This window comes from Janibacter cremeus (assembly GCF_029395675.1).
In the GTDB taxonomy this organism is placed as follows: domain Bacteria; phylum Actinomycetota; class Actinomycetes; order Actinomycetales; family Dermatophilaceae; genus Janibacter; species Janibacter cremeus_A.
Genome location: NZ_CP115184.1, coordinates 3,054,166 through 3,108,733 on the forward strand (window position 1 = coordinate 3,054,166; position 54,568 = coordinate 3,108,733).

The following is a 54,568-nucleotide window of genomic DNA, read 5'->3' on the forward strand; positions in this document are numbered from 1 at the left end:
GGACCACCCGCGCTGCCGGATTCGAACCGGCACGGGGCCGCCCCGCGTTCCAGTGCGCCCGCCCTCTGGCCAGCGCCCGTCGTCACCCCCAACACTGAGCCATGGAGACGAGAGGGCAGATCGAGATCGCGACCGTGGCCGGAGTGATGCCGGCGTACACGGCGGTGCCCACGACGCCGCCTCCGTGGCCGGGTGTCGTCGTCATCCACGACTTCACCGGGATGAGTGAGGACCTGCGCAACCATGCCGACTGGCTGGCAGCGGAAGGCTTCCTGGCGATCGCACCGGACCTCTACTACTGGGGCAGCCGGCTGCGCTGCCTGCGCACGATCATGCGTGACCTCGGTCCGCGCCGTGGTCGCACCTTCGACGACATCGCGGCAGCGCGGCAGTGGCTACGAGAGCACGACGGCTGCACGGGGGTCGTCGGCGTGGTCGGTTTCTGCATGGGTGGCGGATACGCCATCGCCCTGGCCGAGGGCCACGGGTTCGATGCGTCGGCGGTGAACTACGGCGGTTGCCCTTCGGACGCCAGGGATTGGTTGCCGCGGGCCTGCCCGGTCGTCGGGAGCTTCGGCGGTGCCGACAAGTCCCCGTTGGGTGCTCGGGCCGGTCAGCGGCTGGGCAGGCTGCTGACCGAGTTCGACGTGCCACACGATGTGAAGATCTATCCGGGAGCCGGCCATGGATTCATGAACGACCATGCGCCCGAGGACCAGACGCTCTTCCTGCGTTTCCTCGGCCGCGTCTCAGGCACGCGGTACGACGAGGTGTCGACGCAGGATGCTCGTCGGCGCATCGCGGTGTTCTTCACGGAGCACCTCCGCGATGCCCCCTCGTAGGCCGGGAAGGGCCGATCCATTGGACGACACGGACAAAATGCGGACCAACAGCCTCCTGGGGGAGGCCCTCGGAGTTCAGCAAGCCCGGTATCAAGCGGCGCCCCCGGCTGGATTCGAACCAGCGACACCTTCTTTAGGAGAGAAGTGCTCTTCCCCTGAGCTACGGAGGCACGACGCCGAAGCGCCTCGGACAGGGTAACTGCCCCACGCGCGCTGCGCGGCACCGGCGAGAGGGCCGAAGCGGACGGCGCGGTCACCGACCGAGCAGTTCCGCTGCGGCGCAGGCCCCGTCTCACCGGTCCGGTCCTCCCGATGAATCCCCCCTGTCGTTGTTAGCGTTGCCCCCGTGACCGAGCAGCCGACGACCCCCGCCCCGGTCCCGGCAGCACTGACCCCGTTGCGCCGGGAGCTCACGGAGCTCGGCGGGCCCAACACCCTGATCTGGCCCACCCGGGACCCGCACGTGGTGGACCTGAGCAGCGCCCATCCCGGCGGTGTGGCCATGCTGCTCTCCGGGCGTGACGCCCGCCTGTCCGATCTCGTGCGCGAGCCGGGTGCCCTGCTGCGCGCCCAGCGGGCCGCCGGCTCCCTCAGCGAGCACGTCGACGCGATCGCGGAGGAGCACGGTGTGCACACCTGCTTCCTCGCCATGGGCACGGCCTCCTGGGACATCCCCGGCCAGGAGGAGCGGCCGATCGCGCCGATCCTGCTGCGCCGTGCCGCCCTGCGTCGCCTGCGGCCGGGCCCGGACTTCGCGCTCGACCTCGCCGACCGCGTCGAGCTCAACCCGGCCCTGCTGACCTACCTGCGCGGCGCGCTGCACCTCGACCTGCGCGGGGACGACCTCGTCGCCCTCGGCCGGGGCGACGGACCGGGCTTCAACCCCACGCCCGTCTACGAGGCGCTGGGGGAGCGCTGCGCCGACCTGCCGGGGCTGCGCATCACCCCGCGCATCGTCATCGGTGCCTTCCCCTACGGCAAGGCCGAGGCACTCGCCGACCTCTCCGCACTCGCCGAGTCGGGCCGCCTGCCCCGGACCGACCCCCTTCGCGCACTGCTCACCGGGCGACCGCTCACCGCGCAGCGTGAGCCGGTGAGCACGGCCGACACCGCCGTCAGCGACGTGACCGCCGACCAGCAGGCCGTCCTCGACCGGGTGGCGGCGGGGGAGAGCCTCTTCGTCGACGCACCCCCCGGCACCGGCGCGGCCCGCCTCGTCGCCGCGACGATCGCCGCCGCCACCACCCGCGGTCGCAGCGTCCTCCTCCTGAGCGAGAAGGCCGCCCCGATCCGCGGGGTGCACGCCGAGCTGGAGCGCTCGGGCCTGTCCGACCTGCTGCTCCACGTGAGCGACCCCGCCGCCGAGGTGGACCCCTCCGTCATCACCGCCCGCTGGCCCGCCCGCCCGCCGGAGAGCGAGGGCCACTTCACCGCGCCGGGGCGTCGGGCCGCCGAGGCCGCCCGGCTGCTCGAGGGACACACCGAGGCGACGCACACCAAGCGCGAGCCGTGGGGCGTGTCCATCGCCGATGCCCACGACGCGATGGTCACCCTGGGGACCCGGCGACCGGCGCCGCGCTCGCGTGTCCGCCTCACTGGACCCGTCCTCGAGGCGATCGACCCCGCCGCCCGCGACGCCATCGTCACCCAGCTCACCGGTGTCGCCTCCCGCCGGGCGTGGCGCCCGGGCCGCCAGGAGCAGCCGTGGGCCGGCGCCCGCCTGCACACCCAGGACGACGTCGACGACGTCCTCGCCGCGGTCGAGCGGCTGCGAGGCAGCGAAGGGAGTCTCTCCCGCCTGCGCGCCACCCTGCGTGAGGTCTTCGCGGACATCGCCGAGCCCCGAGCGGCCTCCCCGGCCGACTACGGCCGCTTCCTCGCCGGCATCGAGGAGATCAGCGACACCCTCGAGGTCTTCCGACCGGAGATCTTCGACACCCCGCTGGACGACCTGCTCGCGGCGACCGCACCCGCCGGGACGCCTGCGCACGGCCAACCCCTCGGTGTCTTCGAGCGACTGCGCCTGCGCCACCAGGCGGGAAAGCTGCTGCGCCCGGGTCGTCCGCCCACCGACCTGCACGCCGCACTGGCGCTCGCGGCCACCCAGCGACGCAGCTGGTCGCGCCTGACCGGTGGAGGCGGCCGGCCGCGGATCCCGACCGACATCGACCGGGCGCACGGGGCCTACGAGCGCGTGTACGCGGACCTGACCCACGTGGGGGCCGTGCTGGCCGACACCCCGGCCGGCGGCCACCTGCTCGACACCCCGTGGGAGGAACTGCACCGGCGCCTCGACGACCTCGCCAAGGACGCCGCCGGAGCCCGGGCGGTGCCCGAGGTCATCGACGACCTCGATGACCTGCGGGCCCGCGGTCTGGGCGACCTCATCGAGGACCTGGCGGCCCGCCGCGTCGAGCCCGCCGCCGTCGGGGACGAGGTCCGATTCGTCTGGTGGGCCTCGGTGCTCGCCGAGGCGAGCCGCGACGAGCGGTACGGCAAGGTCACCGGTGGCCGCCTCGACGAGGCCCTGCGGACCTTCGTCGAGGCCGACCGGGCGAGCCTGGGCGCCAACGCCGCTCGCATCGCCACCCGCCAGCGGGAGCACTTCCACCGGGTCGGGCGCGGGATGCGGTCCGTCGCCCGCCAGGTGGCCGAGGCCGAGGCGGGCCGGCTGCCCCGCCCGCCGTGGCACGCCGTCGTCGAGCGCTGGGGCGGTCTGCTGCGGGCCGTGGCGCCCGCCTGGGCCATGACCCCCTTCGTCGTCGGCCAGGTGCTGCCGCTGCGCGAGCGCTTCGACCTCGTCATCGTCGACGACGCCTCCCGGACCACGCTGGCCCGAGCCCTCTCCGGCATCGCCCGCGGCAGTCAGCTGCTCGTCATCGGCGACCGTGGCCAGCTCCCACCCAGGGTGTGGAGCGCCGACGGGGGAGTGGCCCCTCCCGCTGCGCCCAAGCAGTCCCTCGCCGACCTCGCCGCAGAGGTGCTGCCGTCGCAGACCCTGCGCGAGAGCGCCTACCCGCGCCCGCGGGTGGCCCCCCGCCTGGGTGACTCCGCGGCCGGTGAGGTCGTGCACCCGCCGACCCCGCGGGAGCGCGAGGACGTGCGCGTGGTCCACGTCGACGGCAGGGGCGTCCTCGACGAGCGGACCGGGCTGGTCGAGACCACGCCCTCGGAGGTCGAGACGGTGCTCACGCTCGTGCGCGCCCACCTGCAGCAGCACCCGCGCCACTCGCTCGGCATCGTCACCTTCGGCCGGCGCCACGCCGACGAGATCACCCACGCCATCGCCGAGCTCCTCGCCTCGGACCGGTCACTGGCAGCGACAGCCGCGGCCCTCCACGAGCCGCTCATCGCCAAGCCTGCCGACCGCTGGCAGCGGGAGCAGCGCGACCGCACCATCGTCTCCGTCGGCTTCGGCCGCACCCCACAGGGCGCGGTCATCAACCGCCTCGGGGCGCTCAGTGGTCCGCTGGGAGAGCAGCTCGTGCTGCTCGCCGCGACCCGCGCCCGCCGTGCTGCCACCTGGGTCACGACATTCTCCCCGAACGACTTCAAGGACAAGCCCGACCAAGCCGGCCACCGTGCGCTGCGGACCCTCCTCACGAGCATCGAGGAGGGCGAGGCCACGACCGAGTCCTCCGCCGAGGAGCTCAGCCCCCTGCTCGCCGGGTTCGTCGAGCGGCTGCGTGCCAGCGGCCTCGTCGTCCACACCGACGTCGGCGAGGGCGACCACCGCATCGACATCGCCATCGCCGACCCGCGCGACTCCTCCCGGATGCTCGTCGCCGTCGACGTGGACGGGCCCGGCTACGCGGGACTGGCCTCCACCCGGCAGCGCGACCGGATCCTCGTCGAGCGCCTCGTCGACCTGGGCTGGCACCACCTGCGGCTGTGGACGGTGGAGATCTTCGCCGACCCCGCACGCCAGGAGGCGCAGGTGCAGCGTGCCGTGCGCGAGGCGATCGAGGAGGATGAGCAGCATGGGTGACGAGGAGACGCCCGCCGAGCCGGAGCAGCGCCCGCGGACGGTGCGGCGGGCGCGCCGTCCGCGGACGGACCAGACGAGCGACGACACCGACCGTGGCTGGGGCGAGGTCCCGGCGGACGAGGACGCCAACGACCGCTGGCTGCAGGAGCAGCGGCCGCCGCACTACGAGTAGGGCTCAGCGCACGCGGGGCCGCAGGTGGTTGCCCGCGATCATGCAGCGCACCGACCCGCCGGCGCTCTCGATCGTCGGGATCGACGCGGTCAGCACCCGGCAGGAGCGTCGGATGAGCGCCAGCTGGTCCGGGCGAAGGGAGTCGGCCGCCGTGGTCGACATCGCCAGGACCCGGTCGGGGTCGCCCAGGTGACGCCGACGCCCGGTCAGCTCGATGCAGTTGCCGGCGAAGCGGTGGACCTGCTCCGGGGTGAGCTCGACGACGGTCTTGCCCGACTCGTGCAGACGGCGCAGCACGGTCTCGCGCTGCTCGCGATCCGGGATCATCCCGGACCCGATGAGGGCGAGACGCGTGCCCACCGACATCAGCACGTTGGTGTGGTAGACCGGCACGCCCCGCCCGTCGACGGCGTCGAAGAGCACCGGGTCGTAGTCGTGGTCGGCGCAGAAGTCCGCGAGCAGCTCGGGCGAGAGCCGGTTGGACCGGCACGCGTAGGCCAGGCGCGCGTCGTGGTCGAGGACCATCGCGCCCGTCCCCTCGAGGAACTGCTCCTCGTACTCGGCGGCGGAGTAGTCGATGACCCGTCGCACGACGAAGGTGCGCTTGAGGTCCTCGATGATGTCGGCCCGGCGCTCGGTGCGCCGGTTCGTGGCATACATCGGGTACAGCGCCACGGACCCGTCCGGGTGGGTGGAGAACCAGTTGTTCGGGAAGACGCTGTCGGGCGTGTGCGTCGTGCGGTCGTCGAAGACCGACACCCCGACGCCGGCACCGGAGAGGGCCCGCGCCAGCGCGGTGACCTCGCCGTGGGCCCGTGCGGCGACCACCCGGGGGTCCTCGGCGAGGAGGGACTGGAAGGCGTTGTCCCCGGCCGTCATCGGGTTCGGCGTGAAGTGGCGGGGCCGCACGAGGACGACCCGGGCCGGGGCCTGGACGCTCGCCGTCGGCGTGACCGTGGGTAGGGGGGTCGTGCGGATCTCGGTGGCGCTGCTCATCCCACCGGCTTGAGCGAGTTGACCAGGGAGAAGAGGTCCTTGGGGTCCTGCGGATCGGCGACGAGGTCGATCGTCGTCTGCAGGTCTGCGGTCGCGTCGCGGGCGCAGCGCAGTGCGGCGAAGTCGGCGATGGCGAAGCCAACCGAGTCGAAGACGGTGATCTCCTGCGCCGAGGTGCGGCCCTCGGCCTGGCCGGTGAGCACCTGCCAGAACTCCACGACCGGGAAGTCGGGGTCCATCTGCTGGATCTCGCCCTCGATGCGGGTCTGCGGCGGGTACTCGACGAAGACCCGGGAGCGAGTGAGGATCTGTGCCTCGAGCTCGGTCTTGCCGGGGCAGTCGCCACCGATGGCGTTGATGTGCACGCCCGGCTCGACCATGTCGTCGGTCAGGATGGTCGCCATCTGCTTGTCGGCCGTGCAGGTGGTGATGATGTCGGCGCCACGAACGGCCTCGGCGGTCGAGGCGGCCTCGGTGATCCGGAAGCCGAGCGGCTCGAGGTTGCGGCGCAGCTTGGCCATCGCGGCGGGGTCGGTGTCGAAGATCTGCAGGTCCTCGATCCCACTGGCCGCGCGGAAGGCCAGCGACTGGAACTCCGCCTGCGACCCGGTGCCGATGAGGGCCATGACCCGCGAGTCGGGACGGGCGAGGACCCGACCGGTGAGCGCCGACGTCGCGGCGGTGCGCAACGCGGTCAGCAGGGTCATCTCCGAGAGGAAGACCGGGTAGCCGTTGTCGACGTCGGCCAGCATGCCGAAGGCGGTCACGGTCTGGAAGCCGCGGCTCGGGTTGAGCGGGTGGCCGTTGACGTACTTGAAGGAGTAGGTGACGTTGTCCGAGGTCGGCATGAGCTCGATGACGCCGAAGGGGGTGTGGCTGGCGATGCGCGGCGTCTTGTCGAAGCTGGCCCAGCGGGCGAAGTCCTCCTCGACGTACCGGGTCATCGTGCCGAGGACGTTCTCCGCGCCGTCGCGCTGGATCCAACGGCTCATGTTGGGCACATCGAGGAACTGCGTCATGGTCTCTCCTTCGTCGATCGGCAGGGGTCTCCCACCCGTCGTCATCAGGCTAGAACTCTCGTTCTGCAGGCGAAAGAGCAGAAGTGTTCGCCTTGTGTACGATGAGTGCCCATTTTGCAAGGGCTGAATTAGCATTGTGTGCATGTACCGCCCGACGGACCTCGACAAGCGCCTCATCTCGGCCCTGCGCACGGACGGTCGTGCACCCATCTCGGCCCTGGCCGAGCAGCTCGGGGTCTCCCGGGCGACGGTGACCGCGCGCATCGACAAGCTCACCGCCCACGGCGTCATCGTCGGCTTCACGGTGCGCGTGCGCGACCCTGCCGAGGCCTCCGAGGTCCGCGCCGTGTGTTCCATCGAGGTCGAGGGCCGCACGACCGACCGCGTGATCCGCGAGCTGCGCGGTTTCCCCGAGATCCAGGCGCTGCACACGACCAACGGCGGCTGGGACCTCGTCGCCGAGATGTCCTGCGGGGACCTGGCCGCCTTCGACGACCTGCTGCGTCGGATGCGCGGCATCCCCGGGATCGTCAACAGCGAGACCAGCCTGCTGCTCAGCTCCGTCGTCCGGTGACCCGCAAGAGCCTAAGCAGTTGCGAGTGGACAGGGCGGCACACGCGAAGGAGGTCGGTCACCGAATGGTGACCGACCCCCTGCTTGTACGGGGACCGGGTCAGGCGCGGTCGGTCTTGAGCGAGTCGCGGATCTCGCGCAGCAGGATGACCTGCTCCTCCACGGCCTCCTCCTCCTCCTTCATGAAGTAGCGCTCGCGCATCGCGGTGTAGGGCTTGATGACACCGAAGTACACCGCTGCGGCCATGATGATGAAGGCGACGAGCGCGGTGAGGAAGGGGCCGACGGTCTGGAAGCCGAGGATCTCCATCTCGTCGAAGTTGAAGTCGGCCCCGCCCGTGAGCTTGCCGATGATCTCGAGCAGCAGGTTGGTGAATGCCGCGACGACGGTGGCGAATGCCGTGGCGATGATCAGACCGGTCGCGATCTCGACGAGATTGCCCCGGAGCAGGAACTCCTTGAAGCCCTTCATGGGTACCTCCGCAGTAGGTGGGTATGGATGCTGACCGAGGGTCAACCTGCAAGGATTGTGACCCAGAAGTGCTCCCGGTGCGCTCCCAGCAGGCGTGTCGCTGCACTCACCCCTCCCGGACCACGACGAAACCCGAGCGCCCGCCGGTCTCCGGCGTCATTTCCTGCACGAGCTCCCCCAGATGGTCGGCCGGCACGGCGACCCGCACCGTCGGCGCAGCGCCCGCGGACGTGGATGCGGCCAGGATCGTCGCGCCGGTGACCACGGGCCGGGCCCGCCCGGGCAGGTAGACGCCCACGGTGTCGCCGGGGTCGAGGTGACCGGCCGGGGCGGCCAGCGACAGGGTCACCGCCGGTCCGCTCACCGAGCGCGGCCCCGGGGAGGCCGACGGGGGGCGGGCCGCGCCGACGGCCAGGTGCAGCGCGAGCAGGAGCGCGCCGGCAGCGAGGCCGCGGCGCACGAGCGACAACCGCCAGGCGGCGCGCCGGGAGGGCCCGAAGAGGGAGGGCAGGTGGGCGGCGAGACGCGAGGTGGCCATGCCGCCGACGCTAGGAGGGCGACGGTCGACCCGGCCGCGCGCGTCAGCTCGTGGTGGAGGCGGCGCTCGAGGTGGTCGAGCTTGTGGACGAACCGCTGCCCGAGGAGGAGCTCGACGAGGAGGACCCGGAGCCGGAGGAGTCGCTGGACGACGAGCTCGAGGAGTCGCCCGACGAGCCGTTCGTCTCGCTCGAGGAGCCGGACGGGCGGGACGAGCCGGCGTCCGAGCGCGAGTCGTTCTTGTAGAACCCGCCGCCCTTGAAGACGACCCCGACCGCGTTGAACTGCTTGCGCAGACGGCCAGAGCACTCGGGGCAGGTCGTCAGCGAGTCCTCGCTGAAGGACTGAACGACATCGAACTGGTGGCCGCACTCGGTGCAGGCATAGGCATAAGTAGGCATTTCGCCGCTGAGTATATGCCGGTCTCTGGCTTACGCTCACACCGTGACCACGATCACCGTCCGGAGACTCCGCCGCGCACTGCTCGCCCTCGTCGGGCTCGTGGTCGTCGCCGCCGTCGTGCTGGCGGTCGTCGTCGTCGGTCAGGCCCGGCGTCCGCTCCCGCAGACGACGGGGACCATCGAGGTCCCGGGCCTCGACGGCGAGGTCGAGGTACGGCGCGACGAGCGGGGGATCCCGCACATCTACGCCGACACGATGGGCGACCTCATGCGCGCGCAGGGGTACGTGCAGGCGCAGGACCGCTTCTTCGAGATGGACATGCGTCGCCACGTGACCGCCGGGCGCCTGGCCGAGCTCGTCGGCGAGCCGGGTGTCGAGACCGACAAGGTCATCCGCACCATGGGCTGGCGCCGGGTCGCCGAGCAGGAGCTGCCCCTGCTCGCGCCGGAGACCCGGCAGGCCCTCGACTCCTTCGCCGAGGGGGTCAACGCATGGCTGGACGACAAGGGCTCGACCGCCGCCATGGGCATGGAGTACTCGGTCCTGGCCCTCTCCCTCCCGGAGTACAGCGTCGAGGACTGGACCCCGGTCGACTCCCTCGCCTGGCTGAAGGCCATGGCCTGGGACCTGCGCGGCAACTACGACGGCGAGCTGACCCGTGCCGCCCTCGACGGCAAGGTCGCCACGCCGATGATCGAGCAGCTCTACCCGAAGTACCCGACCGACCGCCATGCGCCGATCCTCTCCGGCCAGGAGTGGCGGGCGAAGGGGGCACGACCCCCGTCGTTCGCCGCCTCCTCGCCGTCATCGGACAGGCCGGCCTCGACGCCGCAGGCCCGCTCCGCAGTGGCCGACACCGCGGCGGCGATCGACGCGATCCCTGCACTGCTGGGCAAGGGGCAGGGGATCGGCTCCAACTCGTGGGTGGTCGACGGGGAGCGCTCCACGACCGGTCAACCGCTGCTCGCCAACGACCCGCACCTGGGCGTGAGCATGCCGGGCATCTGGTACCAGATGGGCCTGCACTGCCGGGACGTCGGCGACGCCTGCCCGATCGACGTCTCCGGGTACACCTTCTCCGGGGTGCCGGGCGTCGTCATCGGCCACAACCAGTCCATCGCCTGGGGCTTCACCAACCTGGGCCCCGACGTCACCGACTTCTACCTCGAGCAGGTCACCGACGGGGAGTACCTGCGCGACGGCGAGCTCCAGCCGCTGGAGACCCGCACCGAGACGATCGAGGTCGCCGGGGGCGAGGACGTGGAGATCACCGTCCGCTCCACGGGCCACGGTCCGATCCTGTCCGACGTCGTCCCCGCCGCCGCGGCCGCGGGACAGGACGTCGACGTCGAGGGTCGCGCCACGACCAGCTACGCGGTCTCCCTCGCCTGGACGGCGCTGACCCCGAGCGCGACCGGCGACGCGATCCTGGGGCTGAACTCCGCGACGAACTTCGAGGAGTTCCGCGCCGCGGCGCAGGACTTCGCCGTCCCGAGCCAGAACCTCGTCTACGCCGACACCGAGGGCAACATCGGCTACCAGGCGCCGGGGCGGATCCCCATCCGCAAGGGCATCGGGAACGACCCGCCCGGCTGGTCGCCGGCCCCGGGCTGGGACTCCGACTACGACTGGGACGGGTACGTCCCCTTCAAGGACATGCCGTGGGTGCTCAACCCGGACGACGGCTACATCGTCACCGCCAACCAGCAGGTCACGCCGAGCCGCACGCCCTTCCTCACCACGGAGTGGGACATGGGCTACCGCTCGCAACGCATCGCGGACCTGCTCACGAGCGAGGAGAAGGTCTCCCCGGAGAAGATGGCCCGCATCCAGCTCGACACCCACAACGGGCTCGCCGACGCGCTGGTCCCCGCCCTGCTGGAGGTCGAGGTCGACGACTTCACGCGCGACGGGCAGGACCTGCTGCGCACGTGGGACCGCAGCCAGCTGGCCGGTGACGGCGAGAGCTCCGCGGCCGCCGCGTACTTCAACTCGGTGTGGCGCCAGGTCGTCGAGATCACCTTCAACGACGACCTGCCCGCGGAGCTGCAGGCGGCCGGGAGCTCGCAGTACTGGTTGGCCATCGAGGGCCTGCTGGAGAACCCGTCGAGCCAGTGGTGGGACAACCGCACGACCCCCGGCATCGTCGAGAACCGCGACGAGGTGCTGCGGAAGGCGCTCGTCGAGGCCCGCCTGGAGCTGACCAGCAGGATGGGCAAGGACCCGGAGGGCTGGGAGTGGGGCCACCTGCACGGCGTGACCTTCGCCCACCAGGTCCTGGGCGGCGAGGGCCTCCCCGGCCCGATCCGCTCACTGGTCAACTCCGGGCCCCACCCCGTCGGCGGCAGCTCCTCGACGGTCAACGCGATGGCTTGGGACGCCTCCGAGGGGTTCGCCGTCACCGCCGCGCCGTCGATGCGGATGATCGTCGACCTCGGTGACCTCGACGAGTCCCGGTGGGTGAACCAGACCGGCAACTCCGGCCACCCCCTCAGCGGCCACTACGACGACCAGGTCGACGCGTGGCTCGAGGGGCGCACCTACGCGTGGCCCTCCAGCCGGGAGGCGGTCGTCCGGGCGACCGAGGACACCCTCACGCTCGAGCCGGAGGAGGACTAGCCGGGCGGAAGGGGGTCGGTCGCGCCGGTGACCCCGCCGGCGGTGACGACGGTGGTCACCGGGACGTCGTGCGCGTCCCGCGGCAGCGCCCGGGTGGTGTGCTCGCCCGGGTGGAGCAGCACGAGGACCGGCGTGCCGGCCGGGAGCATCGGCAGCACCCGGTCGTAGCAGCCGCCGCCCTGGCCCAGACGCGTGCCGGTCGTGTCGACGGCCAACGCCGGGATGACGGCCAGGTCGGCGTTGGCGGGCGAGTCGACACCCAGCGGGGTGCGTCCGGGATCGGTCGGGTCGCACCAGTCCAGCCGCATGTCCGGGAGTGTGATCGGCACGAGCACCCGGTGACCTGCGGCCTGCAGCGCCGCGTTGAGCCGCGTCGTCGGCGGCTCGTGGGGGAGCGACTCGTACGACAGGACGGTGCGTGCGCCTCTCCCGTTCCCTGAGGCGCGAGGGGCCTCCGGGCCCGAGCCTCGAAGGGGGGTGGCCCCGGTGATCGCCGCCGCGATTGCCTCGGCGTCGGCGCCGAGATCACGGGAGGCGACCAGCCGGCGTCGGTGCGCCCGCAGGCGGCGGCGGGTCTCTCCCTTCGTCTCCTCGGCGAGGTCCATGACGGCATCGTAAGGTGGCGCCATGGGAGTCGAGGGTCGTGATGAGGCTGTTCGTACGATGACCGAGCGCGGGATCGATCCGCGGGCGATCGCGGTCTTCGAGGACTACTGGCAGCAGCTCGCGGACGGCGCGCAGGGAACGATCCCCGAGGAGACGATCGAGCCGCTCGTCGACGTGCCCGAGCTGGCCGCCATCGAGGTCGACGACGAGGAGCGCCGGGCGGCGCTCGCCAAGGTCGCCGTGGTCAAGCTCAACGGCGGGCTCGGCACGAGCATGGGGATGAGCGGCGCGAAGTCCGCGCTCGTCGCCCGCGACGGGTTGACCTTCCTGGACGTGATCGCCCGCCAGCTGGTCGGCCTCGAGGAGCGCTACGGCTCCCGCCCGCCGCTGGTGCTGATGAACACGCCCCGCACCCGCACGGACTCGCTGGGCATCCTCGAGCGCTACCCCCAGCTGGCCCAGCAGGACCTGCCGCTGGACTTCCTGCAGAGCATGGAGCCCAAGCTCGACGCCGAGACCCTGGCGCCGGTCTCCTGGCCGGAGGACCCCTCGCTCGAGTGGTGCCCGCCGGGCCACGGCGACGTCTACGTCTCGCTCGCCGCCTCCGGGCTCCTCCAGCAGATGCGCGAGGCGGGGTACCGGTACGCCTTCATCTCCAATGCCGACAACCTCGGCGCCACCTGCGATCCCGACATCGCCGCGTGGCTGCTCGCGGAAGGCATCCCCTTCGCCGCCGAGGTCGCCGAGCGGACCCTGAACGACCGCAAGGGCGGGCACGTCGCCGTGCGCAGGTCCGACGGGCGGATCATCCTGCGTGAGTCGGCGATGGTGGCCGACGAGGAGCAGGAGCTCTTCCAGGACACCAGCCGCCACCAGTGGTTCAACACCAACAACCTGTGGGTGGGGCTGGACGAGCTCGACGAGCTGATGCGTGAGCGCGACGGGGTGCTCGGGCTGCCGATCATCGTCAACCGCAAGAACGTCGACCCCCGACGCAAGGACAGCCCGCCGGTCATCCAGATCGAGTCGGCGATGGGCACCGCGGTCGAGGCCTTCGAGGGGAGCGTCGCGTTGCGGGTGCCGCGCACGCGCTTCCGGCCGGTGAAGACCACCAACGAGCTGCTCCTGCTGCGCTCCGACGTCTTCGAGCTCGACGAGCAGTCCCGGATCGTCTCCCGGATCGAGCACGCCGAGCCGCGGATCTCCCTCGACGGCCACTACAAGCTCATCTCCGACTTCGACGAGCGCTTCCCCCACGGCCCGCCGTCCCTGCGCGAGTGCACCTCGCTCGCCGTCGAGGGGGACGTCACCTTCGGCGCGGACGTCACGGCCGTCGGTGACGTGGAGGTCGTCGCCGCCGAGCCGGCGCAGGTCGACGCCGGTGCGCGCCTGACCGGCCGCACCGAGCTGCCCGTGCGGTGACCCGACGTCGGGAGACCGTCCTCACCGGGGCCACCCCGCAGGGTGAGCCGGTGGTCCTGCGTCCGCTGCGAAGGGGGGACCGCCGCGCCTTCCTCGACCTGCGCTCGCGCAACGCCTCCTGGTTGTCGCCGTGGGACCCGACGGTCCCGCCGGGCGGACGGCCGCGCCGGGACCTCGGACGGGACTTCTCCGGCTACGTGCGCGCGCTGGCCCGTGAGGCCAGGTCGGGCACGGGGCTGAGTCTGGTGATCGTCGTCGGGGGCGAGATCGTCGGGATGGTCTCCGCCAGCGGCATCGTCGAGGGCGCACTGCGGTCGGGCAGCCTCGGGTACTGGGTCGGGCGGGAGGCCGCCGGACGCTGGATCGCACCCACCGCTGTCGCGATGCTCGGCGACCACCTGATGGACCCGAAGGGCCGTGCGCTGCACCGCATCCAGCTCGAGATCATCCCTGACAACACCGCGAGCCTGGCGGTCGCGGCCAAGCTCGGGATGCGTGATGAGGGCACCAGACGCTCCTACCTGCACATCGGCGGCAGCTGGCGAGACCACCGCTCGTTCGCCGTCGTGGCGGAGGAAGTCGGCCGGGGAGGACTGATGGCACGTCTGTCACATGAATATCAGCAGTCACAAACGCGACACACCGAGTAACTTGCGCCACGCTGCGTGACTTCCTGCCTAGCGTTGTCCTCGTGCAGCCAAGCAGCTTGATCTTCGTCCTCGTCGTGGCGATCTGGGCTGTCTATCTGCTCCAGTACTGGATCAAGCGCCGCGACCACCTGTCCACGGTCCGGTCGGTCGATCGCTTCTCCGCCGCCATGCGCGTCCTGGACGACCACCGCATGGGGCGCGGGGCCGCCGAGCCGATGCCGCGCTCCTACTCCGTCGCCCCGACCCGGGCCGCCCGCCCGGAGGTCACCGTCAAGCACGCCGAGGCCACGCCCGCCCGTGCCGGGCGGGCCGGCGGGGTGCCGCGCCGACTGCGTGGCCTGACGCTGCTGGCGATGATCACGCTGGTGCCGCTCGTCGCGGTCGCCGCGGTCCTCGGTCCGCTGCCCTGGTGGGCGATCCTCGTGCCGCTGGTCGGTGTCGTCGCGGCCTTCGTCTGGCTGCGCCGCGCCGTCGTCGCCGAGCGCTCCGCCGCCCGCCGTGTCCGCGTCGAGCGTCGCCAGGATGTGGCGCCGCGTGCCGAGCGTCCGGTGGCGCCGGCCCGCCCGGCTGCCCCTGCACGAACCGCTGCGCCCGATGTGGCCCGGCCCGCCGCTCGCAGCACCCGCGTCTACGACGTCGCCCAGGACCAGGATCCGGTCGAGGAGGTCGTCGTCGAGCCGGTGGCCACCGTCGCCGAGCCCGAGCCCGGGACATGGCAGCCGACGCCCGTGCCGCGCCCGATGTACACGATGAAGGCCAAGGCCGAGCGTCGCGAGCCCGCGCCCGTGCCGGCGTCGCCGGCACCCGCACCGGCTGGTGACGTCCCGCAGGTCATCGAGGTCGAGGACGAGGACCTGCCGGCCATCGCCGGCTGGGCCTGAGCCGGGCGACACCCCCCTTCGCCCGCTCGCATCGGGACCACCCGGTCAGGTCGAGTAGGGGCTCTCCCCGGGCTTGATCTCGGCACGCTCCTCGGCCTGCACGAGGTCCTCGGCGATCTCGGCGTCCTCGCTGTCCGTGGTCAGCTGCTCCGGATCGTCCACGTCCGCTGGGTCCGGGTCGAGCAGGTTGTGGCCGACGGCGTTGAGCACTGCCACGAGGGGCACGGCGATCAGTGCGCCGATGACGCCGCCGAGGATGATGCCGGTGGCGATGCCGAGGATCACCCCGAGCGGGTGGACCCGGACGGCACGACCGAGCAGCAGGGGCTGGAGCAGCTGCTGCTCGATCTGCTGCACGGCGACGACGACGCCGAGCATGAGCAGCGCGGTGACCGGTCCCTTGGCGACGAAGGCGAGCAGCACCGCGATGAACCCGGAGACCAGCGCTCCGACGATCGGCACGAAGGCACCGATGAAGACGAGCAGGGCGATGCCCGAGGCAAGGGGGACGCCGAGCGCGAACGCACCGAGCCCGATCCCGAGGGCGTCGACCCCCGCGACCAGGATCGTTGCGCGGGTGAATGCCTTCAGCTGGTGCCACGCGATCGCCCCGGAGGAGAGGACCTTGGCCCGGGCGGCGCGGGGGAAGAGCCGCACGGCCCAGGCCCAGATCCCGGGCCCGTCGTAGAGGAAGAAGAACAGGGTGAACATCGCCAGCAGGAAGCCGGTGAGTCCCTGTCCCAGGGCGGAACCGGCCTGGGTGGCCAGGTTGGACAGGCGGTCGCCCTCGGAGATCGTGGCCCACTGCTCGGCGAACCACCCCGTCAGCTGCGCCTCGCTGAGCCCGAACGTGCTCTCGACCCACGTACGTGACTGGGACAGTCCCTTGGTCACCTGGTCGACGATGTCGCCGACCTGGGTCGCGAACTGGTTGCCGACGTAGCTGAAGAGCGCCACGATCCCCGCCAGGGTCCCGAGCACGGTGATGAGTGCGGCCACGCCCTTGGGGAGGATGATCCGCAGCCGGCAGAACAGCGGCTCGAGGAGGGCGGCGAGCAGCAGCGCGACGACGACGGGGATGACGACCTGGGCCAGGATCGTGGCGAGCTTGAGGGCCGCGACGATGGCGACGGCGATGATCAGGGAGCGCCACGCCCACTCCGAGAGGGCCCGCACGGTCCCCGGCACCGCGGTGACGCCGTCGTCGGACTCGGGCGCCGTCCGGATGACGATCGGCCGGTCCTCGCGACGGGCGGGGAGACTCGCCAGCCGCCGTGATGGCCGCGGCAGCCCGAGTCCTCTCAGGCGGCGCTTGGCGGACATGCGGCTCCTCGGGGTCGGGTGGGCTCGACTCTAGTCCGCGGAATTGTGGTGAGGGGCAGGGGCGGTGTTATGGTTACCGACGTTCTTGGGGCTGTGGCGCAGTTGGTAGCGCGTCTCGTTCGCAATGAGAAGGTCAGGGGTTCGAATCCCCTCAGCTCCACCACTGAAGATCCCCGGCACAGCAGCGAAAACGCTGGTTCTGTGGCCGGGGTTTCTCTTTGTCATTCCGACCTCGCCTCCCGATCTGCCCCCCGGGTGCCCCCCGACGGTGCGTTGAGCCGCTCCAGACCGGCCCGATCGGCACCCGTACCGAGGAAGTGCAGGTACCGGTTCGTGGTCGCGATCGACTCGTGTCCCATCCACGCCTGGACGGTGCCCGGGTCCACGCCGCGGCTCAGCCAGAGGCAGGCCGCCGTGTGTCGCAGGTCGTGCACCCGACGGCCCTGGCCGGTCGTCGGCCAGTTCAGGCTGCGGAGGACCGCCGAGCGGTGCAGCTGGGCGCCGCGCTCGGTCGTGAAGAGCAGATCCCGCTGGTGCTTGCCCTCGCTCAGGTGCTGGACGATCGGCAGCACCCGGTTGGCCAGGGGGACCCGTCGGGATCGCCGGCCCTTGGTGCCCTTGATCGCGTGGCCCTCGGGCTGGGAGCGGCGCACCAGCAGACCCGGCGTGGGCACCTGCATGACGTCCTCGACCCGCATCGCCCGGGCCTCGGCCCAGCGCAACCCGGTCCACGCGAGCACGAGCATCAGGTCGGCCAGGTGCGGCGAGATCGCGGTCCACTGGGCATGTGCCGCCTCCAGCGCCTCCTCGCTGAAAGGGTCCATCTCCTCGACCTCGCCGGACTGCTTGGGTACACGCGCCCCCGTGACCGGGTTGGCCACGACGATCTTCTCCCGCACGCACCAGGCGAAGAAGGAGGACAGGCTGGCCCGGAACCGCTGAACGGAGCTCTCCGCCAGACCGTCCGCGAGGAGCGCCTCGAACGAGCGCGCGACCTCCCGCCCGGAGACGGCGGACACGTGCAGCGCCAGCATGCTCGTCGGCATCAGGCGCAGCAGGTCCTGGTCGCTCCGGTAGGTCTTGGCGGCGACGGTCGTGGACCGCACCTTGAGCCACTGGGCGACGAGGACGCGCACGCGTTGCCGGCCGGCGCGGGGGTCGACCCCGCCGGCCAGTGCCGCCCGCTCGCGGGCGAGCCATCCCTTCGCCTCCCGCTGGGTGTCGAAGACCTTGCTCGCCACATCGACCCGGCCGCTCTTCAGCTTCGCGCGGAACCGACCGTTCGGCAGCTTCTGCACGCTCACGCCGCGCTCCGCTTCACCCAGGCGGCCACGTCCTCCCGCTGGTAGCGTGGGCTGAAGGGGGTCAGCCACGTCACCCGTGGCCCGTGGCCCACCTGTCGCCATCGGCACAGTGTCGACGGCGAGATCTGCAGCGCCTCTGCGACCTCCGCGGTGGTCAACAACCGCTCGAGCGCCGGTGTTGGTTGGTCCTGCATCTGTTGCTCCATCATCGTCCCCTCGTGTCTAGCGCATCTCGGTCCCTGCGGCGTTCGGCTTTCCACAGGTCGTACTCGCGGTTGCGGGCTGCGACCGCCAGGGCGAGGGCTTGTTCGAGGTGGTCGCGCCAGCCGGTGCCGACGTAGGCCCAGGTTCCGATCACCTGGGTGGTCTCTTCTGCGTCGTCGGCGAGGAGGCGGGCTTCGAGGTCGCGGGTGTCGAGGGGTTGGCCGGTGCGGCGGGACTCGGCAGCCAGGGCCTGCCACCGCGAGCGGGCACGACGCAGGGCGCCGAGGGTGATCGAGTAGCGGCGGGACTTGGTGCCGAAGTGGCCACGGAAGCCCAGGCAGTGCACCCACTTGCCCATCCGTTGGTAGTCGTGGTCCTGGTCGTGGAAGGTCGCGGCCCGGGCAGCCATCTCCGCGCATTGCCGCCGCAGGGCGAGGATGTGCGGGCGTTGTTGGCCGTGGCCGTGCAGGCCGGAGGAGTCCTTGGTGGAGTACTTGGCCAGGTATCCGGCGACTTGGTCGGGGGTCAGTGGGCCGGTCGGGTCGTCGGTGCGCGAGCCGGCACGGACGGTACGCACGTCGACCTGGGTGCCGAAGACCAGCACTCGTGGGGTGTCCTCGTGGTCGACCGGCTCGGCGATGGTCGTCACGGTCGGGACGACCCGGTGGACGAGGGCTGCGAGGGTGTCGCCGTCCAGTGATGGGGGAGCGGGCGAACCGGTGCCGCCGGCGGCGGGTCCGTCGAGGCGGATCAGGGCGTGGAAGTGGATCAGGCCGCGTGCCTGGTGTTCGGCGACCTTGGCGTACTGGATCGACGCGTGCTCGTCCAGGCGGGAGTCGGGGACGGCCAGGTGGTGGGCGACGGCCCGGCGGAAGGCGATGGTGAAGCGTCGCCACAGCTCGGGGGCGTGCCACTGCCACATCACCGCAGACGCGGTGTCGTGGCACTGGAAGCACAACGGCGCGCCGTTGACCTCGTCGTCGCGATCGTGGATGCGGGTGCACCACAGCGGCCGGCCGTGGGGGCAGCGGCTGCGGTCGTCGCGTCGTCGTGGCCGGCACGCGCGTCCTTTCCGGTGGCCGTGGACGGGTCCGAAGGATGGGGCGGTGAGGGTGACGAACAGCAGCGGGTTGTCCCGCACCTGCTCGGGGACGGTCTTGCCGCCGGCGACCCCGGCATGGATGAGGGCGTAGGTGTCACGGGCGTAGGTGCGTGAGCAGGACGGGCACACCGAGGCACGCCGGTTGCCGCACGCGCGGTGCAGCACCCCGAACGGCAGGTCACTGGCATCAAAGGAAGAGACGATCTCGCCCGTGGTGGTGTCGACGGTGACCGAGGACCCGGCCAGCCGGACGGGGTGGGCGCAGTTGCGGGTGGTGCCCAGGGCCTGGGAGAAGTCGTCCATGCTCCCGTCGCGCATCCGCTGGGCGATCAGCTTGGCGTTCTCGGGGTGGTTGAGGTCGGGTATGTCCAGCGGCGCGTCCTCCCCGAAGCCGGGAAAGCGGTCCTCACCGGCGGCAGGGGCAGGCGTGTCTGTGGTGGCCACGGTCCCCTCCCCAACCAAAGAAGGGTGTGCCACGCGGACCGGAGTGCGGCTCTGGGATCCGCGCGGCACACCCAGACTGTGGGGTGAGCGGCGATGCCTGGTCACCGACGTTCCAGAGCCGCTCAACGCCGGGCACACCGAAGGGGGTGCGGGTGCGGATCCAGTTCAGTGAGTCTCTGTCGCGGCTATCGGTGAGAGCGAGCCGTCAGGCCCGAGAGGGGAGCCGACCCCCGGGGATACTTCCCGTCCATGTGTGTGCGTCTGTGATGATCCGCACCAGCCACGTTGCCCCCCAAGGGGGCCCAGTCCCACTTTCGCGGAGATCCTTGACGCAAACCTGACTCTTTCCTAACGGTCCCCGAGGCTTGGTCGCGTCTGCCCACGTCGACCGGCTTGATATGTGATTGGAGCGATCGGGTGGCTGCACGAGCGCGGCAAGTCCCCTCAGAGGATCGATCCGAGGTCTGACCCGACGGTGGGGTAGGCGGCGGTCATTGACTTCAGCTGACGGGTGGTCAGCTCGAGCTTTATGGCCAAGCCCAGGAAGTTGATCAGCTCGCCGTATCCCGGGCCGAGTAGGTGCGCCCCGAGGATCTTGTCCGTGGCTCGCTCGACGAGGATCTTGGTGGCTGCAGTGGTCTCGCCGATCCGGTAGTTGGAGAACCAGCTACTCGTGTCGCGGTAGCGGACTTCGACGTCGAGGCCGTGGTCGTGGGCGTCTTGTTCGAGCATCCCCACTCGGGTGAGTTCAGGGATCGTGAAGACCGCAGTGGGCACCCCGGCGTAGTCGGGTGCGGTCGCGGTCCCCTTGAGCATGTTCGACGCGGCAACTTTGCCCTCGAACACCGCTACCGGTGTCAGTGGCATCCCGGGGCTGCTGGCTGCGTCGCCGGCGGCGTAGACCGCCGAGTTGCTGGTGCTCCGCAGATCAGCCCCTACCCGCACTCCACGTTCGTCCCACTCGATCCCAGCGGCCTCGAGGTCAAGTCCGTCCAGATTCGGTACCCGGCCCGCGCCCTGCACGACAAGGTCGAACTCCACCGTCTCGGGCTGGCCAGACCGTTCCATCTCGACCCGGTAGGAGGCAGCGGACTTCTCGATGGCGGTGATGGTGCTGGAGCGCCACAGCCCGACTCCGGCATCAGCGCCGCGGCTGATGAGGAGCTCGACCAGGTCGGGGTCGAAGGCCTTGAGCGGTCGGGGCCCGCGGTCGAGGATGACCGGAGTGCTGCCCGCGCGCGCCGCGATGTGGGCGAACTCGAAGGAGACGAAGCCACCACCGACGAACAGAATCCGCTCTGGCAACTCGGGAAGGTCCATGAAGTCTGTGCTGTCGATCAGGTGCTCATGGCCCGGAAAGGCCAGTGGGCGGGGGCGGGCGCCCGCGGCAATCAGAAAGTGTGCCGCCTCGTACGGAGTGCCGTCGACCGTGAGTGTGTTTCGACCGGTGAACCGTGCCTGTCCGTGCAGTGTGTCGACGCCATTGCCCGCGAGGCCATCCTCTATGCCTGCTGGCACCGGGTCGGTGAACCCGTGCTTGTGCTTCACCAGATCCGCCCAGTTGATCGACAGATTGGCGTCGTCGATACCCTTGCCGCGCATCAGGTGCGCACTGTCGATGATCTCGGCACCCCGGCGCAGGATCTTCTTCGGGTCGCACCCACGCAGAGCGCACGTGCCGCCGTACGGCAGCGCGTCGACGATCGCCACGTTCCACCCCGCCGAGGCGCACTTATTGGCCGCTGCCACGCCGGCCATGCCCGCTCCGATCACCATCAAGTCGTAGCCCCGCATCGTCATGCCACCGCCACGTCGAATTTTGCTCGAAGCTGCTCCATCGTGGGCGCCCCCGCCAAACCGTCCGGTGTGGGGTACAGGCGGCAGGACAAGCCCACTTCCGCACCTGGCCCGGCGAAGACGTCGACCCCGCCGACCAGGATGCTGGGCGACCCGTGGAAGCCCAGCCTTTCGGCCTCATCCACGGTCTCAACGCGGCGCCGGGTCACCACAACATCAGGGCGCTCGACGGCGATCGCGGCAAGCCGCTGATCGGCCAACTTCCAGTTCGGGCAGTCATCGAAGTACAACAAGGCGACGTCCATGCTCCGACGGTAAACGTTGTACTGTACTAGAAGGTCAAGGCTGGAGGTGGACGACATGTTGATCGGTGAGCTCGCCGACGCTGCCTCAGTGAGCAGCCAGACCATCCGGTTCTACGAACGCAAAGGCCTCTTGCCCCACGCCGAACGGAGCACCAACGGCTACCGCGTCTACGACGAATCCACGCTGGTCAGGTTGCGCTTCATCCGCGTGGCCCAAGGCGCCGGTCTCACGCTCTCCGAGATCCGCAGCATCATCGACCTCCGTGACGACGGCACAGCGCCCTGCGAGCACGTGGGCGGACTCATCAACACCAAACTCTCCGACGTGCGGGAACGGATCCGGCACCTTGCCGGGCTACAAACTGAACTCGAAACACTGCACGAGCGCAGCCAGCAGCTGAATCCCGCTGACTGCACAGACGACCACATCTGCCACGTACTCTCCACAGGGACCTAGCCTCAAACGCTCGGATTCGGCAGCCACAAGGTGCCAATCCCGGGCGTCACTGTGGCGCGCCAGGCGGGGGATGTGAGAACTTTCTCTACTGACTCAAGGCGGCGACTCCGTCAACGCTGGCCGCCCGCTTCGCGGGCGCCCGCTGCGCATGCGGCCTGGCGGCCGTTCTCGCGGCCGCCCTATCGCGATCGGCCAGGCATGACGAAGGCGCCCCGGTTCAGTACCGAGACGCCCTCACCCTTCGATCCGCCGACCCGTCGCTACACGATCCGTCCTCCACGGTCACGGATCAAGCGGCCAGTGGTTGCACCATCCGGGACGCGCTCCGCGCCTGCGGCCCATGCCTTCCCGAGTCGATCGCCGCTTGATCCGAGCCCGCTCCGGCCGGGGCTGCTCCGCTATCGGGTCGGCGGCTCTTCGTGCCCCCCGGATGCCCCCCGAGCGGATGGCGACCGCCAGTAGGTGCAATGGATTGCAAACAACCGTGCCAGATCCTCGGGGCAGGACAACCCCGGATTGCCTTCGCAATGAGAAGGTCAGGGGTTCGAATCCCCTCAGCTCCACCACCGAAGATCCCCGGCACAGCAGCGGAAACGCTGGTTCTGTGGCCGGGGTTTCTCGTTGTCATTCCGACCTCACCTCCCGATCTGCCCCCCCCCCCCCCGGGCGCCCCCGACGGTGCTTCGAGCCGCTCCGGACCGGCCCGATCGATCATTCGAGATGGCTCCGAAGAGTTCGGCGCGGACGCGATGTTTCTCGCTCCTGAGGTGGAACGCGCCTATGGGTTCAGTGGTGAGTGATCTTGGGCCAGGAGGCGTGTGAGGGCCTCGGTCCGTGGGGTCATCCCGAGGTCCTTGGTGGTTGGCCATTCGTCGATTTCGACTCGCGCGAACTCGATCCACCGTTCGATCGTCTTGAACATGTCGATCTGGAAGGTGGCGAAGAGCACGGAGAGGTGTGTCCGTTGTGGGAATGGGTGGCCGCCGTCGAGGTAGGAGCCCATGAGTTCGACAATGGCCTGGTGGTGAGCGCCGATGTCGTCCTCGAACTCGTCAAGGGCTCGGAGCGCGTCTTCGCGTGAGCCGTGGTCGGCGAAGAGGAGCCTCAACAGGGCCTCAACTTCGAAACGGGGCGGCTCGGTCCGGGTGGTCGTCCACTCGGTGAGGGCTTGGCGTCCTTCTCCGGTGATTGTGTACACGTTGCGGGTTCGGTTGCCGCTGTCCTCTTGGTGGACCGTGGCGTATCCGAGTTCGACGAGCTTCTTGGGTTCGGAGTAGAGAAGTCGCTCGGATTTGGGCCAGGCGTAGCGAAGGCTTCGTTGGGCTTGGCGGGTGAGTTCGTAGCCGGTCCAGGGTTTGAGGTGCAGGAGGCCGAGGACTGCATAAGAGGACGGGGTCAATCTTGGCGACATACCTTGACCATACTGCAAGATGCAGTATAGATTAGTGCATGTTGCAGTAGTTCGGTTCGACCCGAACTATCCCTCAACGGCCGCCGAAGGCCTGAGGATGGGAGAACAACATGGAAATCGACCGGCACATCGAGGCTCTCCAACTGGAAGCTCAGCTCTTCGCTGGCGCTGCTCGGCGCACCGATCTTGATGCGCCCGTCTCATCCTGTCCCGGGTGGGATGTGCGTGACCTCGTCCGACACCTCGCCGAAATCCACCTTTGGGCTGCTGCGCAGGTGGCCAACCGCGCCGCGAAGATGTGGGTCGATGACCTCTCCGAGTTGTCGGGCTATTGGCCTGATCTCGCAGTCTTCTGGCCCGGCGACGCCGAGTTGATCGACTGGTACCTCGAGACGAACCTCAACTTGGTTCGTGAGCTCACGTCAGCTCCAGTCGACCTCGAGTGCCGGACGTTCCTGCCCGCCCCCTCCCCGCTTGCGATGTGGGCTCGACGCCAAGCCCACGAGACCGCGGTCCACCGCTTCGATGCCGAGTCCGCGGGCATGACCCCGACGAGCTTCGACCCCGAGTTCGCCACAGACGGAATCGACGAGCTGCTCGCCTCCTTCGCTCCCCGGGGTACCAGGTTCTCGATCGACAGTCCCGGAACGATGGCTGTCCACGCGAACGACACCGACACTCGATGGCACGTCACGATGGCCCCGAACGGAATCACCTCCACTGGAGGAGGGCATCCCGCCGACGTGACTCTCATCGGCCCGGCATCGGAGCTGTACCTGGCCCTGTGGAACCGAGGTGACGATTCCACGATCGAGGTCGTAGGCAACCGAGACGTTCTCGACACCTGGCACAACGGCCATCGCGTCCGCTGGTCGCGAGCACGGGTCCAGAAGAGAGAGAGGGAACGAAGATGAAGAGCAAAGTCCAAGACCTTCCGATCGCCCACGAGGCCATCGGAGAGATGTTCCGAGGGACGGAGTGGGGTGGGACGACCAGCGCGTACATGCAGTATCCGGCCGGCCTGGACTTCGGGCCGTTGCTCGAGGGGCTGGAGCGCGATCATTGTCAGTGCCCGCACTGGGGATTCCTCATCGAAGGCAGAATCCGCGTGAACTACGAGGACGGAACTGAAGAAGCAGTAGGCCCGGGCGAGATCTACTACTGGCCCTCAGGTCACACCATTGTTGTCGAGGAAGCCGTCAGGATGGTCGAGTTCAGCCCTCATGACCAGATGTCGCAGGTGCTCGCCCACGTCGTCGGCAGGCTGTAGGAAGGCACCGCGGAGGCCCCCCGAACGTCACGGCCATCGCACACGAAGGGGGGCTCCGCAGTCCGGTCTGCGCCTCGCCGCAAGCCGGTCCGTGGTCGGGGCGGGTGCACGCCGGGTGCTTCGGCCTCCGATCGTCATTGCGGTTGGCCGTGGCGCGACCATGCTGGGCGAACCATGGATGGGAGGAGTCGGTATGAGCCCCAGCGAGCACATCGGCCAGGAGTTCCACGCGTTCGACTTCTCACACGACCGGCGCACGTATGAGGTCTTCCGCAGTGGCTCGGGGCCAGCGGTTCTCGTGCTCCACGAGATCCCCGGCCTGCATCCGGGCGTCATCGACTTCGCCCGTCGGCTCATCGCCGCCGGGTACACCGTGTACTTGCCGTCCCTGTACGGGCGCCCCGCAGCCCCGGCGAACGGCCGCGAGGTCCTGCGGTCGATCCTGCAGGTCTGCGTGGCACGCGAGTTCACGAAGTTGGCCGACCGCACCAGCCCCGTCGTCGGGTGGCTGCGGGCACTCGCAGCGTCGGCCCACCGTGAGTGTGGCGGTCCCGGGGTCGGTGTGGTCGGGATGTGCTTCACCGGAGGTTTCGCGCTGGCGACCGCGCTCGAACCGTCGGTCCTCGCGTCCGTCATGAGCCAGCCGGTCATGCCCGCGCCGATCGGGAAGCGGGGGCGTGCCGCCCTGGGCCTCGATGCGCAGGATCTGACCACCATCACGGAACGGGCGAATGACGGACTCCGCGTGCTCGGGCTCCGGTTCACCAACGACCGCGGCTGCCCTCCTGAGAGGTTCGAGACCCTGCGGGCGACGCTCGGGACGTCCTTCGAGGGGATCGAGATCGACTCTTCGCCGGGCAACGCGGCCGGCATCGCGCCATCAGCCCACGCGGTGCTCACGGTCTCCCTCGTCGACGACCCGGGTCGCCCTGGACCGGGTCCTCGCGTTTCTCGCCGAGCGGCTGCGCCCTTGAACGCCCTCGCCGCGTGCGCGATGGCGACGAGCAGGGTCCGGTCGCGACGGGTCGAGATCCCACGAGGTGTCGACACGGCCCGTCCATGACGTCAGAAGGTCAGGACGTCTGCCTCGACGGGCCGGTCTCGGCCCGGTGTAGCCAGCGCAGGTGCTCGTGGTCCCCGAGAAGCTCGATGCGGCGCCACAGGACGCTGCCGGGCACGGCCTGACTGGGGTGACATCCGACGGCCTTGTTCTGCAGCGATCGGTCGACGGTGATCACGAGGTCGATCTCGCTCTCGTCGTACCCGTCGAAGGGGGCCCCGTACTCCTCACGCAGTGTCGCGGCGACGGTGGCTGGGACGGTCCAGCCGAGGACCGGCAGTGCGAGGTCTTCTGCGGCGCGGATCGCGGCGGCGGTCGCGTGGGCGTGGTCGGCGTGACCGGTGACGCCGGTGAGGTCGAAGCCGATGATTCCTTCGGCGTCGATGTGGCGGGCGGCGGCGACGACGTGCGTGGCGAGCTCGTCGAGGCCCACCTCGGGGAGTCGCCCGTCGGGGTAGGCCAGGAGCGTCACGTCGTGGAGCCCGAGCGCCTCGGCGGCAGCGGTGAGCTCGTGGGCGCGGAGCTCGGTCAGGTCGCCCTCGACGCCGTGCAGGGTGGAGGCCTCGCCGCGGGTCAGGCACAGGACCTCCACCCGGGCCCCTGTCTCGGCGAAGGCAGCCAGGATGGCTCCGAGCGCGAACGACTCGTCGTCCGGGTGAGCGACGACTGCGAGCGCCGAGCGCCACGGCGGCAGCTGTGTCTGCGGCATCAATCCTCCTCTTCGGATGGGACGGTCAAGCGGCGCCCGTGTCCACCAGCAGGCCGGCCACGCGCCACTCCAGGACCCCGTCGGCGGCTCGCCTGGCTCGGCGTCCCTCGGCGTTCAGCAGCCGGACGGCGTCGTGAGCGAGCACGCAGTACTGGCCGCGGCAGTAGGCGACGATCTCGCGGTCGCGAGGCAGCTCCGCCAGCCGGTCGGAGAGCTCCTCGAGCGGGACGTGCAGGGCGCCCGGGAGGTGGCCCCCCGCGTACTCCACGTCGGGGCGTACGTCGAGCACGACCACATCCCCGACATCGAGACGCCGGAGGAGCTCCTCGGTGTCCACGGCCTCGGTGTCGCCGGGACCCAGGTAGGCGCGACGTGCGACCTCGGTGTGGGGCCGATGGGCCTGGGCGACCCGCCGGAGGTGCTCCCACAGTCCCGCGACGTCGTCACCGGCGAGCGAGTAGTAGATACGCTTGCCCTCCCGACGAGGATCGACCAGACCGGCCTCACGCAGGGACTGCAGGTGGGTCGAGCAGGTGCTCATGCCCACCGCCGCCGCGTTGGCGAGGTCCTCGACACTGCGCGGACCTTGGGCCAGGAGGTCGAGGAGCTCGAGGCGCTTGGGGTTGCCGAGGACCTTGCCCACTGCGGCGAACTCGGCGTACAGGGCCTCCTTGGCGGCGCGCTCACCCATCCTTGGTCTCCTCATCCTGCGTCGCCGCGACCGCCAAACCGTGGTGTGTCTCGTACATGCGTATGACGACCACCAGCGCCGAGACGACACTGACCGCCGCTGCGACCCATACTGCCGTGCGCAGGCTCCAGAGATCAGCGACGACGCCGCCCATGAGTGCTCCAACTGCATAACCGAGGTCGCGCCAGACCCGGTAGACGCCGACGGCACGGCCGCGCCAGGCAGGATGCGCCACGTCCCCGATCGCCGCGAGGAGGGTCGGGTAGACCATCGCCGTGCCGGCGCCGAGCAGGATCGTGCTGGCGGCCCACAGGCCGAACGAGTCGGCGGCGGCGATCACCGCCAGCGCAGTCGCTTGGGTGAACATGCCGAGGGTGATCAGATGCTTGCGTCCCCACCGGTCCGACAGGGCGCCGGTGAACAGCTGCCCGACGCCCCACACGCCGGGGTAGAGCGCGAACAGCACCCCGATCTGGCCGACCGGCAGCCCCGAGCCGGCGAACAGCAGCGGGAACAGTCCCCACGACAGGCCGAAGTTGAGGTTGTTGACCAGGCCCGCCTGGCTGGCCGAGGACAGGGCCGGCTCGCGGAAGCTGGTCTGGGTGAAGACGTCGCGATTGCTGAGCTCGCTGTGGAGGTGGTCGTGCCTGCCGTCGGCACGCGGCACGTGCGTGGCCGCCTCGACCTTCGTGTGGTCACGGGTCTCCCTCACCGCCAACGTGGACAGACCGAGCGCAAGCGCCGTGTAGGAGAGGCCGAGCAGGAAAGGCGCCGGCCGCAGGCCGTACTCCGCAGCCAGGTAGCCGGCCGCCATCGAGGTGACCGCGACCGCGCCGTATCCGGCCCCCTCGTTCAGGCCCATCGCCAACCCGCGCTGCTTCGGCCCGACCAGGTCGATCTTCATGATCACCGTGGTGGACCAGGTCAGGCCCTGGTTGATGCCCAGCAGCACGTTGGCCACGACGACCCAGCCCCAGCTCGGTGCCCAGATGAGCATCAACGGCACCGGGATCGCGAACAGCCATCCCGCGATCAGCACGGGCTTGCGGCCGTAGCGGTCCGACCAAGTGCCGGCGAAGTAGTTGGCCGTCGCCTTGGTGATGCCGAAGGCGACCACGTAGGTGAACATGAAGGTGTAGCCGGTGAGTCCGAACTCCTCCTCGGCGAGCAGCGGCAGCACGGTCTGCTGCTGGCCGACCATGCCGCCGACGAGGGCGTTGATGGCCACCAGGATCGTGAACTGGGCCGCGTTGGCCCGCAGCCCGAGGGCGATCGGCCGGCGGCTCTCGTTGGCGCCGGTGCGGGTCATGAGCTCGGCGCTCTGTTGACGTCACCCACGTGACACCTCCAGAAGGTGGAAGACGGATCGAGGTGAGAATACGTCATTGTATGAAATGATGAAGTGAACGTGATTCATCGACACCTCCGGGCCTGGCTGACGGGGTGACGCTTGGGTGGGAAGAGTTGGTACGTTTACCCGGCTGGGTATGCTGGAAGCGTCCGACGAACCCACTCCTGGGAGGTCTGCAGCATGATGGTCGTCCTCTACGGGGCCCTGCTGGCCGTGGGGCTGGTACTGCTGGCCGTCACCGCGGTCCGGGTGCTTGCGGGGGGCCTCGCGGGTCCGGAGCGAGCGACGGTCACGCGGCCCGGACGGGGTGGGGCAGGCCTTCGGGTCCTCGACGAGCGCTACGCGGCCGGTGAGCTGAGTAACGAGGAGTACCAACGTCGACGCCGTGTTCTCGAAGGAGCCGACCGATGAAGCCGATCAGCCGCCGTGGGGCACTCACGATGGGCGGGCTCGGCCTGGTCGGAACCGCGGTCGGCGGTACCGGCCTGTGGCGCGAGCTGACCTCCTCGACCCTGGACCCGTCGGGTGGCGAGTCGTTCACGGAGCCGAAGGCGCTGCGCAGCCGCGATGGCCGGCTCCAGGCGCGGCTCGAGGCCGGACTCGGAACCCACGAGGTGGCGGGACGGCAGGCACGGACGATGGGCTACAACGGCGGGGTTCCCGGACCGACGCTGTGGTTGCGGCCCGGGGACACAGTGCAGCTGGACCTGGTCAATCGCCTGGATGAGGTCACCAACCTCCACGTGCACGGTCTGCACGTCTCTCCCGAGGGCCGTGGTGACAACGTCTTCCTCGCCGTCGAACCGGGACAGACGCAGAAGTACGAGTACCGGCTGCCGGACGATCACCCGCCTGGTACCTACTGGTACCACCCGCACCACCACGGCAACGTCGCCGATCAGGTCTTCGGCGGCCTGTACGGCGCGATCATCGTCGAGGACCCCGAGGAGGACCTCGACGTGGACCGGGAACGCGTGCTGGTGGTCTCCGACCTCACCCTGGACGCCGGTGGCTCACTGGTCACGCCGTCGATACAGGAGCAGATGATGGGCCGTCAGGGTGAGCTCGTCCTGGTCAACGGCCAGAGCGAGCCCCGCCTGCGGGCGCACGTGGGTGAGCGGGAGCGCTGGCGGGTGGTCAACGCGTGCACCTCTCGTTACCTCGTCCTCGAGATGTCCGGGCAGGAGCCGCGCGTCGTGGGTCGTGACGTGGGGCGACTCGCCGAGGACACGGCGCTTGGCGACGTTCTCCTGGCGCCCGGCAACCGACTGGACATGGTGGTGGACCCGGCTGCCGGCAGCGGCCGGCTCGTCGCGCGTCCCGTGGACCGGGGCGGGATGATGGGCGGGATGATGATGGACGGGGACGGCCCGGGGCCCGGGCAGGACGAGCCCCACACGCTGGCCCACCTCGAGGTCGGCCCCGGGGATGCCGTGAGCCGGGACATCCCTCGACGCAGGCCCCGGGACCTTCGGGGTGAGGAGGTGGCCCGACAGCGCACCCTCACCTTCCAGATGGGCATGGGTGGGATGATGGGTGGTGGAGGAGGTGGTCCGATGAGCTTCACCATCGACGGCCGGGAGTTCGACGCCGACCGTACCGACCAGCAGGTCCGCCTCGGCACGGTCGAGGAGTGGACCATCGGCAACGACAGCCCGCTCGACCACCCCTTCCATCTGCACGTCTGGCCGATGCAGCTGATCGAGGCCGACGGTCAGCAGGTGTCCGAACCGCTGTGGCTCGACGTGGTCAACGTCCCGGCCAGGGGCCGGATCAAGGTCCGGGTCGCCTTCGAGGACTTCGGCGGCAGGACCGTCTACCACTGCCACATCCTCGACCACGAGGACCGGGGCATGATGGGCACCGTCCGAGCCGACTGACGGTGATGCACACGAACTGTCCCGACGATCGCGAGAGGTGAGGACGATGATGGGCAACGGATGGGGCATGGGCATGATGTGGGTCTGGCCCCTGCTGATCGTCGGTGTCGTGGTCCTCGTCGTGTTCCTGCTGCGACAGTCCTCGGGGACTCCGGGCCCGGGCGGAGGGTCCGGTGAGTCGCCGAGGGGTGAGGGTGGCCGGAGTCGAGCGCGCGAGATCCTCGACGAACGCTACGCCCGCGGCGAGATCGATGATCAGGAGTACCACCAACGACTGCGACACCTCCGAGGCGATGTCGACGAGTAGCAGTTCCTGACGGCGCCCCGCCGCTGTCACCCCACCCGGCCGTCGAAGGCGGGGTGGTGGGTCGCGACGGCTCGGCCCGTCGTCAGGTGACCACCCAGGTAGCCACCGACTCCCGAGACGGCTGCGCCGAGGAGCGCCCATCGCGCCCCGGCGCCGTCGCGACCGCGTCGCCGGGCGACCCAGGAACCGGCATAGGCGCTGAGCGCAGCCGCGTTGACGACGGCGTGGACGAGGCCGACCCGCTTGTCGCGGGGGCCTGCCTCCGACCACTGGGCCCACCCGGTCCAGGCGGTTGGGCCGAAGGCGAGGATGCCGGTGCCGACGAGTGTCCGTGCCGGGGCCGACCACTGGCCGCGCCCGACGAGGTCGAGCACGCTCGAGGAGATCCACGTCCCGAGGACGACGTCGGTGAGCACGGGGTGGAGCGCATGACCGAGCCAGTCGCCGCGCAGGACCGCTCCCCGCGTCCCGGACCCGAAGGCGGTGCGGATGTGGGGCTCCAGTGCCTGCACCGGGCCGTCGAGCCCGGCGGCGTCCTCGAGCCGCTGGGTCCAGCGCACGATCGTGGGTGCAGCGGGGTGGGTGGCCATGCCTGCTCCTCGACGAGATGGGTGGTGCGACGTCATCGGCGCACTCGTCTCCACGGTGCTCCTCGGTGTGGGAAAGGGCAACCGCATGGGGAACACTTGCGGTGCTCGCGACCCCGCGTGCACACCTGCCGGACGACCCTCGGACGGTCAGGAGGGCGAGTTGGTCCGGGACCGCTTCGCCGACCCCGCTCCCGGTCGGTCGGCGCCGGCGATGACGGCCGCCGTCGCCCTGGCCGACGGGCCCACGCCGACCAGAGTGGCCGACGCGGGCCCCGTCCAGTCGCCGTAGCCCACGAGGAAGACCCGTGGGTCGTCCAGGGCTTGTGTCCCGGGGGTGCGGCCGACCGCGACCCGGCCGTCCTCGCCCCGCAGTCGCAGCGGACGCAAGTGGCGCAGAGCCGGGCGGAATCCGGTGCACCAGATCACGGTGTCCACCTCGCGACTCGAGCCGTCCGCCCAGACGAGGGCGTGCTCGGTGAGCTCGGCGAAGGCCGGATGGGCCTCGAGCACACCTCGATCGCGCGCCTGACGCACCGAGGGCACCATGACGATGTCGCCCAGCCCACCGATCCCCGGGTCCTCGCGCCCCTCCTGGAGCGCCTCGATGCGCCGACGTGCTGTGGCGAAGAGGGCGCGCCCGTCGAGGTCATCGGGCAAGAAGCGCGGTTCCCGGACGGTCACCCACACCGTGGTGGCCACCGTCGAGACCTCGGCGAGGACCTGGGCCGCGGAGTTGCCCCCGCCGACGATCGCGACCCGTTGCCCGGCGAAGTCCTCCGGCCGTCGGTACTGCGCCGCATGGAGCTGGCGACCCGTGAATCTCGCCATCCCCGGATAGGTCGGCCAGAAGGGCCGGGCCCAGGTCCCAGTGGTCGAGACCACGGTCTCGGTCGCGATCGTGCCTCCGGACCCGCGGACCAGCAGCCTTCGGGAGCCGTCGTCGGGGTCCTCGACCGCGGTGACCGTAAACGGACGTCGTACCTTCAGGTCGTACCGCTCCTCGTACCGGGTGAGGTAGTCCACGACATGGCGGGCGGGTGGGTATCCCTTCGCGGCGTCGTCCCACGGCGGCATGGGCCATCCGGGGAGGGCGGAGGCGCTGGCCGGGGAGAAGAGACGCAAGCCCTCCCACATGTGCCGCCACGCGCCCCCGGGCCGGTCGGCGGCGTCCAGGATGACGAAGTCGACACCGGGCTCCAGCCCGTAGCGCCGCAGGTAGAAGCCGGTGGCGAGCCCCGACTGGCCGGCGCCGACCACGACCGTCCGGACGGTGGCATCCGTCGAGGGAGACGTCATCGAAGTCCTCTCAGCGCGAAGGGCCACATGCTATCGACGGCTCAGGTCGGCGGGGCGGAGCGTGGTGGCAGATCAACCGACCGCATCATCAAGGCGCAGCACGTACGTGAACGCGACAGCAGCCGTGGAGATGTGGCCACTGTGGTCCGCGGTCCCGGATCGCCGGGCGATCGTGCAGAATCGCAGCCATGGTTCGAGTGCAAGAGGTCGTGCGACGTCCTGAGTTCACCACCGACCTGCTGCAGATCCTCAAGAGCATGGCCGCGGGCACGCTGGCGTGGTGGATCTCGGTCAGGATCCTCGACTCCTCGCTGGCCTTCCTGGCTCCGTGGACCGCGTTGCTGACCGTCCACGCCACGGTCCACCGCTCGCTCTCGCGCGGCGTCCAGACGACGATTGCGTCGACGGTCGGGGTCGGCCTGTCGTTTCTGATCGGTGCCTACCTCGGCGTGAGCGTGTGGACCTTCGCCCTGGCCCTGTTCGTCGGACTGGCCGGGGCCCGGATCTCGTGGATCCGCGACGAGGGAGTGGCGATCGCGACCACGGCGATCTTCGTCCTCGGCAGCGGCTTCACCGAGCAACAACCGCTGCTGCTCGACCGTCTCGTCGAGGTGGGCGTCGGTGTCGGTATCGGGATCGCGGTCAACCTGCTGGTCATCCCACCCCTGCGCGATCAGCAGGCTGCGCGCTACGTCGACAGCATCAATCGCCGGATGGGCGATGTCCTGGTCGACATGGCCGATGAGTTCGCGTCGTCGTGGGAGACCGACCAGGCCGACTCGTGGCGCCGTGAGACCGAGTCGATGACGCGTGAGCTCAACACCGCCTGGCAGTCCGTGAGGTTCGCTCGCGAGAGCAGGCTCGCGAATCCGCGGCAGCGACTGGGTCGAGGGGGCCCTGGGCGGGCGGTGGGCCGTGACGTCGGCTACGAGGAGATCCTGTCCCGCGTCGACGAGGGGATCTCACACCTGCGCCACCTCGCCCGCACCCTGCACGAGGCCGCATACGCGGAGGGTGCCTGGGACGAGCGGTTCCGCGAGCGCTGGACCCATATCGTCCGGGACGCGGGTCGGGCCATCGCCGATCCGGACGCGGACGTGGAGCCGGTCCACGACCGGCTGACCGCTCTGGCCAGGGAGATGTCCGACGACGCGGACCTGCCCAAGGAGTCCTGGCCGCTCTACGGCTCGCTCCTGTCGAGCATGCGGCACATCGCCGTCATCGTCGACGACGTCGCGTCGGACCGAGAGGCGCGCGAGGCATCCCACCGCACTCTGTCTCTCGGGAGTTAGAGCCGCAGCGGACGGGGTAGGTGCCTGCCACAGCGACGTCGCGACAGGAGTACCGCCATGATCGAAGCACCTGGAGCCCGACAGGTCCGCGGAGCCCGAGGATGAGCCGGGCCCGGACCGCCCTCGTCGCGGGTGCTTCACGCGGGCTCGGCCTGCTCGTGGCCCGCGAACTCGCCCACCGCGGGCTGGATGTGGCCATCTGCGCGCGTGACGCCGCAGAGCTGGAGCAGGCCGTGACCCAGCTCGCGGGCGAAGGCGCCGCGGTGCGGTCGTACGTCTGTGACGTCACGGACCGCGCGGCGGTCACCGACCTCGTGGCCCGTCTCGAGCGCGAGCACGGGCCCCTCGACGTCGCCATCCACGTCGCGGGCATCATCCAGGTCGGGCCGTTGGCCGCGATGACGGCCGACAGGTTCGACGAGGCGATCGACATCATGCTGCGCGGACCGATCAACCTGGCTCTCGCCGTCCTGCCCGGGATGAGGGATCGTGGCTTCGGCCGGATCGGGACGGTCACCTCGATCGGTGGCGTGGTCAGTGTCCCGCACCTGCTGCCCTACAGCGCTGCCAAGTTCGGAGCCGTCGGCTTCTCGCAGGGACTGTCGGCGGAGCTGGCGGGCACCGGCGTGACGTCGACGACCATCGTCCCGGGACTGATGCGGACCGGCTCCCACCTGCACGCCCAGTTCACCGGTGACGCCGGGGCCGAGTTCGCCTGGTTCGGCCCCGGGGCCTCGTTGCCGCTCGTCGCGATGGATGCCGACAAGGCGGCCCGACGGATGGTGCAGGGCGTCCTTGCGGGTGATCCGATGGTCACCCTGACGCCGATGGCACACATCGGCAGGCGGGTCGCGGGCCTGGCCCCGGCAACCACCACGCGCCTGATGGGCCTGGTCAACCGGGCGCTGCCCTCCGGGGCCGATGTCGACATCCATGAGGGGATGCACGCCCGGACCGGCCTGCGCACCGTGCCCCGGCGGGTCGTCGACACCCTGACGGTGATGGGTGATCGCGTCGCCCGCCGTACGAATGAGACCAAGCCCTCGCCATTCGTCGCGACGAGGACGGACACCCACGGACCGGGCGCTGCCCCCGACGCGTCCGATACCGGCGACGATCCACAGCACACGGACGGGATGAGCCCATGACTCGCTTCGAGTTCGCCTTCAGCCGTGCCTACCGCGCTGCCGGCCTGCCGTTCGGCGTGAACCCGAGGACGGCCTGGGCTGCGATCGACGGCGACCGGCTGTCAGTGCACTTCGGCCCGTGGCGCCTGCGAACCTCCTTGGACAACATCGCCAATGCCACCATCACCGGTGGCTTCGCCTTCATCAAGACGGCCGGTCCGGCGCACCTGTCCTTGGCGGACCGTGGCGTCACGTTCGCGACGAACGGGGAGCGTGCTGTGTGCCTGGAGTTCCACAGGCCCGTAACGGCGATCGACCCGATGGGCCTGATCACGCACCCCAACGCCACGCTCACCCCCTCCGATCCGGAGAGCTTCCTGGCCGCGCTGGGAGGGGATCTGCCCGAGGCGAGCTGACCGGGGCCATGGTCGCGAGTGCGGCGTCGCTTCGGTCCTGGGCCTCACGGTCGTGCGTGGACACCCAGGCCAGGAGCTCGTCGGCACCGGTCCGACGGATCAGTGCGCCGAGCTCGTCGAGGACCTCCTCTGCCGTGCCGTGGACGGCGCGGGCCAGGTGCTCGTCGACCGCGGCCTGCTGCCGGCCGGTGAGCGCCATCGCCGGCTGTGACCTCAGGGGTGGGAAGGCGCCGGTCGTGCGGGACTCCACCATGGCCCAGGCCTCCGGCAGCGCGAGCTCCCGGGCCCGCGCCGACGAGTCGGCGATCATCACGTCGGCGCTGACGAGGACGTACGGCTCCGGACAGGCAGGGCTCGGGACGAACCGATCGCGGTAGTCCCACAGCGGCGCGGCGTCGGCCCACACCACGGGCCCGCCCACGACCACGGGCAGGCCCCGCTCCGCCGCGACAGCCAGACCGGAGCCGGTGGCGAGGACGAAGACCGGAGGCGACGGCACCCCCTTCGGCATCGCGGTGACCGGGCCGGCGTCGTCGAGGAAGTCCACGAGGGCGGACAGGTCCTCGGCGAACTGCTCCGGCGGGTACGCGTGCACACCGAGGGCGTCGCGGACCGGCGCGGTGAATCCGAGCGACCGCCCGACCCCGAGGTCGACCCGACCCGGGTACAGGGCTGCGAGCATCCGGGCCTGCTCGGCGACGACGAGCGGTCGGTGGTTGGGCAGCATCACGCCGCCCGAGCCGACCCGGATGCGCTGCGTGCTGGCCGCGATCGCGGCCATCAGCAGCGGTGGGCTGCCGCTCGCGATACCCGGGACGGCGTGGTGCTCTGCCACCCAGAACCGGTGGAAGCCCAGCCCCTCCGCGCGCGCCGCGCGCTCGACCGTGGCCCGCAGGGCCGTACCACCCGGCTCGCCGGCCCGGGTCCGCGATCGGTCCAGCAGGGACACGGGGACGGACAGGGTCATCTCCCCGCGAGCTCCCCGACCATCGGCACCACGTCGGCGATCGAGTCGACCACCCACGTCGGGCGGAAGGGGTGCCGGGTCACCTCTTCGTGCCGCGTGACCCCGGAGAGCACCAGCGTCGAGCGCATGCCCGCCTCGATGCCCGCCACGATGTCGGTGTCCATCCGGTCCCCGACCATCACCGTGGTCTCGGAGTGCGCCTCGATGGCGTTGAGCGCCGAGCGCATCATCAGCGGGTTCGGCTTGCCGATGTAGTACGGCTGCACGCCCGTGGCGGCGGTGATCAGCGCCGCCACGGACCCGGTCGCGGGCATCGGCCCGTCCGGCGACGGCCCGGTCGTGTCCGGGTTGGTCGCGATGAACCGGGCACCGCCCAGCACGAGACGGATCGCCTGCGTGATCGAGGTGAAGGAGTAGGTGCGGGTCTCGCCGAGGACGACGAAGTCGGGATCGCGGTCGCTCATGACGAACCCCGCCTCGTGCAGCGCACCGGTGAGACCGAACTCGCCGATGACGAAGGCGGTGCCGCTGCCCCCTTCGCCCGTGGCCTGCTGGGAGAGGAACTGGGCGGTGGCCAGGGCCGAGGTCCAGATCCGCTCCTCGGGCACGGCGAGACCCGAGGTGAGGAGGCGGGCCCGCAGGTCCCGACGCGAGTAGATCGAGTTGTTGGTCAGCACGAGGTAGGGGCGGTCGAGCCGCTCCAGCTCGCTGAGGAACTGCGACGCACCCTCGATGGCCTGCTGCTCCCTCACGAGCACGCCGTCCATGTCGGTGAGCCAGCTGTCGACGGGCTGGTCGGTCATGACCACAGGCTAGAGGTCGGCGTCGGCTTCGTGCGCGGGGCTTCCGGATCACGGCCGGCGGCGCCGTGGGGCGCCGCGTTCCCACCAGTCGATCGGTGCGTCGCCGTCATCGATCCAGGAGGCCGTGAACTCGACATCGCCCCCAAGGTTGCAGAACTTCCACAGTTCCTTCGCGGACCGGCTGTACTGGAAGATCACCTCGTCGACCTCGAACGCATCGAGCTCGCCTGCGCGAAACCGGTCCACCGCATCACCGACATACCGAACCAGCTCGGCCAGATTCGTCTCGTGGTAGCGCGCAACCGCCTCGCGCGCAGCACGCCGCTCCGCCTTGCCCGACATCAGGGTCTCCTCGTCACGGCTCGAGCGGTGGCTGCGACGGCAGCATCGACACCGGTCATCAGGCGACTGGTCCGCGCTGACCCGGCGAGGAGCTCCAAGACGAAGAGCGTCGGGCTGGTAGCCGGAGGCAGCCAGTACACGGGGTGATCCGTGCGCCACCCGAGACGGGCGAGCAGGTCGCTGATCCTGCTTGACCAGTTCTCGGCGGGCGTGCCGCTGCCCACCACGGCCAGAGCGAGCCAGCCGGCGTCGTGGTCGATGTCCTTCGTCCCGAGCGGCAACCGCGACACGATGTGCCGCCACAGGGCGCGGTCATCATTGAGTACGCGCGCCCCCTTGACGGTCGGGGTCAACCGTCCCTTGCGCACGGTGACGAGGCCGAGGGCACGAGCGGTCTCGCGCACCTCCTGGACGGGCCAGGTGAGGTCCTCCCGGTTCGTCTTCCCGATGAACCACGCGGAGACACCGCTTCGTTCGGCGAATGTCTTGACGATCGCCGGCGGGAGGTATCCCGCCTGGGTGAGCTTCACCCCTGCGCCGATGGTCTCGAGGAAGACCCGGTAGGTCTCGGTGAGGCGAGCAGCGTCTTCATCGCTGATCTCGGGCGGCTCGTGCGAGATGGGGTGAGCGAGGACGTCCCGCAGGCTCCGGTCGCCCCGACGGTAGAGCCGGTCGACCATGGCACCGAGCTCTTCGGTCACCGCCGCGGGCTCGGCACTGACGATCGCCAGCGCGTCATTGGCCTCGTCGATGTCGAACTCGTCCGGGTGCCATCCCGGCGGCAGCCAACTGTGGCCGTGCTCGGAGTTCTCGAATCCCTGCGGCAGGAGCGCGTCGTCATGACCACTGCGGACCCACTGCGCGAGCTCGTCGTGGCCACCGATGCCGCCGCAGTCCTCAGGTGGGCAAGCCAGCCGGCCGCCCGTGCACCGTGGTTGCGAAGGGGGCGTGTCGAGCACCTCCTCGACCGTGAGCACGTGGTCCCAGTCGTCCCCGAAGTCGTACTCGTACCCGAGTCGATCACCCGTGCCCGCCACGAGCTGGTCCAGACGCACGTCGTCCTCCCGCACGCCGTCCTCGCCCTCGTCGAGGTCGATGCTGGTGACGAAGAAGGGTGATTGGCGATCGACACCCGTGCGGAACCGGTGCAGGTGGCTGTCGCTCCACCCCATGGCTGCTTGGATCACCTCGTGCAGGCGCGGCAGCGTCAGATCGCCGGGTAGCTCCAGGCGCCGCCACACCGGCGGCTTGGTGCCGCGCAGGTCGAGACGAACGCGGAAGCCTCGGGTGATGTCCGGAGCTGCGCGCACCTCCGGTTGGGGCTCCTCCAGCAGGTCCATCATCGGGGAGCGGCCGGCGTTGAGCAGATCCGTGAGCAGATCACGGCGATCGGCGGGTGACGATGTGCCCGCCAGCAGCTGGTCCACCAACTTCTTCGCGTCGTCCTCGGCCGTCATCTGACCAGTCAATCACTCGATGGACGGCGGCCAGAAGCACCGTGGTCACTGCTTTTGGCCCGCAAGCGCTCAGGTCGAGCAGGTAGGTGCTCGACGTCGACCGTGAGCGGCTGCCACTCGATCCCGGGGATCGACCGGATCGGCGCGTACGGGTCGGCTGCGTGGTTCCAGGCGACCTTGAGGTCGTCCTCGATCAGGGCACCGTCAGCAGGGTGCGCCCGGGTCGCCAGCTCACGGAGCCGTTCGACGTGGGTGAGCGTGACCGTGGTGGACCACGAGAGGGCACCCGAGGTGCCGGAATCGTCCACCACCTCGGACGTGATCTCCTTGATCCGGAAGGCGCCGGTCTCGATCAGGTCGTGCTGGCCGTCGGTGGCCCAGATCATCCCGGCGATCAGGTCGACGGAGCTGCCAGGCGTTTCCTCGTAGGCCGTGCCGATGTCTTCCTCGTCGGGGACAGGGCCGAGGTCGATGGAGACGGCGTTGCGCTCCGCGTCCTGTGCCGCTCGGTCGAGGGTGGCTGCGTCGATGATGGTGACCTCGGCGGTGACCGTGCGCACCCACGTCTCGCGGTTTCGCCCGCGGTGGGGACGTCGGCGTGGCGCCCGTGGCTCGGGTGCCGCCATGTCGAACAGGCCCGGCTCGTCGTTCTCCATGGGGCCGACCTTATGTGGTCGGGCAGGACGGTCGGCCCCCCTCTCAGTCCGTCGTCGGCAGCTCGAGGATCAGGTCGTCCCTCGGCCCCGGATCACCCCGCCCGTCGGTGTTGTTCGTCAGCACCCACAGCGCCCCCTCGGGCGTGGTCACGACGTCCCGCAGCCGGCCGTACTCACCGACGAAGCGCTCCGTGGACGAGTCCAGGTCATCGAGCGGGACCTGCCGCAGGCGCTCGCCGCGCAGGTTCGCGATGTGGATCGACCCATCGGCGACCGCGATCCCGCTCGGGCTGGCCTCGGCGGGCTCCCACTGCTGGACCGGGTCGACGTACTCCTCGCCCTCGCCGATGCCCTCGACCTCGGGCCAGCCGTAGTTGGCGCCGGCCTCGATGACGTTGAGCTCGTCCCAGGTGTTCTGCCCGAACTCGCTCGCGTACATCGTCCCCTCCTCGTCCCAGGCGATGCCCTGCGGGTTGCGGTGCCCGTAGCTGTGGACGAGCGACCCGTCGAAGGGGTTGTCGTCCGGCACGCTCCCGTCCGGCGTCATCCGCAGGATCTTCCCGCCCAGCGAGTCGAGGTCCTGGGCGTTCTCCCCGTCGCCGGCGTCGCCCGTGGTCGCGTAGAGCATCCCGTCGGGGCCGAAGGCGACCCGACCACCGTTGTGGACGGCTGCCGCCGGGATCCCGTCGAGGACCACCTCCGGCTCGCCGAGGCCGAGCGAACCCGCCTCGCCGGTCAGGTCGTGACGCAGGATCCGGTTGTCCGAGTCCGTCGTCAGGTACGCGTAGAGGATGCCGTCGCGGACTGCGACACCCAGCAGGCCCCCTTCGCCCCGGGCCTGTGCCGAGCGGACCGTCCCGACGACCCGGGAGGCGCCGGAGTCGTCGAGCTCGAGGACGTCGCCGGAGTCGCGCTCGCTCACCAATGCCGTCCCGTCGTGGAAGGCGACCGACCACGGCACGTCGAGCCCCTCCGCGACGGTCGTCGTCTCCGCACCGCCCCCCGTGGCGGCCGTGGGCGGAGAGGTCGTGGACGAGGAGCTCGCGGACGAGGAGCTCGTGGAGGAGGACGAAGGGGGTGCCCCACCGGACGTGCAGCCGGCCAGCAGGGCCGTGGTCAGGGCACCGACGGCCATGGCGGCACGTCCACGACGGGTCATGCCCCTACGGTGTCATCCTTCGGGGCCGAGCGGAACGGCCTCGGCAGGTCAGCGCGCCTGCCCCACCGACGCCGCGAGCCGGCGCACGGGAGCGAAGGTCAGCGCGAGAGTGAGTGCGGCCGTGATCGCCAGCAACCACAGGCCGATTGCGTAGGAGTCGGTCCGGCCGTAGACGTAGCCCATGATCAGCGGCGGGACGAACCCACCGAGACCGCCGGCGGCACCGACAAGGCCGGTGACACCACCGACGTGCGACGGCTCGGTCACCTGGGCGATGAGCGCGAAGACGGCACCGCTGCCCGCGCCGAGGGCGGCTGCCATCGCGAGGAACGCCACCGTCCCGCCGGCGTTGAGGGGCGGGTTGCCGGCGGCGATGGCGGCGCAGACGGCGGTGACCGCGTAGACGACGCCGAGGACGGGGATCGCCCCTACCTTGTCCGCCATGGCGCCACCGACCGGGCGCATCAGGACCGCGAGGACGACGAAGCCGGCCATCCGCAAGGATGCGTCAGCGGCGTCGAGGCCGTGCGCGGTGATGAGGTACGCGGGCAGGTACACCGAGAAGGCGACGTACCCACCGAAGGCGACGGAGTAGAGGATCCCGGCCTGCCAGGTCACCGGCAGGGCGATGTTGGCCCGCAGGCGCTGCATCATCGTGGTCGTCGGGGCCGTCCGCCCGGGGGAGTCGCGCATGATCAGCCACGCGGCGACGGCGTAGACGGCCAGCAGGACGGCCGTGACGACGAAGGGGAGGGCCTCCCCCATCTCGAACAGGGTGACCGTCGTGAGGGCGCTGATCGCGGTACCGCCCATGCCCCCGCCGAAGATGCCGATGGCCAGACCGCGCTTGGCCGGCGGGAACCACGCGTTGACGAAGGGCACCCCGATCGCGAAGACGGTGCCACCCAGACCCAGGAAGAAGCCGGCGATGAGCAGCAGGGCGTAGGAGTCGAGCGCGAAGAAGCCGATGAACAGGACCGGCAGGATCGTCAACGCCGACAGCGCGGGGAACATCAGCCGCCCGCCGAACCGGTCGGTGAGGGACCCGACGACGATGCGGCCGAGCGACCCGACGACGACCGGCACCGCGACGAGCATCGAGACGTCCAGCTCGCTCATCTCGCCGAGCCGACCGTTGTTGCGGAAGAGGGGGCCGAGCGGGCTGAGCAGGGCCCACGCCCAGAAGTTCACCGCGAAGCCGATCGTGGCCATCGCCAGCATCACCCACGGCGTCGAGGAACGGACCGCCGCCGTGGCCTGTGGAGTGCTCGTGCTCCTGTCACCTGTGGTCATGAGCGAACTCTCGCGCACGCCACGACGCTCCGTCCAATCCGGGCGTGGCGGACTTGATCCGGGTCAAGGAAGGGCCACGGGAGAGTCCGTAACTTCATCAGTGCCAGCCCGTGAGGGGCCGGTCACCGAGGAAAGGACACACCGTGACCACCACCGCCAGGACCACGACCACCACCCTGAGGGCAGAGGGCTTCTCGTGCCCCTCCTGCGTGGCCAAGATCGAGAAGCAGGTCGGTCGGCTCGAGGGAGTCGAGTCGGTGAAGGTGCAGTTCGCCACCGCCCGCGTCGTGGTCGTCCACGACCCCTCGGTCGCGACCACCGACGACCTCGTCGCCGCCGTGGCCAGGGCGGGTTACACCGCCCGCCCCGCCGCCTTCTGACACCACGACACCCGCACGGAGAGGAACGACGCACCATGAACGCGCTGCGCACCCGGCTGCAGGGCAGCTGGACGATCCCGATCATCTCGGGACCGGCGATCCTGGCCTCCCTCATCCTCGACCGACTGGTCGGCGCCTCGGTCGGGGGTGACGCCCTCATGATCGCCGCCGCGGTCGTGGCCGGCGCCCCCGTGGTCGTCAAGGCCTACCACGCGGCGACCGCCAAGGTGATCGGTATCGATCTCCTCGTGGCGGTCGCCGCGGTCGGCGCGATCCTGGTGGGCAACTACTGGGAGGCCGCGGCCGTCACCTTCCTCTTCGCGGTGGGCCACGCCCTCGAGTCGGCGACGCTGAGCAGGACCCGCTCGGCCCTGGCCGAGCTGGTCGCCGTGGCCCCCGAGGTCGCCGTCGTCATCCGCGGCGGCCGACAGGTCGAGGTGCCCGCCGCCGACGTGGCGACGGGCGAGACCGTCCTGGTCAAGAACGGCTCCAAGGTGCCCGTCGATGGCCTGGTGGCCGGCGGCACCGGCGCCCTCGACGAGGCCTCCATCACGGGCGAGTCCATCCCGGTCGAGAAGGTCGAGGGCGACGAGGTCTTCGCCGGCACGATCTCCACCGGAGGGTTCCTCCAGGTCGAGGCGACGGGCGTCGGTGCAGACACCACGCTGGCCCGGATCATCCACCGGGTCGAGGAGGCCCAGGATGCGAAGGCGCGGACGCAGGCCTTCATGGACCGCTTCTCTGCCTGGTACACCCCGGCGATCATCGTGCTCGCGGTCGTCATCGGGGTGGCCACGCAGGACTTCGTGCTGGCCCTGACGCTGCTGGTCATCGGCTGCCCCGGTGCGCTGGTCATCTCCATCCCCGTCTCGATCGTCGCCGGCATCGGTCGCGGCGCCAAGGACGGCATCCTCATCAAGGGAGGCGAGTTCCTCGAGACCTCCGCGAGGGTCGACGCGGTCGCCGTGGACAAGACCGGCACCCTCACGGAGGGGCGGCCCCGGCTGACGGACGTGGTCACGCTGGACCCGGGCACCACCCGCGATGACGTGCTGCTGCTTGCCGCACGTGCTGAGGCCGGGTCCGAGCACCCACTGGCGCGCCCGATCCTCGCCGCGGCGGTGGAGGCCGGGATGGCGGTCCACGGGCTGCCGGAGGACACCGAACCGATCGCCGGGAAGGGCATCGTCGCCACCATCGACGGGCACCGTGTCGGGGTCGGCAACGTGGCCCTGGCGCGGATGGAGGGGGTCGTCGACACCGCGGCCGCGACCCGGACGGTGTCCGAGCTGGCCGAGGCCGGACGCACCCCCATGGTGGTCACCCGCGACGGGCAGGCGGTCGGCGTGGTCGCCGTCGCGGACCGGATCCGCCACGACGCGCCCGAGATGATCCGCCGCCTGCACGAGGCGGGCATCGAGAAGGTCGTCATGATGACCGGTGACGTGGAGCAGGTCGCCCGAGCCGTGGCACTGGAGGTCGGGGTCGACGAGGTCCGTGCCGGGCTGCTGCCGGAGGACAAGCTCGAGGCCGTGGCTGACCTGCAGCGGCAGGGCCGCACCGTGGCCATGGTCGGCGACGGGGTCAACGACGCGCCGGCGCTGGCCACCGCCGACATCGGTGTGGCGATGGGCGCGGCCGGGACGGGCGTGGCGATCGAGACCGCGGACATCGCGCTGATGAAGGACGATCTGCTCAAGCTGCCGGAGGCGGTCTCCCTGGCCCGCCGCACGGTCAACAACATGCGGCAGAACGTCGTGGTCGCCCTGGTCACCGTCGCCACACTGCTGGCCGGCGTGCTCTTCGGCGGCGTGACCATGGCCGTCGGGATGCTCGTCCACGAGATCTCGGTCCTGGTGGTCATCGCCAACGCGATGCGGCTGCTGCGCCCCCGCCGCGAGCCGGGTGCTCGGCCCCCGGCGGCCACCCTGATCGGGGCGACCGGGACCCGGGAGGTACGAGTGGTCACTCCCGGGTGATCCGCCCGGCACGGTCGACGCGCCGCTCAGACCTGGGCAACCAGCTCGAGCAGCGCGTCGACGTCGTGGATCACCAGTTCCCGGGTGCCGTGACCGACGACCACCCCGGACTCCCGCAGCCGGCGCAGCTGCCGGCTCAACGACTCGGGCGTGGTGTCGAGCAGGGAGGCGATGTCCTTCTTCGCCAGGGGCAGCCGCACCGCGGTGCCCCCCTCGGTCGGGGAGCCGGGCAGGGACAGCAGGTAGTCGGCCAGCCGGGAGCTGACGTCGCCGGAGATCAGCGCGGTCAGTCGGGTCTCGGCGTCCCCCAGCCGCCGGCTGACGTCCGCCAGCATCCGCAGGACGATCGAGGGGTGGGTCCGCACGAGCTGCTCCAGGTCCTCGTGCCGGAAGGTGCACATCGAGGTCGGCTCGAGGGCCGTCGCGAAGTGGTCCGGGGTGCGGCCGGTGAGGAAGGCCGACTCACCCACGAAGTCACCGGGCCGAAGCACGCGGATGACGTGCTCGAAGCCGTCGACGCTGACCCTGGAGATCTTCATCGACCCGGTGTGCAGGACCAGCAGCAGGGAGGACGCCTCCTCGGCGGCGTAGACCTGCTCCCCCTTCGCCAGCCGGCGCGGGCGGGCGAGCTGGGCCACGCCCCGTTGCTGCTCGTGGCCGAGGCCTTGGAAGATCGGCACTCGGGCCACGCACAGGTCCTCGGACTGCGCGTGGACGACGGGCGGCTGGGTGCGGGTCACGTCCACCTCCACGTCGATCATAGGCAGCGAAGGGGAGGGGGTCGGACCTCCCCGCAGGTCCGGTGGTCGCGGCGTCAGTCCGTCGGGGGACCGGTGACCAGCTCGCCCTTCGTGTCGCGCGGCCACGCGTTGGCCTCGCACCCGTCGAGGCCGAGGGTCTGCTGCAGCATGACGGGCGCCGTCCGGCCCTTGCCCGGGCAGGCCTCGTGGCCCTTGCCCAGCCCGTGTCCGACCTCGTGGTTGATCAGGTAGTGGCGGTAGAGCTCGAGGTCCGGGATGTGCGGGACGCCGATGTACCAACGGTCGAGGTTGACCAGGATGTACCGCCCGGCGCGACAGGACGTGTAGCCCTGGGTGTTGGCTCCCGCGGCGGCGCACTGCTCGTCGACGCTGTCCGGGGTCGCGAGCCGGATGATCAGGCCGGGCTCGCCCCCCGAGACCCGCTGGAAGCGCCAGCTGCCCCCGGCGGTCCAGCCGCGGGGGTTGCGCAGGGTGGCGTCGATGGCGGTGGCGAACTCCTTTGCGCTCACGCCCGACCCCTTCTCGACCTCGACCTGGTAGGTCATCAGCCGGCCGGACGTGCCACGCACGCGGTCCGATCCCTGCGCGGTCTCGAAGGTCCCGGTGGTGCGGTAGTCCGGCAGCGTCGGGGTCGGCGAGCTGGGGCTGGCGGAGGTGGAGGAGGACGCCGATGTCGACGGGGTCCTCGGCGGGCCGGCATCCGCCGATGGCGGGGAGGTCGTCGACGTGGCCACGGGAGCGGCGCCCGAGTCCCGGTCGGGGCGCAGGGCGACCAGCAGCACCCCGACGATGACGAGCACCCCGAGGGCGACACCCACCCGGCGGCGGTGTGCCTGCCCACGGTCCCTGGGTGCGAGGTCGGACGAGTCCACGGGCATCAGGGTAGATGCCTCGACGGGGTGGTGCGGCTCACGCCGCGTTGGCCAGGAGCCAGTCGCGCAGCCGCAGCGTGGACAGGCAGTCGTACTCGTTGTACTGGCCGAGGTCGGTCAGGCGATCGGCGGCCAGTGCCGCGTCGCCCTCGGCGACGGCGTCGCGGTACCGCTGGTACTCGAGGATCGACTCGCCGCCACCGGTGACGCCGTCCGGGTCGCGCAGGTCGGCGCCCATGTAGAGCGGCTCGAGGCGCTTGATGGAGTAGGACGGGCTGCCCACGCGCACAGAGGCCCTCACCACCGCGTAGAGGTCGACGAGCACGCCGTCGTCGATCAGGGCGGCGACCTCGTCGCGGTACACGGAGTGACGGTTGGCGAGCCGGATCAGGGCGGTCTGCTCGTACCCGGCGTAGTGGTAGACGTGCATGGCGGGCCAACGCCGGCGCCGCTCAGCGACCCAGTCGATGAAGTCGACGAGCGCCCGGCGCTCCTGGGCGCGGTCGTGCGCCCAGAACGGCGTGAAGCGCTCGCCGTCGTCCGTGGTCAGGCACCCGAAGAGGTACTCCAGGCCGGGATCGTCGTCGGAGCCGTCGCGCCACATCGGGTCGCCCTCGAAGTCGAAGAAGACATCTCCCGGGCTCGGCGCCGGCAGGGCCGCCGGGGTGTGCACCTCGAAGGCGAGGGGCTGGTCCCGGGTCGGCTCGACCAGCTGCAGCCGGGCCTGGGCGCTCATCGCGGCCAGGTCCTCCGGCTCGAGCCCCTCGACGGGCTCGGTGCGCTGCGCCAGGGCCGCGGCCGTGGTCACGCCCGCGTGCAGGAGCAGGCGCCGCCGGTGCGCCGAGACGCCGGCGACGAGCCCGACGTCACCGGACGCGGTGAGCTCGGCCCGGCAGGCGTCGCAACGCAGGCAGGCCCGCCACCGGGGATCGCCCCACGCCACCGGCGCGCCCTCACCGAGATGGGTCTCGAGGACCTCGAGGACGCGTGACCGGACGGTGGCGAGGTCCTCTGTGACGTCCTCGAGCGGGGTGTCGACGACCGACCCGTCCCCGAGGTAGAGCCGGACGAAGGGGGCCACCGGCGCCCCCGCCTCCCGCAGCGCCTCGGCGTAGGCCGCCACCTGGGCGAGCGCGTGGGCGTGGGCGGAACGGGCCAGCTTGGTCTCGGCGACGATCCACCGGCCGTCGTCGCCGCGCAGCAGGTGGTCGGCCCGGCCGGTGAAGCGGCCGCTGCGGACCGGGGCCTGGTGCACCAGACGCACGCTCGGGTCGGCGAGCAGCCGCAGGGTCGCCTCGTGGTCGAGCCCGCGCGCGTCCCGGACGCCGTCGGGGTGCTCCTGGGTGAGACGCCGGGTGACCTCGGTCTCCCACTCCCGGCCGGCGGCACCGAAGCGGTCGCGTACTGCGTCGGGTGCGCTGGGCACCGCCTCCCGGCGTCCCAGCCGGACGTCCGCCTCGACCAGCAGGCCGAACTCGCAGCGACGACCGGTCCGCAGGTCACCCGAGGTGATCGTCGGGGGACCGGGGACGCCGTCCAGCAGGGGGTAGTGCATGGACCCGACCATACGAGGGAGCACCGACAAGCGACCGGGCGTGGTCGTCCCGAGGGTGGTCGTTCGGGGGTGCTTGGGGGCGCAGGTCGCCCAGCGACCGTGAGCCCCCGAGCGTTCAGACCCAGCTGGGGAACCACATCCGCCACTGCCAGTGGTCGTAGGGGATGACCTGGGCGGTCCACACCGGCCAGAAGAAGGCGAAGTTGGCGAGCACGAGCAGGCAGTAGGCGCCGACGACGAGGTGGCCGACCCGCCGTCGCCGCTCGGGGGCGCCTCGTGGCCCCAGCGCCAGCCCGAGGAGGAAGACGACCGCGAGGATCACCCACGGCTGGAAGGAGATGACGTAGAAGGTGAAGATCGTGCGGTGCTGGAGGAAGAACCAGGGCAGCCAGCCGCCGACGAACCCGGCGAGGATAGCCCCGGCGCGCCAGTCCCGCTTCATGCCCCAGTGGTAGAGCAGGAAGAAGAGCGCGATGGTCGCCAACCACCAGATCGAGACCGAGCCGAGGCTGGTGATCGCCTTGGAGCACTTGTCGACGGCACACCCCTCGACCCCCATCTCCTTCGACTCGTAGAAGAAGGACGTGGGCCGGGACTGGATCATCCACGACCACGGGTTCGACTGGTACGTGTGCTCGGAGGTCAGGTTGTCGTGGAAGCCGTAGGCCTGCACGTGGTAGTCCCACAGCGAGCGAAGGGAGGGCGGCAGCCACTGCACGCCCTCGCCGGGGTGGTCCGCGGCCCACGACCGGTTGTACCCGTGCGTGCTGGTGAACCACGAGGCCCACGAGGCGATGTAGGTGCCGAGGACGACCAGGCTCATCGAGATCCCGGCGGGGACCCCGTCCTTGAGGATCCCGGCGCCGAACCAGCGTCGGGTGCCCACCGCCCTTCGCGCCCCGATGTCCCACCAGACGGTCATCAGACCGAAGATCGCGAAGAAGTACAGCCCCGACCACTTGGTGCCGCAGGCCAGGCCCAGGCTCACCGCGGCCACGAGGCGCCACGGCCGCCACAGCAACCACGGTCCGGTGCGCATGCGCACCCCGGCGGGGAGCGCGGCGACCTTGTCCGCCAGCCGTCGTCGTGCCCAGTCGCGGTCGATGAGCAGCGCGGCGAAGGCGACCAGCGCGAAGAACATGAGGATCAGGTCGAGCAGGCCCGTGCGCGAGTGGACGAAGTGGTGCCCCTCGAAGGCCATGAGGAAGGCGGCGATCGTGCCGAGCCAGTTGGAGCGGAAGAGGCGCCGGGCGACCCGGCCGACCACGAGGATCGAGAGCGTCCCGAGCAGCGCCACCGAGAAGCGCCAGCCGAAGCTCGACGTCGGTCCGAGGACCCACTCGCCGAAGGCGATGATCCACTTGCCCACGGGTGGGTGGACGACCATGTCGCCCTGGGTGGTGATGAAGACATCGGTCGTGCCCTCGGTGAAGGTCGGGTCGACCTTCTCGCCCTCGCCCTTCCACTTCATCTCGACGCCGTGGTCGAGCATGGAGACGCCCTGCTTGACGTAGTAGGTCTCGTCGAAGATCAGCTGGTGGGGGCGCCCCAGGGCCCAGAAGCGCATGAGACCGCCGATGACGGCGAACAGCAGCGGACCGAGCCAGCCCCACAGCACGTCGCTGGGGCGGAACCCGAGCAGCCGGGAACGCAGCTGCTCACGGCGGTCCATGGCCGTCATCGTAGGTGAGCCTGCGCAGCACCGCGGCGGTTGCTTGGGAGGATGTGGGCATGCCACTCGTCCTTGCCGCCACGCCCATCGGTGATCCCCGCGACGCCAGCACCCGTTTCCGGGAGGAGCTGGCCGGCGCCGACGTCGTCGCGGCGGAGGACACCCGCCGGCTGCGCCGCCTCGCCGGCGAACTCGGGGTCGAGCTGCCCGAGCGGGTGGTCAGCTACCACGAGCACAACGAGGCCTCCCGCACGGCGGAGCTTCTCGAGTCGGTGACGAAGGGGGAGCGGGTCGTCCTCGTCACAGACGCCGGGATGCCCTCGGTCTCGGACCCGGGGTACCGCTTCGTGCGGGCGTGCATCGACGCCGACCAGCACGTGACCTGCGCACCCGGCCCGAGCGCGGTGCTCGTGGCCGTGGCCCTGTCCGGGCTGCCGGTGGACCGGTTCTGCTTCGAGGGCTTCCTGCCGCGCAAGCCGGGGGAGAAGCGCCGGGTGCTGGAGGAGCTCGTCCACGAGCGGCGCACGATGGTCTTCTTCGAGGCGCCCCACCGGATCGCGGCCACCCTGGAGGTCATGGCCGACCGCTTCGGCGCCGACCGTCAGGCCGCGGTCTGCCGCGAGCTGACCAAGACCTACGAGGAGGTCCGCCGCGGCGGGCTGGCCGAGCTGGCCGAGTGGGCCGCCGAGGGCGTCAAGGGCGAGATCACCATCGTCGTCGGTGGCGCGGAGGAGACCATCGTCTCCCTCGAGGACGCCGTCGCCGAGGTCCTCGCCCGGCACGACCGCGGCACCCGCCTGAAGGACGTGTGCGCCGCGGTCGCGACCTCGACCGGTCATGGCAAGAAGGCGCTCTACGACGCCGTCCTGTCCCACCGGGCCTCTCCCGACCGACCTGACAGTTCCCACTCAGACTGACCTGAGACAATCCGCGCCATGACCGAGCCGATGCCTGACTCCGGCACCGACCTGCCCCTCGACCCCGAGACCACCGAGACCAGCGAGACCGCGGCCGCCGCCGCAGAGAAGGCGGCGGCTGGTGTGCGCGAGGCCCGTGCCGAGCACGTCGGCACCGGGGCGCCGGGTGCGCGGGACCGCACCGTGGTCCACCTGATGCGCCACGGTGAGGTCGAGAACCCGCACAAGATCCTCTACGGCCGCCTGCCGGACTACCACCTGTCCGACCTCGGCCGGGAGATGGCCGAGGTCGTCGCCGAGCACCTCGCCGACCGCGACCTCGCGCTCGTCGTGCACAGCCCCCTCGAGCGCACCGCGGAGACCGCCGCCCCGACCCTGGAACGGCACGGCCTGGCGGCCGTCGTCGACCCCCGCGTCATCGAGGCCGGCAACAAGTTCGAGGGGCGTCGCTTCCGCAAGCGCCTCCTGCTCGACCCGCGGCGCTGGTGGTGGGTGCGCGACCCCACCGTGCCCACGTGGGGCGAGTCGTACCACGCCATCAGCAAGCGGATGATGGCCGCCATCGAGGACGCGCGGGACCACGCCGGCGGTCGCGAGGTGCTCGTCGTCAGCCACCAGCTGCCGATCTGGACGATCCGCAGCGCCCTGGAGAGCCGTCGCCTGTGGCACGACCCGCGCCGGCGCCAGTGCAACCTCGCCTCCCTCACCTCCGTGACCTTCGTCGGTGACGAGGTCGTCGACGTGACCTACACCGAGCCCGCGGCCCACCTCTACGCACGGGCCGCGAAGACCCCGGGAGCCTGACCCCTCGATGATCGACCACCGCCCCACCCGCCGTTCCGTCGTCACCGCCGCGAGCGGTCTCGCCCTCCTGACGCTCGCCGGCTGCTCATCCTCGTCCGACACCGCGGACGCGGCCCAGGACGCCGGCTACCGCTCCGGTGACGGCAGCGTGACGATGATCGACCCGGACGAGCGGAAGGACCCCGTCGAGCTCTCCGGCGAGACCCTCGACGGGACGACGTGGGACAGCGCCGACCACCGCGGCTCGGTCGTCGTCGTCAACGTCTGGGCCAGCTGGTGCGGGCCGTGCGCCAAGGAGGCCCCGCACCTGGTCGCCCTGAACAAGAAGCTGAAGGGGGAGGACGTCGAACTCGTCGGCATCAACTACCGCGAGTCCTCGGTGGCGACCGGCCGGGCGCAGGCCGAGACGTGGGGCTTCACGTGGCCGTCGATCTACGACGAGACGGGCAGAACCTCGCTCGACATGCAGGGCATGATGACCGCCCAGCCGTCGACGGCCGTCCTCGACCGCAAGGGACGCATCGCCGCCGTCGTCCTCGGGGCGACGACGGAGTCGACCCTCATGGGTCTGGTCGAGGACACCCTCGCCGAATCCGCATGAGCGTCGCCCTCGCCTCCGTCGCCGCCGCGCCCTCCTCGCTGAGTGACCAGGTCGCCGGCGGCGCCCTGCCGCTCGCGGTGCTCGTCGCCGCCCTCGCAGGTCTCGTCTCCTTCGCCACCCCCTGCGTGCTCCCGCTCGTGCCGGGCTACCTCGGTTACGTCACCGGCCTGTCCGACGTCGCCCTGGAGAAGCGCAGCCGTGGCCGGATGGTCCTGGGCACGCTGCTGTTCATCCTCGGCTTCACCGCGGTCTTCGTGCTCGCGTCGCTCTTCGTCGCGACCGCCGGGCGCATCTTCATCGAGCAGCGGGAGCTGCTCATGCGCATCGGTGGGGTCGTCGTCATCCTCATGGCCCTGGTCTTCCTGGGCGCCGGCTCGCAGCGGACCTTCCGCCTGCCGGTCAAGCCGGCCGCCGGGCTGGCCGGGGCGCCCGTCCTCGGTGCCGTCTTCGGCATCGGGTGGGCCCCGTGCATGGGTCCGACCCTGGCGGCGGTCCTCGCCCTCAACCTCACGGGGGACGCGTCGACGACCCGCGCGGTCATCCTCGCGGTCGCCTACTGCCTCGGGCTGGGCGCTCCCTTCGTGCTCATCGCCGCTGCCTACGAGCGCTGGGCCCCGGTGTCGGCGTGGCTGCGTCGGCGCCAGCGGACGATCCAGGTCATGGGCGCCGTCCTGCTCATCATCATCGGCCTGCTCCTGCTCACCGGCGGCTGGGACGCGATCAACCAGTGGCTGCAGATCCGACTCATCAGCGACGTGGAGGTCCTCATCTGATGGCTGACCGCGAGAATCGCACTCCCTCCGCCAGGTCGACCGTCACGCAGCCCAGCCTCGGTGTCGTCGGCTGGGCGCGGTGGGGCTGGCGACAGCTGACGAGCATGCGCACGGCGCTCTTCCTGCTGCTGCTCCTGGCGATCGGCGCCGTGCCGGGCTCGGTCTTCCCGCAACGCAACTTCGACCCCGGGCGCACTGCGGACTGGATCCGCCGCCACGAGACGACCGGTCCGATCCTCGACAGTCTCGGAGCCTTCGAGGTCTACTCCTCGCCGTGGTTCTCGGCGATCTACCTGCTGCTCTTCATCTCGCTCATCGGCTGCATCGTCCCGCGCACCGCGGTCCACCTGCGGGCCCTGCGTGGCAGGCCCCCGCGCGCGCCGCGCCGGCTGGCCCGCCTCGAGGCCCACGCCGAGGGCGAGGTCGACGGCACCCTCGAGGAGGTCCGCGAGGCCGCGACCACGGTGCTGCGCAAGCGCCGCTACCGCGTCGCCAGCCACGACGACGTCAGCGTCTCCGCGGAGACCGGTTACCTCAAGGAGACCGGCAACCTCATCTTCCACACGAGCCTGGTCGCGCTGATCGTCGGCGTCGCGATCGGCTACCTGTGGGGCTGGAAGGCCGACGTCATCGTGCCCTCCGGTGAGTCCTTCGTCAGCACCGTGACGCGGTACGACACGTGGGCGCCCGGGCCGCTCGTCGACGAGTCCTCGCTCTCCCCCTTCGCCGTCACGGTCGAGGAGATGACCGCCGACTTCAACGACCGCGACCCGGCCGCCCGCACCTTCGGCCAGCCGCGGGACTTCGAGGCGCACGTCTCGGTCACCGACGCCGACGGGAACGAGTTCACCGACGTCGTCAAGGTCAACAGCCCGCTGGAGATGGAGGACTCGACCGTCTTCCTCCTCGGCAACGGTTACGCGCCCGTCGTCACCGTGAAGGACGACGAGGGCGAGGTCCTGTACGAGGGGGCGACCCCCTTCCTCGCGCAGGACGGCAACTACCGCTCCACGGGTGCGATCAAGGTCGGGGCGGCCACGCAGCCCGAGCAGTTCGGTTTCGTCGGGCTCTTCCTGCCCACCGCCACCATCGACCCGGAGCAGGGGCCGATCTCGGTCTTCCCCGACACCCGGGCGCCGGCGCTCGCGCTGAGCCTCTACACCGGCCAGCTGTACCCCGGTGGTTCGGCGCAGTCCGTCTTCACCCTCGACACCGAGTCGATGGACAAGGTGGAGACGAGCGACGGCAGCGACCAGCTGCGGCTGTGGCTGACGCCCGGGGAGACCAAGACGCTGCCCGGTGACCGGGGCACGATCACCTTCGACGGCATCGAGCGCTACGCCGGTTTCTCCGTGCGCAGCGACCCCGGCCAGGGGCTGACCCTCGTCTCGGCGCTGCTGGCGCTCGCAGGCCTCATCGCGACCCTGCTGGTGAAGCGGCGACGGGTCTTCGTGCGGCTGACCGAGGCCGACGGCCGGGTGCGGGTCGAGGTGGGCGGCATGAGCCGTGACGACGACGAAGGCCTGTCCGAGGTGGTCGCCGAGGTGCGCGACCGGCTCGTGGGAGAATCGAGGACATCATGACGAACGAGATGCTGGCCCAGTACGCCAACTACGCACTGGCCTCCGCCGCGCTGCTGGTCACCGTGGCGATGCTCGGCTACGCCCTCTACCTCGCGCAGGCCGTGCCGGTGCGGGAGCGGGCAGAGGCCGATGCCAAGGTCCCGGCGACCGTGGGCGGTCCGGCCGACGACGCCGCCGTCACCCCCGCCGTCGCCGCTGGGCCGGCCGAGACGCCGGTGAGGGCGCGCAAGGCCGCCGGCATCGCCGGCTCCCTCACGTGGCTCGCCGCCGGGCTCCTCCTCCTCTCGGCCGCACTGCGCGGGGTCGCCGTCGAGCGCTTCCCCCTGGGCAACCTCTTCGAGTTCAGCGTCGCCGGAGGGTTCTTCGCCCTGGCGACGTTCAGCGTGGCCTCGACCCGTCGTGACCTGCGCTGGCTCGGGGTCTTCGTCACCGGCTTCGTCACGCTGCTGCTCATGGTCGCCTCGACCGCCTGGTACGTC

General features: G+C 70.7%; 55 protein-coding genes, 2 tRNA genes and 1 pseudogene (1 of these 58 cut by a window edge). 28 read left to right on the forward strand and 30 right to left on the reverse strand.

What is annotated here, in order from left to right; all coding sequences use genetic code 11:
• Positions 1–101 precede the first annotated feature (101 nt).
• Complete coding sequence (locus O9K63_RS14585; RefSeq protein WP_277238993.1) at positions 102–842, forward strand: dienelactone hydrolase family protein; 741 nt, start codon at positions 102–104, stop codon at positions 840–842.
• A gap of 98 nt (positions 843–940) precedes the next feature.
• Here the strand turns inward: O9K63_RS14585 and O9K63_RS14590 are convergent.
• Positions 941–1,012 (reverse strand) — tRNA-Arg (locus O9K63_RS14590).
• Between the two features lie 176 nt (positions 1,013–1,188).
• Between O9K63_RS14590 and O9K63_RS14595 the strand changes: the two genes are divergently transcribed.
• Both O9K63_RS14595 and O9K63_RS14600 read left to right on the forward strand, forming a co-directional pair.
• Complete coding sequence (locus O9K63_RS14595; RefSeq protein WP_277238995.1) at positions 1,189–4,830, forward strand: DUF4011 domain-containing protein; 3,642 nt, start codon at positions 1,189–1,191, stop codon at positions 4,828–4,830.
• On the forward strand, positions 4,823–5,002 hold the full coding sequence (locus O9K63_RS14600; protein WP_277238997.1) for a hypothetical protein: 180 nt from the start codon (positions 4,823–4,825) through the stop codon (positions 5,000–5,002). Before O9K63_RS14595 ends, O9K63_RS14600 begins: the two co-directional genes overlap by 8 nt.
• A gap of 3 nt (positions 5,003–5,005) precedes the next feature.
• Here the strand turns inward: O9K63_RS14600 and ctlX are convergent, their stop codons facing one another.
• Together ctlX and O9K63_RS14610 are read right to left on the reverse strand one after the other, a co-directional pair.
• Positions 5,006–5,998: a citrulline utilization hydrolase CtlX gene (ctlX, locus tag O9K63_RS14605; RefSeq protein WP_277238999.1), complete on the reverse strand. Its 993-nt coding sequence runs from the start codon at positions 5,996–5,998 to the stop codon at positions 5,006–5,008.
• Positions 5,995–7,017, reverse strand: a complete 1,023-nt coding sequence (locus O9K63_RS14610; RefSeq protein WP_277239001.1) for an ornithine cyclodeaminase — start codon at positions 7,015–7,017, stop codon at positions 5,995–5,997. Before O9K63_RS14610 ends, ctlX begins: the two co-directional genes overlap by 4 nt.
• Before the next feature lie 142 nt (positions 7,018–7,159).
• Between O9K63_RS14610 and O9K63_RS14615 the strand changes: the two genes are divergently transcribed.
• Positions 7,160–7,591, forward strand: coding sequence for an Lrp/AsnC family transcriptional regulator (locus tag O9K63_RS14615; RefSeq protein ID WP_277239002.1), 432 nt, complete (start codon positions 7,160–7,162; stop codon positions 7,589–7,591).
• Between the two features lie 99 nt (positions 7,592–7,690).
• Here the strand turns inward: O9K63_RS14615 and mscL are convergent, their stop codons facing one another.
• Together mscL and O9K63_RS14625 are read right to left on the reverse strand one after the other, a co-directional pair.
• Positions 7,691–8,062 carry a large conductance mechanosensitive channel protein MscL gene (mscL, locus tag O9K63_RS14620; RefSeq protein WP_277239003.1) on the reverse strand — a complete coding sequence of 124 codons (372 nt, stop codon included), beginning with the start codon at positions 8,060–8,062 and terminating at the stop codon, positions 7,691–7,693.
• Positions 8,063–8,168: 106 nt separating this feature from the next.
• On the reverse strand, positions 8,169–8,600 hold the full coding sequence (locus O9K63_RS14625; protein ID WP_277239005.1) for a hypothetical protein: 432 nt from the start codon (positions 8,598–8,600) through the stop codon (positions 8,169–8,171).
• A gap of 83 nt (positions 8,601–8,683) precedes the next feature.
• Here O9K63_RS14625 and O9K63_RS16805 point away from each other — a divergent pair, with 83 nt between their 5' ends.
• Entirely contained in the window at positions 8,684–8,845 is a 162-nt protein-coding gene (locus O9K63_RS16805) for a hypothetical protein (protein WP_346771054.1), read from the forward strand.
• A gap of 14 nt (positions 8,846–8,859) precedes the next feature.
• Here the strand turns inward: O9K63_RS16805 and O9K63_RS16810 are convergent.
• Positions 8,860–9,000, reverse strand: a pseudogene (locus tag O9K63_RS16810) (FmdB family zinc ribbon protein); the annotation flags it as partial.
• 43 nt (positions 9,001–9,043) lie between these two features.
• Between O9K63_RS16810 and O9K63_RS14635 the strand changes: the two are divergent.
• A complete protein-coding gene (locus tag O9K63_RS14635; protein ID WP_277239008.1) occupies positions 9,044–11,620 on the forward strand; it encodes a penicillin acylase family protein in 2,577 nt (858 codons plus the stop codon).
• On the opposite strand, the gene O9K63_RS14640 is transcribed toward O9K63_RS14635, so the two are convergent.
• A complete protein-coding gene (locus O9K63_RS14640) occupies positions 11,617–12,225 on the reverse strand; it encodes a 5-formyltetrahydrofolate cyclo-ligase (RefSeq protein ID WP_277239010.1) in 609 nt (202 codons plus the stop codon). The two genes, O9K63_RS14635 and O9K63_RS14640, sit on opposite strands and share 4 nt — an antisense overlap.
• Positions 12,226–12,283: 58 nt before the next feature.
• Between O9K63_RS14640 and O9K63_RS14645 the strand changes: the two genes are divergently transcribed.
• The 3 genes from O9K63_RS14645 to O9K63_RS14655 are packed head-to-tail and all read left to right on the forward strand — an operon-like array spanning position 12,284 to position 15,179.
• On the forward strand, positions 12,284–13,648 hold the full coding sequence (locus tag O9K63_RS14645) for a UTP--glucose-1-phosphate uridylyltransferase (protein ID WP_277239011.1): 1,365 nt from the start codon (positions 12,284–12,286) through the stop codon (positions 13,646–13,648).
• Positions 13,645–14,298, forward strand: a complete 654-nt coding sequence (locus tag O9K63_RS14650; protein ID WP_277239013.1) for a GNAT family N-acetyltransferase — start codon at positions 13,645–13,647, stop codon at positions 14,296–14,298. Before O9K63_RS14645 ends, O9K63_RS14650 begins: the two co-directional genes overlap by 4 nt.
• A gap of 41 nt (positions 14,299–14,339) precedes the next feature.
• Positions 14,340–15,179, forward strand: a complete 840-nt coding sequence (locus O9K63_RS14655; protein WP_277239015.1) for a hypothetical protein — start codon at positions 14,340–14,342, stop codon at positions 15,177–15,179.
• A 45-nt stretch (positions 15,180–15,224) separates the two neighbouring features.
• Here the strand turns inward: O9K63_RS14655 and O9K63_RS14660 are convergent, their stop codons facing one another.
• Positions 15,225–16,502, reverse strand: coding sequence for an AI-2E family transporter (locus O9K63_RS14660; RefSeq protein WP_277239016.1), 1,278 nt, complete (start codon positions 16,500–16,502; stop codon positions 15,225–15,227).
• Positions 16,503–16,589: 87 nt separating this feature from the next.
• Between O9K63_RS14660 and O9K63_RS14665 the strand changes: the two genes are divergently transcribed.
• Positions 16,590–16,665: transfer RNA gene (locus tag O9K63_RS14665), tRNA-Ala, on the forward strand.
• Between the two features lie 58 nt (positions 16,666–16,723).
• Here O9K63_RS14665 and O9K63_RS14670 read toward each other — a convergent pair.
• The 5 genes from O9K63_RS14670 to O9K63_RS14690 form a co-directional block, all read right to left on the reverse strand.
• Entirely contained in the window at positions 16,724–17,806 is a 1,083-nt protein-coding gene (locus O9K63_RS14670) for a tyrosine-type recombinase/integrase (RefSeq protein ID WP_277239018.1), read from the reverse strand.
• Positions 17,803–18,000 carry a helix-turn-helix transcriptional regulator gene (locus O9K63_RS14675; protein WP_277239020.1) on the reverse strand — a complete coding sequence of 66 codons (198 nt, stop codon included), beginning with the start codon at positions 17,998–18,000 and terminating at the stop codon, positions 17,803–17,805. Before O9K63_RS14675 ends, O9K63_RS14670 begins: the two co-directional genes overlap by 4 nt.
• An 11-nt stretch (positions 18,001–18,011) precedes the next feature.
• The gene (locus O9K63_RS14680) at positions 18,012–19,556 is read right to left on the reverse strand and encodes a replication initiator (RefSeq protein ID WP_277239022.1); all 1,545 of its coding nucleotides are present in this window, start codon (positions 19,554–19,556) and stop codon (positions 18,012–18,014) included.
• Positions 19,557–20,000: 444 nt separating this feature from the next.
• Positions 20,001–21,356 carry a dihydrolipoyl dehydrogenase family protein gene (locus O9K63_RS14685; protein WP_277239024.1) on the reverse strand — a complete coding sequence of 452 codons (1,356 nt, stop codon included), beginning with the start codon at positions 21,354–21,356 and terminating at the stop codon, positions 20,001–20,003.
• On the reverse strand, positions 21,353–21,658 hold the full coding sequence (locus O9K63_RS14690; RefSeq protein WP_185220908.1) for a thioredoxin family protein: 306 nt from the start codon (positions 21,656–21,658) through the stop codon (positions 21,353–21,355). The genes O9K63_RS14685 and O9K63_RS14690 overlap by 4 nt, the downstream gene beginning before the upstream one ends.
• 55 nt (positions 21,659–21,713) lie before the next feature.
• Between O9K63_RS14690 and O9K63_RS14695 the strand changes: the two genes are divergently transcribed.
• Complete coding sequence (locus tag O9K63_RS14695) at positions 21,714–22,115, forward strand: heavy metal-responsive transcriptional regulator (RefSeq protein ID WP_277239026.1); 402 nt, start codon at positions 21,714–21,716, stop codon at positions 22,113–22,115.
• Positions 22,116–22,893: 778 nt separating this feature from the next.
• Here O9K63_RS14695 and O9K63_RS14700 read toward each other — a convergent pair.
• Positions 22,894–23,526: a PadR family transcriptional regulator gene (locus tag O9K63_RS14700; RefSeq protein WP_277239028.1), complete on the reverse strand. Its 633-nt coding sequence runs from the start codon at positions 23,524–23,526 to the stop codon at positions 22,894–22,896.
• Between the two features lie 110 nt (positions 23,527–23,636).
• On the opposite strand from O9K63_RS14700, the gene O9K63_RS14705 reads away from it, so the two are divergent.
• The 3 genes from O9K63_RS14705 (at position 23,637) to O9K63_RS14715 (ending at position 25,859) form a co-directional block, all read left to right on the forward strand.
• Positions 23,637–24,440, forward strand: a complete 804-nt coding sequence (locus O9K63_RS14705; RefSeq protein WP_277239030.1) for a maleylpyruvate isomerase family mycothiol-dependent enzyme — start codon at positions 23,637–23,639, stop codon at positions 24,438–24,440.
• Positions 24,437–24,796, forward strand: coding sequence for a hypothetical protein (locus O9K63_RS14710; RefSeq protein WP_277239032.1), 360 nt, complete (start codon positions 24,437–24,439; stop codon positions 24,794–24,796). Before O9K63_RS14705 ends, O9K63_RS14710 begins: the two co-directional genes overlap by 4 nt.
• 193 nt (positions 24,797–24,989) lie before the next feature.
• The gene (locus O9K63_RS14715; protein WP_277239034.1) at positions 24,990–25,859 is read left to right on the forward strand and encodes a dienelactone hydrolase family protein; all 870 of its coding nucleotides are present in this window, start codon (positions 24,990–24,992) and stop codon (positions 25,857–25,859) included.
• 10 nt (positions 25,860–25,869) lie between these two features.
• Here O9K63_RS14715 and O9K63_RS14720 read toward each other — a convergent pair whose 3' ends face one another.
• From O9K63_RS14720 to O9K63_RS14730, 3 genes are read right to left on the reverse strand one after another with little or no spacing between them, the layout of a single operon-like run.
• Positions 25,870–26,565, reverse strand: a complete 696-nt coding sequence (locus O9K63_RS14720; protein WP_277239035.1) for a PIG-L deacetylase family protein — start codon at positions 26,563–26,565, stop codon at positions 25,870–25,872.
• 25 nt (positions 26,566–26,590) lie between these two features.
• Entirely contained in the window at positions 26,591–27,256 is a 666-nt protein-coding gene (locus O9K63_RS14725) for an ArsR/SmtB family transcription factor (RefSeq protein WP_277239036.1), read from the reverse strand.
• Positions 27,249–28,565, reverse strand: a complete 1,317-nt coding sequence (locus O9K63_RS14730; protein ID WP_277239037.1) for an MFS transporter — start codon at positions 28,563–28,565, stop codon at positions 27,249–27,251. The genes O9K63_RS14725 and O9K63_RS14730 overlap by 8 nt, the downstream gene beginning before the upstream one ends.
• Before the next feature lie 222 nt (positions 28,566–28,787).
• Between O9K63_RS14730 and O9K63_RS14735 the strand changes: the two genes are divergently transcribed.
• The 3 genes from O9K63_RS14735 to O9K63_RS14745 are packed head-to-tail and all read left to right on the forward strand — an operon-like array spanning position 28,788 to position 30,794.
• Positions 28,788–29,018, forward strand: a complete 231-nt coding sequence (locus tag O9K63_RS14735) for an SHOCT domain-containing protein (protein ID WP_277239038.1) — start codon at positions 28,788–28,790, stop codon at positions 29,016–29,018.
• A complete protein-coding gene (locus tag O9K63_RS14740) occupies positions 29,015–30,487 on the forward strand; it encodes a multicopper oxidase family protein (RefSeq protein WP_277239040.1) in 1,473 nt (490 codons plus the stop codon). Before O9K63_RS14735 ends, O9K63_RS14740 begins: the two co-directional genes overlap by 4 nt.
• Before the next feature lie 46 nt (positions 30,488–30,533).
• Positions 30,534–30,794 carry an SHOCT domain-containing protein gene (locus tag O9K63_RS14745; protein ID WP_277239041.1) on the forward strand — a complete coding sequence of 87 codons (261 nt, stop codon included), beginning with the start codon at positions 30,534–30,536 and terminating at the stop codon, positions 30,792–30,794.
• Positions 30,795–30,820: 26 nt separating this feature from the next.
• Here O9K63_RS14745 and O9K63_RS14750 read toward each other — a convergent pair whose 3' ends face one another.
• Both O9K63_RS14750 and O9K63_RS14755 read right to left on the reverse strand, forming a co-directional pair.
• Positions 30,821–31,384 (reverse strand): DUF2231 domain-containing protein, encoded by a 564-nt coding sequence (locus O9K63_RS14750; protein ID WP_277239043.1) that lies wholly within the window; start codon positions 31,382–31,384, stop codon positions 30,821–30,823.
• 147 nt (positions 31,385–31,531) lie between these two features.
• Positions 31,532–32,680: an ArsO family NAD(P)H-dependent flavin-containing monooxygenase gene (locus O9K63_RS14755; RefSeq protein WP_277239045.1), complete on the reverse strand. Its 1,149-nt coding sequence runs from the start codon at positions 32,678–32,680 to the stop codon at positions 31,532–31,534.
• Between the two features lie 188 nt (positions 32,681–32,868).
• Between O9K63_RS14755 and O9K63_RS14760 the strand changes: the two genes are divergently transcribed.
• The 3 genes from O9K63_RS14760 (at position 32,869) to O9K63_RS14770 (ending at position 35,515) form a co-directional block, all read left to right on the forward strand.
• Entirely contained in the window at positions 32,869–33,972 is a 1,104-nt protein-coding gene (locus tag O9K63_RS14760; RefSeq protein ID WP_277239047.1) for an FUSC family protein, read from the forward strand.
• Between the two features lie 101 nt (positions 33,973–34,073).
• The gene (locus O9K63_RS14765) at positions 34,074–35,120 is read left to right on the forward strand and encodes an SDR family NAD(P)-dependent oxidoreductase (RefSeq protein WP_277239049.1); all 1,047 of its coding nucleotides are present in this window, start codon (positions 34,074–34,076) and stop codon (positions 35,118–35,120) included.
• Entirely contained in the window at positions 35,117–35,515 is a 399-nt protein-coding gene (locus O9K63_RS14770; protein WP_277239051.1) for a hypothetical protein, read from the forward strand. Before O9K63_RS14765 ends, O9K63_RS14770 begins: the two co-directional genes overlap by 4 nt.
• On the opposite strand, the gene O9K63_RS14775 is transcribed toward O9K63_RS14770, so the two are convergent.
• From O9K63_RS14775 to O9K63_RS14805, 7 genes are read right to left on the reverse strand one after another with little or no spacing between them, the layout of a single operon-like run.
• Positions 35,451–36,482, reverse strand: a complete 1,032-nt coding sequence (locus tag O9K63_RS14775; RefSeq protein WP_277239052.1) for an MsnO8 family LLM class oxidoreductase — start codon at positions 36,480–36,482, stop codon at positions 35,451–35,453. The two genes, O9K63_RS14770 and O9K63_RS14775, sit on opposite strands and share 65 nt — an antisense overlap.
• On the reverse strand, positions 36,479–37,285 hold the full coding sequence (locus tag O9K63_RS14780) for an HAD-IIA family hydrolase (RefSeq protein WP_277239054.1): 807 nt from the start codon (positions 37,283–37,285) through the stop codon (positions 36,479–36,481). The genes O9K63_RS14775 and O9K63_RS14780 overlap by 4 nt, the downstream gene beginning before the upstream one ends.
• Before the next feature lie 48 nt (positions 37,286–37,333).
• The gene (locus O9K63_RS14785; RefSeq protein WP_277239055.1) at positions 37,334–37,627 is read right to left on the reverse strand and encodes a hypothetical protein; all 294 of its coding nucleotides are present in this window, start codon (positions 37,625–37,627) and stop codon (positions 37,334–37,336) included.
• Complete coding sequence (locus O9K63_RS14790; protein ID WP_277239056.1) at positions 37,627–39,084, reverse strand: plasmid pRiA4b ORF-3 family protein; 1,458 nt, start codon at positions 39,082–39,084, stop codon at positions 37,627–37,629. Before O9K63_RS14790 ends, O9K63_RS14785 begins: the two co-directional genes overlap by 1 nt.
• A gap of 8 nt (positions 39,085–39,092) precedes the next feature.
• Complete coding sequence (locus tag O9K63_RS14795) at positions 39,093–39,740, reverse strand: hypothetical protein (protein ID WP_277239058.1); 648 nt, start codon at positions 39,738–39,740, stop codon at positions 39,093–39,095.
• A 43-nt stretch (positions 39,741–39,783) separates the two neighbouring features.
• Positions 39,784–40,899 carry a PQQ-dependent sugar dehydrogenase gene (locus O9K63_RS14800; RefSeq protein WP_277239060.1) on the reverse strand — a complete coding sequence of 372 codons (1,116 nt, stop codon included), beginning with the start codon at positions 40,897–40,899 and terminating at the stop codon, positions 39,784–39,786.
• A 48-nt stretch (positions 40,900–40,947) separates the two neighbouring features.
• Complete coding sequence (locus O9K63_RS14805; protein WP_277239062.1) at positions 40,948–42,192, reverse strand: MFS transporter; 1,245 nt, start codon at positions 42,190–42,192, stop codon at positions 40,948–40,950.
• 143 nt (positions 42,193–42,335) lie between these two features.
• On the opposite strand from O9K63_RS14805, the gene O9K63_RS14810 reads away from it, so the two are divergent.
• On the forward strand, positions 42,336–42,572 hold the full coding sequence (locus O9K63_RS14810) for a heavy-metal-associated domain-containing protein (protein WP_277239064.1): 237 nt from the start codon (positions 42,336–42,338) through the stop codon (positions 42,570–42,572).
• Positions 42,573–42,607: 35 nt separating this feature from the next.
• Positions 42,608–44,551: a heavy metal translocating P-type ATPase gene (locus tag O9K63_RS14815; protein WP_277239066.1), complete on the forward strand. Its 1,944-nt coding sequence runs from the start codon at positions 42,608–42,610 to the stop codon at positions 44,549–44,551.
• Between the two features lie 26 nt (positions 44,552–44,577).
• Here the strand turns inward: O9K63_RS14815 and O9K63_RS14820 are convergent, their stop codons facing one another.
• From O9K63_RS14820 to O9K63_RS14835, 4 genes are all read right to left on the reverse strand, one after another.
• Positions 44,578–45,291 (reverse strand): Crp/Fnr family transcriptional regulator, encoded by a 714-nt coding sequence (locus O9K63_RS14820; protein WP_277239068.1) that lies wholly within the window; start codon positions 45,289–45,291, stop codon positions 44,578–44,580.
• A 74-nt stretch (positions 45,292–45,365) separates the two neighbouring features.
• Positions 45,366–46,184 carry a DUF3152 domain-containing protein gene (locus O9K63_RS14825; protein WP_277239070.1) on the reverse strand — a complete coding sequence of 273 codons (819 nt, stop codon included), beginning with the start codon at positions 46,182–46,184 and terminating at the stop codon, positions 45,366–45,368.
• 37 nt (positions 46,185–46,221) lie between these two features.
• Positions 46,222–47,739: a TM0106 family RecB-like putative nuclease gene (locus O9K63_RS14830; protein ID WP_277239072.1), complete on the reverse strand. Its 1,518-nt coding sequence runs from the start codon at positions 47,737–47,739 to the stop codon at positions 46,222–46,224.
• A gap of 115 nt (positions 47,740–47,854) precedes the next feature.
• On the reverse strand, positions 47,855–49,411 hold the full coding sequence (locus O9K63_RS14835) for a dolichyl-phosphate-mannose--protein mannosyltransferase (RefSeq protein ID WP_277239073.1): 1,557 nt from the start codon (positions 49,409–49,411) through the stop codon (positions 47,855–47,857).
• A 59-nt stretch (positions 49,412–49,470) separates the two neighbouring features.
• On the opposite strand from O9K63_RS14835, the gene rsmI reads away from it, so the two are divergent.
• The 6 genes in view from rsmI to ccsB are tightly spaced (at most 18 nt apart) and all read left to right on the forward strand, a layout consistent with a single transcriptional unit that may run on beyond the window.
• Entirely contained in the window at positions 49,471–50,328 is an 858-nt protein-coding gene (rsmI, locus tag O9K63_RS14840; protein ID WP_277239075.1) for a 16S rRNA (cytidine(1402)-2'-O)-methyltransferase, read from the forward strand.
• 18 nt (positions 50,329–50,346) lie between these two features.
• Positions 50,347–51,132, forward strand: coding sequence for a histidine phosphatase family protein (locus tag O9K63_RS14845; RefSeq protein WP_277239077.1), 786 nt, complete (start codon positions 50,347–50,349; stop codon positions 51,130–51,132).
• Between the two features lie 7 nt (positions 51,133–51,139).
• The gene (locus O9K63_RS14850; protein ID WP_277239079.1) at positions 51,140–51,733 is read left to right on the forward strand and encodes a TlpA disulfide reductase family protein; all 594 of its coding nucleotides are present in this window, start codon (positions 51,140–51,142) and stop codon (positions 51,731–51,733) included.
• On the forward strand, positions 51,730–52,506 hold the full coding sequence (locus O9K63_RS14855) for a cytochrome c biogenesis CcdA family protein (protein WP_277239081.1): 777 nt from the start codon (positions 51,730–51,732) through the stop codon (positions 52,504–52,506). Before O9K63_RS14850 ends, O9K63_RS14855 begins: the two co-directional genes overlap by 4 nt.
• Positions 52,506–54,089: a cytochrome c biogenesis protein ResB gene (resB, locus tag O9K63_RS14860; protein ID WP_277239083.1), complete on the forward strand. Its 1,584-nt coding sequence runs from the start codon at positions 52,506–52,508 to the stop codon at positions 54,087–54,089. Before O9K63_RS14855 ends, resB begins: the two co-directional genes overlap by 1 nt.
• Positions 54,086–54,568, forward strand: the 5' portion of a protein-coding gene (gene ccsB, locus O9K63_RS14865) for a c-type cytochrome biogenesis protein CcsB (RefSeq protein WP_277239085.1). Its footprint extends 474 nt past the window's final position; the window shows 483 of its 957 coding nt (coding positions 1–483); the start codon lies at positions 54,086–54,088; the stop codon falls past the right edge of the window. The genes resB and ccsB overlap by 4 nt, the downstream gene beginning before the upstream one ends.

What these genes read in the sequence shown, in the direction of transcription:
- O9K63_RS14585 (WP_277238993.1), top strand. Translation starts at nt 102, where the DNA reads ATGGAGACGAGAGGGCAGATCGAGATCGCGACCGTGGCCGGAGTGATG.
- O9K63_RS14800 (WP_277239060.1), bottom strand. Translation starts at nt 40,899, where the DNA reads ATGACCCGTCGTGGACGTGCCGCCATGGCCGTCGGTGCCCTGACCACG.
- rsmI (WP_277239075.1), top strand. Translation starts at nt 49,471, where the DNA reads ATGCCACTCGTCCTTGCCGCCACGCCCATCGGTGATCCCCGCGACGCC.
- ctlX (WP_277238999.1), bottom strand. Translation starts at nt 5,998, where the DNA reads ATGAGCAGCGCCACCGAGATCCGCACGACCCCCCTACCCACGGTCACG.
- O9K63_RS14785 (WP_277239055.1), bottom strand. Translation starts at nt 37,627, where the DNA reads ATGTCGGGCAAGGCGGAGCGGCGTGCTGCGCGCGAGGCGGTTGCGCGC.
- resB (WP_277239083.1), top strand. Translation starts at nt 52,506, where the DNA reads ATGGCTGACCGCGAGAATCGCACTCCCTCCGCCAGGTCGACCGTCACG.
- O9K63_RS14705 (WP_277239030.1), top strand. Translation starts at nt 23,637, where the DNA reads ATGGAAATCGACCGGCACATCGAGGCTCTCCAACTGGAAGCTCAGCTC.
- O9K63_RS14815 (WP_277239066.1), top strand. Translation starts at nt 42,608, where the DNA reads ATGAACGCGCTGCGCACCCGGCTGCAGGGCAGCTGGACGATCCCGATC.
- O9K63_RS14610 (WP_277239001.1), bottom strand. Translation starts at nt 7,017, where the DNA reads ATGACGCAGTTCCTCGATGTGCCCAACATGAGCCGTTGGATCCAGCGC.
- O9K63_RS14780 (WP_277239054.1), bottom strand. Translation starts at nt 37,285, where the DNA reads ATGACCGACCAGCCCGTCGACAGCTGGCTCACCGACATGGACGGCGTG.
- O9K63_RS14755 (WP_277239045.1), bottom strand. Translation starts at nt 32,680, where the DNA reads ATGACGTCTCCCTCGACGGATGCCACCGTCCGGACGGTCGTGGTCGGC.
- O9K63_RS14640 (WP_277239010.1), bottom strand. Translation starts at nt 12,225, where the DNA reads ATGGACCTCGCCGAGGAGACGAAGGGAGAGACCCGCCGCCGCCTGCGG.
- O9K63_RS14645 (WP_277239011.1), top strand. Translation starts at nt 12,284, where the DNA reads ATGACCGAGCGCGGGATCGATCCGCGGGCGATCGCGGTCTTCGAGGAC.
- O9K63_RS14805 (WP_277239062.1), bottom strand. Translation starts at nt 42,192, where the DNA reads ATGACCACAGGTGACAGGAGCACGAGCACTCCACAGGCCACGGCGGCG.
- O9K63_RS14730 (WP_277239037.1), bottom strand. Translation starts at nt 28,565, where the DNA reads ATGACCCGCACCGGCGCCAACGAGAGCCGCCGGCCGATCGCCCTCGGG.
- O9K63_RS14615 (WP_277239002.1), top strand. Translation starts at nt 7,160, where the DNA reads ATGTACCGCCCGACGGACCTCGACAAGCGCCTCATCTCGGCCCTGCGC.
- O9K63_RS14770 (WP_277239051.1), top strand. Translation starts at nt 35,117, where the DNA reads ATGACTCGCTTCGAGTTCGCCTTCAGCCGTGCCTACCGCGCTGCCGGC.
- O9K63_RS14625 (WP_277239005.1), bottom strand. Translation starts at nt 8,600, where the DNA reads ATGGCCACCTCGCGTCTCGCCGCCCACCTGCCCTCCCTCTTCGGGCCC.
- O9K63_RS14690 (WP_185220908.1), bottom strand. Translation starts at nt 21,658, where the DNA reads ATGGACGTCGCCTTGTTGTACTTCGATGACTGCCCGAACTGGAAGTTG.
- O9K63_RS14740 (WP_277239040.1), top strand. Translation starts at nt 29,015, where the DNA reads ATGAAGCCGATCAGCCGCCGTGGGGCACTCACGATGGGCGGGCTCGGC.
- O9K63_RS14710 (WP_277239032.1), top strand. Translation starts at nt 24,437, where the DNA reads ATGAAGAGCAAAGTCCAAGACCTTCCGATCGCCCACGAGGCCATCGGA.
- O9K63_RS14735 (WP_277239038.1), top strand. Translation starts at nt 28,788, where the DNA reads ATGATGGTCGTCCTCTACGGGGCCCTGCTGGCCGTGGGGCTGGTACTG.
- O9K63_RS14600 (WP_277238997.1), top strand. Translation starts at nt 4,823, where the DNA reads ATGGGTGACGAGGAGACGCCCGCCGAGCCGGAGCAGCGCCCGCGGACG.
- O9K63_RS14700 (WP_277239028.1), bottom strand. Translation starts at nt 23,526, where the DNA reads ATGTCGCCAAGATTGACCCCGTCCTCTTATGCAGTCCTCGGCCTCCTG.
- O9K63_RS14835 (WP_277239073.1), bottom strand. Translation starts at nt 49,411, where the DNA reads ATGGACCGCCGTGAGCAGCTGCGTTCCCGGCTGCTCGGGTTCCGCCCC.
- O9K63_RS14850 (WP_277239079.1), top strand. Translation starts at nt 51,140, where the DNA reads ATGATCGACCACCGCCCCACCCGCCGTTCCGTCGTCACCGCCGCGAGC.
- O9K63_RS14725 (WP_277239036.1), bottom strand. Translation starts at nt 27,256, where the DNA reads ATGGGTGAGCGCGCCGCCAAGGAGGCCCTGTACGCCGAGTTCGCCGCA.
- O9K63_RS14750 (WP_277239043.1), bottom strand. Translation starts at nt 31,384, where the DNA reads ATGGCCACCCACCCCGCTGCACCCACGATCGTGCGCTGGACCCAGCGG.
- O9K63_RS14715 (WP_277239034.1), top strand. Translation starts at nt 24,990, where the DNA reads ATGAGCCCCAGCGAGCACATCGGCCAGGAGTTCCACGCGTTCGACTTC.
- O9K63_RS14845 (WP_277239077.1), top strand. Translation starts at nt 50,347, where the DNA reads ATGACCGAGCCGATGCCTGACTCCGGCACCGACCTGCCCCTCGACCCC.
- O9K63_RS14765 (WP_277239049.1), top strand. Translation starts at nt 34,074, where the DNA reads ATGAGCCGGGCCCGGACCGCCCTCGTCGCGGGTGCTTCACGCGGGCTC.
- O9K63_RS14795 (WP_277239058.1), bottom strand. Translation starts at nt 39,740, where the DNA reads ATGGAGAACGACGAGCCGGGCCTGTTCGACATGGCGGCACCCGAGCCA.
- O9K63_RS14855 (WP_277239081.1), top strand. Translation starts at nt 51,730, where the DNA reads ATGAGCGTCGCCCTCGCCTCCGTCGCCGCCGCGCCCTCCTCGCTGAGT.
- O9K63_RS14830 (WP_277239072.1), bottom strand. Translation starts at nt 47,739, where the DNA reads ATGCACTACCCCCTGCTGGACGGCGTCCCCGGTCCCCCGACGATCACC.
- O9K63_RS14775 (WP_277239052.1), bottom strand. Translation starts at nt 36,482, where the DNA reads ATGACCCTGTCCGTCCCCGTGTCCCTGCTGGACCGATCGCGGACCCGG.
- O9K63_RS14760 (WP_277239047.1), top strand. Translation starts at nt 32,869, where the DNA reads ATGGTTCGAGTGCAAGAGGTCGTGCGACGTCCTGAGTTCACCACCGAC.
- O9K63_RS14695 (WP_277239026.1), top strand. Translation starts at nt 21,714, where the DNA reads ATGTTGATCGGTGAGCTCGCCGACGCTGCCTCAGTGAGCAGCCAGACC.
- O9K63_RS14720 (WP_277239035.1), bottom strand. Translation starts at nt 26,565, where the DNA reads ATGCCGCAGACACAGCTGCCGCCGTGGCGCTCGGCGCTCGCAGTCGTC.
- O9K63_RS14675 (WP_277239020.1), bottom strand. Translation starts at nt 18,000, where the DNA reads ATGCAGGACCAACCAACACCGGCGCTCGAGCGGTTGTTGACCACCGCG.
- mscL (WP_277239003.1), bottom strand. Translation starts at nt 8,062, where the DNA reads ATGAAGGGCTTCAAGGAGTTCCTGCTCCGGGGCAATCTCGTCGAGATC.
- O9K63_RS14660 (WP_277239016.1), bottom strand. Translation starts at nt 16,502, where the DNA reads ATGTCCGCCAAGCGCCGCCTGAGAGGACTCGGGCTGCCGCGGCCATCA.
- O9K63_RS14745 (WP_277239041.1), top strand. Translation starts at nt 30,534, where the DNA reads ATGATGGGCAACGGATGGGGCATGGGCATGATGTGGGTCTGGCCCCTG.
- O9K63_RS14685 (WP_277239024.1), bottom strand. Translation starts at nt 21,356, where the DNA reads ATGACGATGCGGGGCTACGACTTGATGGTGATCGGAGCGGGCATGGCC.
- O9K63_RS14790 (WP_277239056.1), bottom strand. Translation starts at nt 39,084, where the DNA reads ATGACGGCCGAGGACGACGCGAAGAAGTTGGTGGACCAGCTGCTGGCG.